General features: G+C 61.5%; 44 protein-coding genes, 1 tRNA gene and 2 pseudogenes. 30 read left to right on the forward strand and 17 right to left on the reverse strand.

Annotated features, from left to right (window positions below; translation table 11 throughout):
* Positions 1–9 precede the first annotated feature (9 nt).
* From CUJ84_RS02010 to CUJ84_RS02020, 3 genes are all read left to right on the forward strand, one after another.
* Positions 10–1,662, forward strand: coding sequence for an alpha-glucosidase (locus tag CUJ84_RS02010; protein ID WP_105004988.1), 1,653 nt, complete (start codon positions 10–12; stop codon positions 1,660–1,662).
* A 50-nt stretch (positions 1,663–1,712) separates the two neighbouring features.
* Positions 1,713–2,801 carry an ABC transporter ATP-binding protein gene (locus CUJ84_RS02015; protein WP_017959024.1) on the forward strand — a complete coding sequence of 363 codons (1,089 nt, stop codon included), beginning with the start codon at positions 1,713–1,715 and terminating at the stop codon, positions 2,799–2,801.
* A 176-nt stretch (positions 2,802–2,977) separates the two neighbouring features.
* Positions 2,978–3,331, forward strand: coding sequence for a hypothetical protein (locus tag CUJ84_RS02020; RefSeq protein ID WP_018445791.1), 354 nt, complete (start codon positions 2,978–2,980; stop codon positions 3,329–3,331).
* Positions 3,332–3,432: 101 nt separating this feature from the next.
* On the opposite strand, the gene edd is transcribed toward CUJ84_RS02020, so the two are convergent.
* From edd to CUJ84_RS02045, 5 genes are all read right to left on the reverse strand, one after another.
* Positions 3,433–5,256, reverse strand: a complete 1,824-nt coding sequence (edd, locus tag CUJ84_RS02025) for a phosphogluconate dehydratase (RefSeq protein WP_105004989.1) — start codon at positions 5,254–5,256, stop codon at positions 3,433–3,435.
* Between the two features lie 77 nt (positions 5,257–5,333).
* The gene (gene pgl / locus CUJ84_RS02030; protein WP_018244846.1) at positions 5,334–6,032 is read right to left on the reverse strand and encodes a 6-phosphogluconolactonase; all 699 of its coding nucleotides are present in this window, start codon (positions 6,030–6,032) and stop codon (positions 5,334–5,336) included.
* 10 nt (positions 6,033–6,042) lie between these two features.
* The gene (gene zwf, locus CUJ84_RS02035) at positions 6,043–7,518 is read right to left on the reverse strand and encodes a glucose-6-phosphate dehydrogenase (RefSeq protein WP_075224326.1); all 1,476 of its coding nucleotides are present in this window, start codon (positions 7,516–7,518) and stop codon (positions 6,043–6,045) included.
* 134 nt (positions 7,519–7,652) lie between these two features.
* The gene (locus CUJ84_RS02040) at positions 7,653–8,951 is read right to left on the reverse strand and encodes an NAD(P)/FAD-dependent oxidoreductase (protein WP_105004990.1); all 1,299 of its coding nucleotides are present in this window, start codon (positions 8,949–8,951) and stop codon (positions 7,653–7,655) included.
* Between the two features lie 9 nt (positions 8,952–8,960).
* Positions 8,961–10,397, reverse strand: a complete 1,437-nt coding sequence (locus CUJ84_RS02045; protein ID WP_018244849.1) for a glutamine synthetase family protein — start codon at positions 10,395–10,397, stop codon at positions 8,961–8,963.
* 88 nt (positions 10,398–10,485) lie between these two features.
* On the opposite strand from CUJ84_RS02045, the pseudogene CUJ84_RS02050 reads away from it, so the two are divergent.
* The 4 genes and pseudogenes from CUJ84_RS02050 to CUJ84_RS02060 all read left to right on the forward strand — a co-directional run bounded on the left by CUJ84_RS02050 (position 10,486) and on the right by CUJ84_RS02060 (position 17,080).
* Positions 10,486–11,716, forward strand: a pseudogene (locus tag CUJ84_RS02050) (NAD(P)/FAD-dependent oxidoreductase).
* Between the two features lie 271 nt (positions 11,717–11,987).
* Positions 11,988–12,131, forward strand: a complete 144-nt coding sequence (locus tag CUJ84_RS38185; RefSeq protein WP_199788760.1) for a hypothetical protein — start codon at positions 11,988–11,990, stop codon at positions 12,129–12,131.
* Between the two features lie 311 nt (positions 12,132–12,442).
* Positions 12,443–14,974, forward strand: a complete 2,532-nt coding sequence (locus tag CUJ84_RS02055) for a methyl-accepting chemotaxis protein (protein ID WP_105004991.1) — start codon at positions 12,443–12,445, stop codon at positions 14,972–14,974.
* A gap of 258 nt (positions 14,975–15,232) precedes the next feature.
* Entirely contained in the window at positions 15,233–17,080 is a 1,848-nt protein-coding gene (locus CUJ84_RS02060; RefSeq protein WP_105008063.1) for a methyl-accepting chemotaxis protein, read from the forward strand.
* Here the strand turns inward: CUJ84_RS02060 and CUJ84_RS02065 are convergent.
* Positions 17,053–17,289 (reverse strand): hypothetical protein, encoded by a 237-nt coding sequence (locus CUJ84_RS02065; protein ID WP_105004992.1) that lies wholly within the window; start codon positions 17,287–17,289, stop codon positions 17,053–17,055. The two genes, CUJ84_RS02060 and CUJ84_RS02065, sit on opposite strands and share 28 nt — an antisense overlap.
* Positions 17,290–17,379: 90 nt before the next feature.
* Between CUJ84_RS02065 and CUJ84_RS02070 the strand changes: the two genes are divergently transcribed.
* The gene (locus tag CUJ84_RS02070) at positions 17,380–18,249 is read left to right on the forward strand and encodes a LysR family transcriptional regulator (protein ID WP_105004993.1); all 870 of its coding nucleotides are present in this window, start codon (positions 17,380–17,382) and stop codon (positions 18,247–18,249) included.
* Between the two features lie 141 nt (positions 18,250–18,390).
* On the opposite strand, the gene CUJ84_RS02075 is transcribed toward CUJ84_RS02070, so the two are convergent.
* Both CUJ84_RS02075 and aceA read right to left on the reverse strand, forming a co-directional pair.
* The gene (locus CUJ84_RS02075; protein WP_003545603.1) at positions 18,391–18,627 is read right to left on the reverse strand and encodes an SMc00767 family acetate metabolism repressor; all 237 of its coding nucleotides are present in this window, start codon (positions 18,625–18,627) and stop codon (positions 18,391–18,393) included.
* Between the two features lie 21 nt (positions 18,628–18,648).
* The gene (aceA, locus tag CUJ84_RS02080; RefSeq protein WP_105004994.1) at positions 18,649–19,938 is read right to left on the reverse strand and encodes an isocitrate lyase; all 1,290 of its coding nucleotides are present in this window, start codon (positions 19,936–19,938) and stop codon (positions 18,649–18,651) included.
* A gap of 190 nt (positions 19,939–20,128) precedes the next feature.
* Between aceA and CUJ84_RS02085 the strand changes: the two genes are divergently transcribed.
* The 5 genes from CUJ84_RS02085 (at position 20,129) to CUJ84_RS02105 (ending at position 25,738) form a co-directional block, all read left to right on the forward strand.
* Entirely contained in the window at positions 20,129–21,538 is a 1,410-nt protein-coding gene (locus CUJ84_RS02085) for a helix-turn-helix domain-containing protein (protein WP_105004995.1), read from the forward strand.
* A 126-nt stretch (positions 21,539–21,664) separates the two neighbouring features.
* Positions 21,665–22,762 carry a polyamine ABC transporter substrate-binding protein gene (locus CUJ84_RS02090; RefSeq protein ID WP_027685946.1) on the forward strand — a complete coding sequence of 366 codons (1,098 nt, stop codon included), beginning with the start codon at positions 21,665–21,667 and terminating at the stop codon, positions 22,760–22,762.
* A 95-nt stretch (positions 22,763–22,857) separates the two neighbouring features.
* Positions 22,858–24,000, forward strand: a complete 1,143-nt coding sequence (locus CUJ84_RS02095; protein ID WP_027685945.1) for an ABC transporter ATP-binding protein — start codon at positions 22,858–22,860, stop codon at positions 23,998–24,000.
* 4 nt (positions 24,001–24,004) lie between these two features.
* Positions 24,005–24,916: an ABC transporter permease subunit gene (locus CUJ84_RS02100; protein WP_027685944.1), complete on the forward strand. Its 912-nt coding sequence runs from the start codon at positions 24,005–24,007 to the stop codon at positions 24,914–24,916.
* 3 nt (positions 24,917–24,919) lie between these two features.
* Positions 24,920–25,738: an ABC transporter permease gene (locus CUJ84_RS02105; protein ID WP_027685943.1), complete on the forward strand. Its 819-nt coding sequence runs from the start codon at positions 24,920–24,922 to the stop codon at positions 25,736–25,738.
* Positions 25,739–25,827: 89 nt separating this feature from the next.
* Here the strand turns inward: CUJ84_RS02105 and CUJ84_RS02110 are convergent, their stop codons facing one another.
* Entirely contained in the window at positions 25,828–27,720 is a 1,893-nt protein-coding gene (locus CUJ84_RS02110; protein WP_105004996.1) for an AsmA family protein, read from the reverse strand.
* 276 nt (positions 27,721–27,996) lie between these two features.
* On the opposite strand from CUJ84_RS02110, the gene CUJ84_RS02115 reads away from it, so the two are divergent.
* The gene (locus CUJ84_RS02115) at positions 27,997–29,949 is read left to right on the forward strand and encodes an acetoacetate--CoA ligase (RefSeq protein WP_105004997.1); all 1,953 of its coding nucleotides are present in this window, start codon (positions 27,997–27,999) and stop codon (positions 29,947–29,949) included.
* A 259-nt stretch (positions 29,950–30,208) separates the two neighbouring features.
* Here the strand turns inward: CUJ84_RS02115 and CUJ84_RS02120 are convergent, their stop codons facing one another.
* Complete coding sequence (locus tag CUJ84_RS02120; protein ID WP_105004998.1) at positions 30,209–34,000, reverse strand: ATP-binding protein; 3,792 nt, start codon at positions 33,998–34,000, stop codon at positions 30,209–30,211.
* Positions 34,001–34,213: 213 nt separating this feature from the next.
* Here CUJ84_RS02120 and CUJ84_RS02125 point away from each other — a divergent pair, with 213 nt between their 5' ends.
* A complete protein-coding gene (locus tag CUJ84_RS02125; protein ID WP_003545621.1) occupies positions 34,214–34,663 on the forward strand; it encodes a phasin in 450 nt (149 codons plus the stop codon).
* Positions 34,664–34,793: 130 nt separating this feature from the next.
* Positions 34,794–34,870: transfer RNA gene (locus CUJ84_RS02130), tRNA-His, on the forward strand.
* Between the two features lie 105 nt (positions 34,871–34,975).
* On the opposite strand, the pseudogene CUJ84_RS39355 reads toward CUJ84_RS02130, so the two are convergent.
* Both CUJ84_RS39355 and CUJ84_RS02140 read right to left on the reverse strand, forming a co-directional pair.
* Positions 34,976–35,198: pseudogene (locus CUJ84_RS39355) on the reverse strand (helix-turn-helix domain-containing protein); the annotation flags it as partial.
* A gap of 15 nt (positions 35,199–35,213) precedes the next feature.
* Positions 35,214–36,209: a nucleotidyltransferase and HEPN domain-containing protein gene (locus tag CUJ84_RS02140; protein WP_027685939.1), complete on the reverse strand. Its 996-nt coding sequence runs from the start codon at positions 36,207–36,209 to the stop codon at positions 35,214–35,216.
* A 321-nt stretch (positions 36,210–36,530) separates the two neighbouring features.
* Here CUJ84_RS02140 and traA point away from each other — a divergent pair, with 321 nt between their 5' ends.
* The 3 genes from traA (at position 36,531) to CUJ84_RS38190 (ending at position 42,119) form a co-directional block, all read left to right on the forward strand.
* Positions 36,531–41,150 carry a Ti-type conjugative transfer relaxase TraA gene (gene traA, locus CUJ84_RS02145; protein WP_105004999.1) on the forward strand — a complete coding sequence of 1,540 codons (4,620 nt, stop codon included), beginning with the start codon at positions 36,531–36,533 and terminating at the stop codon, positions 41,148–41,150.
* A 320-nt stretch (positions 41,151–41,470) separates the two neighbouring features.
* Positions 41,471–41,908, forward strand: a complete 438-nt coding sequence (locus CUJ84_RS02150) for a DUF4174 domain-containing protein (RefSeq protein ID WP_105005000.1) — start codon at positions 41,471–41,473, stop codon at positions 41,906–41,908.
* A gap of 43 nt (positions 41,909–41,951) precedes the next feature.
* A complete protein-coding gene (locus CUJ84_RS38190; RefSeq protein ID WP_165434966.1) occupies positions 41,952–42,119 on the forward strand; it encodes a hypothetical protein in 168 nt (55 codons plus the stop codon).
* Here CUJ84_RS38190 and CUJ84_RS02155 read toward each other — a convergent pair.
* Complete coding sequence (locus tag CUJ84_RS02155; RefSeq protein ID WP_027685936.1) at positions 42,116–42,997, reverse strand: LysR family transcriptional regulator; 882 nt, start codon at positions 42,995–42,997, stop codon at positions 42,116–42,118. The two genes, CUJ84_RS38190 and CUJ84_RS02155, sit on opposite strands and share 4 nt — an antisense overlap.
* Positions 42,994–43,308, reverse strand: a complete 315-nt coding sequence (locus tag CUJ84_RS02160) for a putative quinol monooxygenase (protein ID WP_027685935.1) — start codon at positions 43,306–43,308, stop codon at positions 42,994–42,996. The genes CUJ84_RS02155 and CUJ84_RS02160 overlap by 4 nt, the downstream gene beginning before the upstream one ends.
* A gap of 180 nt (positions 43,309–43,488) precedes the next feature.
* On the opposite strand from CUJ84_RS02160, the gene CUJ84_RS02165 reads away from it, so the two are divergent.
* The 8 genes from CUJ84_RS02165 (at position 43,489) to CUJ84_RS02205 (ending at position 52,266) form a co-directional block, all read left to right on the forward strand.
* Positions 43,489–44,985, forward strand: a complete 1,497-nt coding sequence (locus CUJ84_RS02165; RefSeq protein ID WP_027685934.1) for a CoA-acylating methylmalonate-semialdehyde dehydrogenase — start codon at positions 43,489–43,491, stop codon at positions 44,983–44,985.
* 342 nt (positions 44,986–45,327) lie between these two features.
* Positions 45,328–45,810 (forward strand): iron-responsive transcriptional regulator RirA, encoded by a 483-nt coding sequence (gene rirA / locus CUJ84_RS02175; RefSeq protein WP_003545647.1) that lies wholly within the window; start codon positions 45,328–45,330, stop codon positions 45,808–45,810.
* 340 nt (positions 45,811–46,150) lie between these two features.
* Entirely contained in the window at positions 46,151–47,746 is a 1,596-nt protein-coding gene (locus CUJ84_RS02180) for an ABC transporter substrate-binding protein (RefSeq protein WP_105005002.1), read from the forward strand.
* A gap of 86 nt (positions 47,747–47,832) precedes the next feature.
* Positions 47,833–48,837, forward strand: coding sequence for an ABC transporter permease subunit (locus tag CUJ84_RS02185; RefSeq protein ID WP_105005003.1), 1,005 nt, complete (start codon positions 47,833–47,835; stop codon positions 48,835–48,837).
* A gap of 9 nt (positions 48,838–48,846) precedes the next feature.
* Positions 48,847–49,737, forward strand: coding sequence for an ABC transporter permease subunit (locus tag CUJ84_RS02190; RefSeq protein ID WP_028734733.1), 891 nt, complete (start codon positions 48,847–48,849; stop codon positions 49,735–49,737).
* The gene (locus CUJ84_RS02195) at positions 49,737–50,753 is read left to right on the forward strand and encodes an ABC transporter ATP-binding protein (protein ID WP_105005004.1); all 1,017 of its coding nucleotides are present in this window, start codon (positions 49,737–49,739) and stop codon (positions 50,751–50,753) included. Before CUJ84_RS02190 ends, CUJ84_RS02195 begins: the two co-directional genes overlap by 1 nt.
* Entirely contained in the window at positions 50,750–51,703 is a 954-nt protein-coding gene (locus CUJ84_RS02200) for a peptide ABC transporter ATP-binding protein (protein WP_105005005.1), read from the forward strand. Before CUJ84_RS02195 ends, CUJ84_RS02200 begins: the two co-directional genes overlap by 4 nt.
* A gap of 26 nt (positions 51,704–51,729) precedes the next feature.
* Positions 51,730–52,266 carry a gluconokinase gene (locus CUJ84_RS02205; protein WP_432444901.1) on the forward strand — a complete coding sequence of 179 codons (537 nt, stop codon included), beginning with the start codon at positions 51,730–51,732 and terminating at the stop codon, positions 52,264–52,266.
* Here CUJ84_RS02205 and CUJ84_RS02210 read toward each other — a convergent pair.
* The 3 genes from CUJ84_RS02210 to CUJ84_RS02220 all read right to left on the reverse strand — a co-directional run bounded on the left by CUJ84_RS02210 (position 52,256) and on the right by CUJ84_RS02220 (position 55,132).
* Entirely contained in the window at positions 52,256–53,503 is a 1,248-nt protein-coding gene (locus CUJ84_RS02210; protein WP_105005007.1) for an NAD(P)/FAD-dependent oxidoreductase, read from the reverse strand. The genes CUJ84_RS02205 and CUJ84_RS02210 overlap by 11 nt on opposite strands.
* Before the next feature lie 76 nt (positions 53,504–53,579).
* Positions 53,580–54,083, reverse strand: a complete 504-nt coding sequence (locus tag CUJ84_RS02215; RefSeq protein WP_105005008.1) for an isoprenylcysteine carboxyl methyltransferase family protein — start codon at positions 54,081–54,083, stop codon at positions 53,580–53,582.
* Positions 54,080–55,132: a type III polyketide synthase gene (locus CUJ84_RS02220; protein WP_105005009.1), complete on the reverse strand. Its 1,053-nt coding sequence runs from the start codon at positions 55,130–55,132 to the stop codon at positions 54,080–54,082. The genes CUJ84_RS02215 and CUJ84_RS02220 overlap by 4 nt, the downstream gene beginning before the upstream one ends.
* A gap of 168 nt (positions 55,133–55,300) precedes the next feature.
* Between CUJ84_RS02220 and CUJ84_RS02225 the strand changes: the two genes are divergently transcribed.
* The 3 genes from CUJ84_RS02225 to CUJ84_RS02235 are packed head-to-tail and all read left to right on the forward strand — an operon-like array spanning position 55,301 to position 57,288.
* Positions 55,301–55,837, forward strand: a complete 537-nt coding sequence (locus CUJ84_RS02225) for a tetratricopeptide repeat protein (RefSeq protein WP_017992993.1) — start codon at positions 55,301–55,303, stop codon at positions 55,835–55,837.
* 48 nt (positions 55,838–55,885) lie between these two features.
* Positions 55,886–56,491 carry an RNA polymerase sigma factor gene (locus CUJ84_RS02230; protein ID WP_105005010.1) on the forward strand — a complete coding sequence of 202 codons (606 nt, stop codon included), beginning with the start codon at positions 55,886–55,888 and terminating at the stop codon, positions 56,489–56,491.
* The gene (locus CUJ84_RS02235; protein WP_105005011.1) at positions 56,488–57,288 is read left to right on the forward strand and encodes an anti-sigma factor family protein; all 801 of its coding nucleotides are present in this window, start codon (positions 56,488–56,490) and stop codon (positions 57,286–57,288) included. Before CUJ84_RS02230 ends, CUJ84_RS02235 begins: the two co-directional genes overlap by 4 nt.
* Positions 57,289–57,511: the final 223 nt, after the last annotated feature.

Genomic DNA, 57,511 nt, shown 5'->3' on the forward strand with positions numbered 1-57,511 from the left:
GGATATTCCATGAACGTGGCTTCTCAATCGATCTCGACTCCCGACAAGGACTGGTGGCGCGGCGCAGTGATCTATCAGATCTACCCGCGCTCCTACCAGGATTCGAACGGCGACGGCATCGGCGATCTGAAGGGCATCACCGCTCGCCTGCCGCATGTGGCAAGCCTTGGCGTCGATGCGATCTGGATCTCGCCCTTCTTCACCTCGCCGATGCGCGATTTCGGTTATGACGTTTCCGACTACGAGAATGTCGATTCGATCTTCGGCACGCTGGTGGATTTCGACACGATGATCGCCGAGGCCCATCGCCTCGGCATCCGGGTGATGATCGACCTCGTCATCTCCCACAGCTCGGATCAGCATCCCTGGTTCGCGCAAAGCCGCTCGAGCAAGACCAACGCCAAGGCCGACTGGTATGTCTGGGCCGATGCCAAGCCGGATGGCTCGCCGCCGAACAACTGGCTGTCGATCTTCGGCGGTTCTGCATGGGCGTGGGATCCGACGCGCATGCAATATTACCTGCACAATTTCCTGACCTCGCAGCCGGACATGAACCTGCATAACCCTGAGGTGCAGGACCGTCTGCTGGATGTCGTGCGCTTCTGGCTCAATCGCGGCGTCGACGGCTTCCGCCTCGACACCATCAACTTCTATTTCCATGACACGCAACTGCGCGACAATCCGGCGCTTGCTCCCGAGCGCCGCAACGCCTCGACGGCACCGGCGGTCAATCCCTATAATTTTCAGGAGCATATCTACGACAAGAACCGGCCCGAGAATCTTGCCTTCCTGAAGCGCTTCCGCGCCGTTCTCGAGGAATTCCCGGCGATCGCCGCCGTCGGCGAAGTCGGCGACAGCCAGCGCGGCCTTGAAATCGTCGGCGAATACACCTCCGGCAACGACAAGATGCATATGTGCTATGCCTTCGAATTCCTGGCGCCCGATCCGCTGACGCCGGAGCGCGTCGAGGAGGTGATGCAGGATTTCGAAGCCGCCGCGCCCGATGGCTGGGCCTGCTGGGCCTTCTCCAATCACGACGTCATGCGCCATGTCAGCCGCTGGGGCGGGCTGGTCGCCGATCACGACGCCTTTGCCAAGCTTTATGCCTCGTTGCTGATGACCATGCGCGGCTCCGTCTGCCTCTATCAGGGCGAGGAGCTGGCGCTGACCGAGGCCGATCTCGCCTATCAGGATCTGCAGGACCCCTATGGCATCCAGTTCTGGCCGGAATTCAAGGGCCGCGACGGCTGCCGCACGCCGATGGTCTGGGACAGCCAGGTCGCCCAGGGCGGCTTCTCGACGGTCAAACCCTGGCTGCCGGTGCCGGTCGAGCACATCCTGCGTGCCGTCAGCGTCCAGCTGGGCGACGAGGCTTCCGTTCTGGAGCACTATCGCCGCTTCATCGCTTTCCGCAAGCTGCACCCGGCTTTTGCCAAGGGCGAGATCGAATTCGAGGAACAACAGGGCGATAGCCTGATCTTCACCCGTGAATACGGCAACGAGAAGCTGCTTTGCATCTTCAACATGAGCCCGGCCGAGGCCGCCGTCATTCTGCCTGCGGGAGAATGGCAGGCATTGACGGGCCACGGCTTTACCAGCAACAACTATGGCGACAAGATCGATATTCCGGCCTGGGGGGCGTATTTCGCCCGTCTTGCCTAAGGAACGCAGGCCTAAGGAAACACAGGCCCAGGGAACACAGGGAGAGAGAAATGACTGGACTGACGCTGAAGGATATTCGCAAATCCTACGGTTCCGTGGACGTTCTCCACGGTATCGACCTCGATATCAAGCAGGGCGAATTCATCGTCTTCGTCGGTCCGTCCGGCTGCGGCAAGTCCACGCTTCTGCGCATGATCGCCGGTCTCGAGGCGATCACCGGCGGTGAGATGTATATCGATGGCCATCTCGTCAATGACGTGCCGCCCTCCAAGCGCGGCATCGCCATGGTCTTCCAGTCCTATGCGCTCTACCCGCATATGACCGTGTTCGATAACATGGCTTTCGGCATGAAGATTGCCGGCGAAAGCAAGCAGGAAATCGATCGCCGCGTCAAAGCGGCGGCCGAGAGCCTGCAGCTGACCCAATATCTCGGTCGCCTGCCGAAGGCGCTTTCCGGCGGCCAGCGCCAGCGCGTGGCGATCGGCCGCGCCATCTGCCGCGATCCGAAGGTCTTCCTGTTCGACGAGCCGCTGTCCAACCTCGATGCCGCGCTGCGCGTCGCGACCCGCATCGAGATCGCCCGCCTGAACGAACAGATGGCCGATACGACGATGATCTACGTCACCCATGACCAGGTCGAGGCGATGACGCTGGCTGATCGCATCGTCGTTCTCTCCGCCGGCAATATCGAGCAGGTCGGCGCGCCGCTGGACCTCTACGAGCGCCCGGCAAACCTCTTCGTCGCGAAATTCATCGGCTCGCCGGCGATGAACATCATTCCGGCGACGGTCGCTGGGACCGGAAGCCAGACGACGGTGACGCTGACCGGCGGCATGTCGGTGACGCTGGATGTGGCCACCGACGCGTCGGAAACCGGCAAGCAGGCAAGCTTCGGCGTTCGGCCGGAGGATCTCCGGGTTGCCGATGGCGCCGACTACCTTTTCGAAGGGGAAGTGTCGATCGTCGAAGCGCTCGGCGAAGTGACGCTGCTTTATATCGAGGGCCTCGTTCCGGGCGAGCCGATCGTCGTCAAGCTGCCCGGCATCTATGATGTGAAGAAGGGCCAGAGGATGCGGTTTGCCGCCGACAGGCAGAAGTTGCATCTGTTTGACGCAACCGGCCATACCTACCGGAAGTGAGGCGGCCATTTTTGGGGTGATGGTCCCAAGAATTGTGCGGGACGGGCCGAATTCTCACTTTCTGTTAAAGATCGGCTGCTACCTTTTCCTCGTCAATTTATGAGGGGGATAAGCAGGTGGCCGCTTCCAATCCGTCACAGCCAAAATCTCATTTCCTGAGCAAGGAAGAATCCTTCATGTATGACCGCGAGGCGCGGTTCAAGATGGAGGACACCATGAACGCCGCGCGCATCGAATATACGGAAAAGGGCGTCATGCACGCGGCTTCGCGCCGCTGCGACATTGTTCGGATTTCGATGAGCAGCGCGACGCTCGCGATCCTGACCCAGTTCAGCCTGCCGAAGCAGTTCTATCTGGATATTCCGGATGCTCGCATCACCAAGGTCGGTTGCCTGCTGATGAAGGTCAACGCCAACAATACGATCGACGTCCGCTTCCTGCGCCTGCTGACGCAGAAGGAGCTGAACAAGATCTTCGTCTACAGCACCCATCCGGCGCACCGCGACTACGTTCTCGATATTCGAGCCTGAAGTCGCGCGTCCGCCAGGGCGCGGCACAATCACCGGATTGAAATCAAAAACCCGCGGGGGCTTCAGGCTCCCCGCGGATTTTTGTTTGCGAAACCACCCGCTTAGTGGTGGAAGAGCACGCTCGCACCCTGGTCCGAAGGTCCGACGGCGCGGCGGAACGGCGCGAAGAGTTCGCGGCCCATGCCGAATTCATTGTCGGAGAGATCGACGGTCACCGGCTCCCGCTCGGCCAAATCAGCCGCATCGACGAGCAGCTCGAGCGTGCCCTTGATTGCGTCCAGCCGAATGATGTCGCCCTCGCGGATGCGGGCGATCGGACCGCCGTCGACGGCTTCCGGCGTCACGTGGATCGCCGCCGGCACCTTGCCGGATGCGCCGGACATGCGCCCGTCGGTGAGCAGCGCCACGCGGAAACCGCGGTCCTGCAGCACGCCGAGCGGCGGCGTCAGCTTGTGCAGTTCCGGCATGCCGTTCGCCTTCGGGCCCTGGAAGCGCACGACGGCGATGAAATCGCGGTTGAGCTTGCCTTCCTTGAAAGCGTCCTGCAGCTCCTGCTGGCTGTGGAAGATCATTGCCGGCGCCTCGATGATGTGGCGCTCCGGCTTGACGGCGGAGATCTTGATGACCGCCTTGCCGAGATTGCCGCGCAGCATCTTCAGCCCGCCATTCGCCTGGAACGGCGTCTCGATGCTGGAGAGCACCTTGGGATCGACGCTTTTTTCCGGCGACGGCTCGCGCAGGACGGCACCGTTTTCGCCGAGACGGGCATCGACCGTATAGGCTTTGAGACCCTGGCCGAAGACGGTGCGCACGTCGTCATGCACCAGTCCGTGCTTCAAGAGTTCCTTGATGAGGAAACCCATGCCGCCCGCCGCCTGGAAATGGTTCACGTCGGCAAGCCCGTTCGGGTAGACGCGGGCAAGCAGCGGGACGATTTCCGAAAGCTCGGCAATGTCCTGCCAAGTGAGCTGGATGCCGGCTGCCCGCGCCATGGCGACGAGGTGCAGCGTATGATTGGTCGAGCCGCCGGTCGCATGCAGGCCGACGACGCCGTTGACGACAGACCGCTCGTCGATCATCTCGCCCGCCGGCGTGAATTCGTTGCCGAGCGCGGTGATCGCCAGCGCCCGCTTGGCGGCTTCGCGTGTCAGCGCTTCGCGCAACGGCGTGCCGGGATTGATGAAGGACGAGCCGGGCATGTGGAAGCCCATGATCTCCATCAGCATCTGGTTGGAATTGGCGGTGCCGTAGAAGGTGCAGGTGCCGGGGCCGTGATAGGATTTCGATTCCGCCTCCAGCAGTTCGGCGCGTCCGACCTTGCCCTCGGCGAAGAGTTGGCGCACGCGCGACTTTTCATCGTTCGGCAGGCCTGTGGTCATCGGACCGGCCGGAACGAAGATCGACGGCAGGTGCCCGAAGGACAGGGCAGCGATCACGAGGCCGGGCACGATCTTGTCGCAGACGCCGAGGAAGAGGGCGGCATCGAACATGTTGTGCGACAGGCCGACACCCGCCGACATGGCGATCAGATCGCGCGAGAAGAGCGAGAGCTCCATGCCCGGCTGCCCCTGGGTGACGCCGTCGCACATCGCCGGCACGCCGCCTGCCACCTGCGCCACGCCGCCCGCTTGGGCTGCCGCCTCGCGGATGATCGCCGGATAGGTCTCGAATGGCTGGTGGGCCGAGAGCATGTCGTTATAGGCGGTGATGATGCCGAGATTGGGGATGCGGTCGCCGGCGAGCGCATCCTTGTCGGCGGGGGAACAGACCGCAAAGCCGTGGGCAAGATTGGCGCAACCGAGCACCGAGCGCGCGACACCCTTGGAAGCGGCGGCGCGCAGGCGTTCCAGATAGCGCTCGCGGCTTGGCTTCGAGCGTTCGACGATGCGATCGGTGATCGCAGAAATGCGTGCGTGAGCGGACATGGAAAATCCCTGCCTTGTTCGTTGTCTCTATCTGTTTCGGCGGCTCTGGCCTGAATCTCAATCCGGATGACGGCTGATCAGGGAGCCCAGTAGATCTCGACCGGGGAAGTGGCCCGGCGCAGAACGGCGCGGATCGGCATTTCTGCCTCGTCACCGCTGCCTTCCGCCTTGGCGAGAACGTCTTTTTTGCCTTCGCCCTCAATATGGAGAACCAGGAGTGCGGCATCCTCAAGACTGGAGAAGGTGAAGGTCAGGCGCGGCTCGCCGGCTCCTTCCGCTTCCATGGTGATGATGCCGCGCGGCGTCGATGCATCGAGCGCTTTGGCAAGATTGCTGCCGCCGGGAAAAAACGAGGCCGTGTGGCCGTCACCGCCCATGCCGAGGATGACGGTGTCGAAGGGGGAGCTGATCGCCTTGGTCTTCTCGGTCGCGAGCGAGGCTGCCTCCTCCACCGAAGCCACATCCTGATAGAGCGGCAGGAAGTGTGCCGCCTTTGCCTTGTTCTGCAGCAGATTGGCGTCGACCAGCAAATGGTTCGAGCGCGCATTGTCGGCCGGCACGAAGCGTTCGTCGACAAGGGTGATCGTCACCTTGTCCCAGGCGATGTCGCGCGTCGAAAGCACCTGGAAGAAGGCCTTCGGCGTGGAGCCGCCGGAAACGGCGATGGACGCCGTTCCACGAGCGGCGATCGCCGCCGAAAGCGTATCCGCGACCTTGTCGGCGAGGCTGCCGGCGAGGTCTGCGGCGCTGGCGAAGGAATGCAGGGTCGATGCCATCGGTTTCGTCCTAGATCTCGTCATGCCAGGTACGGCCGTCGCGCTCGATCAGCGCAATGGCCTGGCTCGGGCCCCAGGTACCGGCCGTATAGCCCTGCACCTGCTGGCCGGTCGTTTCCCAACCCTTGAGGATCGGATCGACCCATCTCCATGCGGCTTCGACTTCGTCGCGGCGCATGAACAATGTCTGGTTGGAGCGGATCACGTCCATCAGCAGGCGCTCGTAGGCGTCGGGATTGCGGACGTTGAACGCCTGGGCGAAGCTCATGTCGAGCGAGACATTGCGCAGGCGCATGCCGCCCGGACCCGGATCCTTGATCATCAGCGACTGCTTGACGCCCTCATCCGGCTGCAGGCGAATGATCAGCTGGTTGGCGTTGATGCGTCCGGCCGCCTGGTCGAAGATTGCGTGCGGGATCGGCTTGAAGGTGATGACGATCTCGGACATGCGCCCCGTCAGGCGCTTGCCGGTTCTGATATAGAAGGGAACGCCCGCCCAGCGCCAGTTGTTGATCTCGGCCTTGATGGCAACGAAAGTCTCGGTATTCGACACGCCGCCTTCGAGCTCTTCGAGGTAGCCCTTGACCGGGCCGCTGCCCGATGCGCCGGCGCGATACTGGCCGCGAACCGTCGCCTGCTCGACGTTCGAAGCATTGAGCGGCTTCAGCGCGCGCAGCACCTTCAGCTTTTCGTCGCGAACGGCTTCCGAATCCATCGACGAGGGTACTTCCATCGCCGTCAGGCAGAGCAGCTGCAGGATATGGTTCTGCACCATGTCGCGCAGCGCGCCAGCCGTATCGTAATAGCCGGCGCGGCCTTCGAGGCCGACCGATTCAGCCACGGTGATCTGCACGTGATCGATGTAATTGGCGTTCCACAGCGGCTCATAGAGCGCGTTGGCAAAACGCAGCGCCATCAGGTTCTGCACCGTCTCCTTGCCGAGATAATGGTCGATGCGGAAGATCTGTTCTTCCTTGAAGGCACGGCCGATCGTGTCGTTGAGCTGCAGCGCCGAGGCGAGGTCGCGGCCGATCGGCTTCTCGACGACGATGCGGGTCGATTTGGTGATCAGCTTGTGGTCGTGGATCTTCTGCGAAATGTCGCCGAAGATGCCCGGAGCGACAGCAAGGTAGAAGGCGCGTACGCGATCCTTGCCTTCGTCGAGCAGCTTCTTCAGCTGATCCCAGCCGGCATCCGTGCGGGCGTCGACCGAGACGTAGTAGAGGCGGGCACAGAATTTCTCCACCTCCGCCTCGTCGTATTCACCCTTCTTCAGGTGCTCGTTCAGCGCGTCCTTGGCGAATTTGCGGTATTCCTCGTGCGTCAACGGGCTGCGCGAGGCGCCGATCACGCGGGTCGGTTCCGAAAACTGGCCTTCGATCTGGCGATGATACAGCGCGGGCAGAAGCTTGCGTTCTGCAAGGTCGCCGCTGCCGCCGAAGACGACATAATCAAAGGGCTCAACGGGAATGATTTGGCTGCTCATGAGCTTGTCTCTCAATCAGGCTGGTTGGCGGCCCTTTTAATCTAATCGATTTAAAAAAGCCAGTGTGCAGTGCAATGAATCTCTCAGGAACCGGTTTTAGAGCGAATTTCCGGAAGAGGAAATCCGCAATCGGACTAAAACTTGTCGCGAAGTGCAAACCACGACAAGGCGAGGAAAAGCAACGGTGCGCGCATGCGGGCTCCGCCGGGAAAGGCGGGAATATCGAGCGATGTGAACAGGTCGAGATCGCCGGATTTTCCAAGCACCGTTTCCGCATAGAGCTTGCCACAGTAGTTTGACAGCATGACGCCATGGCCGGAATAACCGCCGATCGAGATGACACCGGGCATGACCTCGCGCACGAAGGGCTGGCGCGGCAGGGTGATGCCGACGCTGCCACCCCAGGCATGGGTGATGTCAATGTTCTTCAGATCAGGATAAATCTCGGCGATCTGCCGGCGGATATGCTGCGAAATGTCCCGCGGATTGTCCGACGTATAGGCCTCACGTCCGCCGAACAGCAGGCGTCCGTCGCCGAATTTGCGGAAGTAGCGCACGACGAAGCGCGAATCGGCCACGGCCTCGCCTCCCGGCAGCACATCGGCATGCCCATCGAGCGGCGCGGTGGCGCCGATGAAGGAGCGGATCGGCATGACATGGCTTGCCGTCACCGGTTCGAGGCCGTCGATATAGCCGTCGCAGGCGATTAGCGCGCGCTCAGCGGTGATCGTTCCCCTTTCGGTTTCGATCGTCACTTTGCCGCCGCCCTGGCGGATCGCCGTTGCCTTGGTCATCTCGAAGATTTCAGCACCGGCATTGGCAGCGACCCGCGCCAGCCCCACCAGCAGCTTCAGCGGATGGATATGGCCGGTGCCGACATCGCGCACGCCGCAATGGAAACGCTTCGAGCCGAGCCTCTCCTGCGTTTCCTTCTCGTCCATGAAGCGCAGGTGCGGATAGTCGTAGCGGAAGGCGGCGATCTCGGCATTTTCGTAATAGGCGCGTTTGTAGCTCGCCTTATGTGCGACGTTCAGCTGGCCGGGCACATAGTCGATCTCGATCTGATGTTCGCGGGCGAAATCGATGAGATGGCTCTTGGCCGCCTCGGCAAGATCGAACAGCGCCTTCGAGCGTTCGTAGCCGATCTTCTCCTCGAGTTCTTCCGGCCACCATCGCTGGCCGGTGCCGAGTTGGCCGCCATTGCGCCCGGACGCCCCGTCGCCGAAGCGGCAGGCCTCGATCAGCACCACCGAAACGCCTGATTTGGCAAGATTATAGGCGGCCTGCAGGCCGGTATAACCGCCGCCGACGATGGCGACGTCGCATGTTCTCGAGCCGTCGAGAGCGGCATAAGTCGGCCGCTCCCCGACGGTTGCCTGATACCAGGACAGCCCGGGCGCGATCGGGCTCTGCCATGTCTCCTGCGATGCCATGATAATCCCTTACACGTTGAGCAGAAGGAATTCCCGCTCCCAGGGGCTGATCACCTGCATGAAGGTCTCGAACTCACCGCGCTTGACGCCGGCATAAAGGCCGATGAACTGCTTGCCGAACATCTCCTCGAAAGCGGGTTCGTCCTCGAGCAGCGCCACGGCCTCCAGCAGGCCGCGCGGCAGGTCGATCGAGCCCTCATTGGCCGAATCCTCGGTCGGCGCCGTCGGCTCGATCTCCTTCATGATGCCGAGCAGGCCGGAGGCGAGTGAGGCGGCGAGTGCGAGATAGGGGTTGGCGTCCGAGCTCGGCAGCCGGTTTTCCACGCGCCGCGCCTGTGGATCGGAAACCGGAACGCGGAAGGCCGTCGTCCGGTTGTCGTAGCCCCAGGCATTGTTGACGGGGCAGGACATATCGGGCTGCAGGCGCCGGTAGGAATTCACATAGGGCGCAAGCATCGCCATCGCACTCGGCACGAATTTCTGCATGCCGCCGATGAAATGGAAGAATTCTTTTGAAGCCGATCCGTCGGGATTGGAGAAGATGTTCTTGCCCGTCTCGATATTGACCACCGACTGATGGATATGCATCGCCGAACCCGGCTGACCCTGCATCGGCTTGGCCATGAATGTCGCGTAGATGTCGTGCTTCAGCGCCGCCTCGCGGATCGTCCGCTTGAACAGGAAAACCTGGTCGGCAAGTTCGATCGGATTGCCGTGGCGCAGGTTGATCTCGAGCTGCGCCGGTCCCTCTTCGTGGATCAGCGTATCGATCTCCAGCCCCTGCTTCTCCGAGAAATGATAGACGTCGTCGATCAGCTCGTCGAACTCATTGATGCCGGCGATCGAATAGCCCTGGCCGCCGAGGATCGAGCGGCCGGACCGGCCCTTGGGCGGGTGCAGCGGATAGTCGGGATCGTCGTTCTTGGCGACGAGATAGAATTCGATCTCAGGCGCCACGATCGGTTTCCAGCCGCGTTCGTGATAGAGGCTCATGATGCGCTTCAGCACGTTGCGCGGCGTATAGGGCACTTCGCCGCCGTCCGAATCGACGATATCGCAGATCACCTGCGCTGTCGGGTCTGTCTCCCAGGGCACGACCGAAAGCGTCGAAAGGTCGGGCATCAGCTTCAGGTCGCTGTCGCGCGGCTCGTAGCGGAAGCTCTCCGTCTCGTCGGGATATTCGCCCGATATCGTATGCCGGTAGATTGCCGAAGGCAGTGCCAGCGACGTGTTCGAGGTGAATTTCGAGCTCGGCATCATCTTGCCGCGCGCAACGCCGGCAAGGTCCGGCGTGATGCATTCGATGTCTTCGATGCCTCTGTCCCTCAGCCACCGCGCTGCTTCCTTCCAGTTCGCAACGCCACGCAGGGATCCGGGTTCCGGGGGAGTTTTCTTCGAGGCGGGTACGTTTCTGGCAGGTTTCAGCGTCGTCTTTTTTGGGGACATGACACACCGGTTTGTGTTGATCGTGGCACCATCATAACCAGACTTTGCCAATTGGCGAGGGGTTGAGAACGTTGACTTTCGCCCTTTGATGGAAAAAGAAGACGTGATTTTGATCGGGGAAACGGATTTGCAGCGCAAAAGCGACGTCATCGTCATCGGCGCCGGGGCGGCAGGCATGATGGCGGCCATTGGCGCGGGAAAACGCGGTCGCTCGGTCGTGGTCCTCGACCATGCCAGGGCGCCTGGCGAGAAGATCCGCATATCGGGCGGCGGCCGCTGCAACTTCACCAATATCCATGCCGGACCGAAGAATTTCCTCTCCGCCAACCCGCATTTCTGCAAATCGGCGCTCGCCCGTTTCACACCTGCCGACTTCATCGCCATGGTCGACCGCCATGGCATTGCCTGGCACGAAAAGACGCTCGGCCAGCTTTTCTGCGACGATAGCGCCAAAGATATCATCCGTATGCTGCTGGCCGAGATGCGGATAGTCGGTGCAGTGCTGCATCTCGCCACCGAGATATCAGGCGTCGAAAAGACCGAATCCGGCTTCCGGGTATCGACGAGCGAAGGTCACTGTGAAGCATCGTCGCTGATCGTCGCTGATCGTCGCCACCGGCGGCAAATCGATCCCGAAGATGGACGCCACCGGCTTTGCCTATCGCCTCGCCGAGCAGTTCGGCTTGGCCGTGCTCGAAACCCGACCCGGCCTCGTGCCGCTGACGCTCGATCCCGGCCTGCTCGAGAGCATCGCCCCGCTCGCCGGCATCGCCGCCCCGGCCGAAATTCGCCATGGCAGGACCGCCTTCCGCGAAGCGCTGCTCTTCACCCATCGCGGGCTGAGCGGCCCGGCCATCCTGCAGATTTCTTCCTATTGGCGCGAGGGTGACGAGATCGTGGTCGCCATCGAACCGGATATCGATATTGCGGCGCATTTGAAGACGGCAAAGCAGCTCAATGGCCGCCAGTCGCCGCAGACAGCCCTTGGCGACATCCTGCCGAAGCGGCTGGCACAGTTTCTCGTGGAGCGCGAGAAAATCTCCGGCAACTTGGCCGACCTGCCTGACAAGGCGCTGCTGCGTCTTGCCGCCGGCGTCCAGAACTGGGCGGTCAAACCGTCCGGCTCGGAAGGCTACCGCACCGCCGAAGTGACGCTCGGCGGCATCGACACGGCAGGGCTTGATTCCCGCAGCATGGAAACAAAAGCCGTGCCCGGCCTTTATTTCATCGGTGAATGCGTCGACGTCACCGGCTGGCTTGGCGGCTATAATTTCCAGTGGGCCTGGGCCTCCGGTTTTGCCGCCGGTGAATGGGCCTAATGCATGTCGCCCAAAAGTGCGCAGCGGTTTTGGGATAACGACTTCCATGAGGCCGAGGAGCACAGCGCTGATCAGAAAGCAAATACCTAAAGCGCGTCGCATGATTCCGATTCAACGCGACGTGCTTTAGAAAAGCCGATTCAAGACTTTTTAATAGAGGTGCGCCATCCTGTCTCAATTGGCGGTTTGTAAGGTCGTTCCTAAATTAAGCTTTACCGGCAAGCCGATTTGTTGGATTGTTGTTGTGTCAGAGAGAAGTGAGGTTTCGACCATGACCAGAAACACACGACGCGCCCGCGCCATCGCAATTGCTGAGGCAAAGCCGAACGCTCGAATGGTCGCCCTGCGTTATCTGATGCTTGCCGCCGGCGCCACCGCCGCCAGCATCGCGCTGCTGCTCTCGCACGTCATCTGACCCTGTCCGCAGACCTGGAACGAACGTTGCGACATGGCTATTGTCGCACCGCGGCGTCGCGGCCCATAATTTGCAACTATTTCACTGCCTTGGCTTAACCCGCCATAACCGCTTATCCGAAAATTAATATCTAATCTGACACAATTGCTCGCGAATATTTGGGCATCTCCAAGTTGTTTGGACATGAACTGGCAATGACTGCCGCCTGGCCTCCGGGTTCCCCAATGTAACTAAGAATAGCTCGATGTGCACCCGGCTGGCGCCATGTGGCTGCCTGCGGGAGGAGTGGTGTATGAAAGGCCCGGAACGCCATGTTGATTGACAAGATTCTTTCCCGTTTCAGGATCAAGACCAAGGTCCTGATCTTCGTTCTGCCTTTCGTCGTCACCATTTCGGCGGTGGGCCTGACGGGCCTCTACGCTTCGGGACTTCTGCAGGGCCGCATGGAAATATCCAACAGCGTGCTGCAGTCGCTCAGCGGCTTCAAGGATCTCTATGGTTCGATGGATGATTTCCTGCGCGTCACCAGCCCTGAGGCGCGCGACAAGCTGCTTGCGGATCTGAAGACCCAGCAAGGCGTGCTCGACCAGACGCTGAACCAGGTCGGTGATGAGGCCGCCGGTCGCGACAGCCTTGCGGAGGCATCGCGCCGCACCAAGGACATTTCGGGCGTCGTCGACAAGCTCTGGGCGCTGCACGAGCAGGAGCGGGCATTGCATGAGCAGATCGACGCTGCGCAGAAGAGCGTGATCAGCACCCGCTTTACCGTGTCCTACCAGGCCGAGGAATTGCAGAGCACCGTTCAGAGCGACGAGAGCGCCGCCACTAGCACCCTTCGCACGGCCGACCGCTTGCTGAAGGGCGGCGATTTTCTCGGCACCGTCGCCAGCGGCTTCAGCAAGCCGCAGACACCGCAGGACAAGATCGCCTTCATCAACGAACAGATGCCGGAGATCATCAAATCGCAGCGTCTGATCGCCATCTCGGTTCCGAGCAATCAGAAGAATGTCATCGACGCGCTGGCTGCGACCATCGACGGCATCAAGGCGATCGTCCAGACACCCAATCCGACCGACGAGACCGCCACCGAACTCGGCCGTCTCGTTTCGCGCTTCCGCCAGACCTCGACCTATACGCAGCTGACCGCCACGCAGAAAATGCGTGACGCGACCCAGGAATTCGCCGCGCTCGACGGCCGGATTGCCCAGGCCAACTCGGTCCTGCAGGATACGAGGCGTCTCGAAAATTCCGTCTATTCGCTGCAGATCGTTCTTTCCGACTTTCTCGCCGACTCCAGCAAGGAAAATCTCGTGCGTCTGCAGCAGCAGGCCGGCACGCTAGGCAAGGACATGCAGGTGCTGATCACCAGCGCCAAGGGCATGGGTTTTGCCGAAGGCATTTCAGGCGCGATCCAGCCGGCGCTCGACATCATCTCCGGCGGCGGCTCGAAGATCGTCGACACGATCGGCGAGCGCGTCACCGCCTATGCCGCGGCCCGCCAGGAGCTCGACCAGATCTGGAAAAAGCTGACCGATTTCGCCGAGCTGCAGAAGCAGACGGCCGGCGCCGAGCGCACCCAGGCAAACAGCATCTCCGTCATGACCACCGGTCTCGGCATCCTGCTGTCGATCCTCGGCGGCATTGCCCTGGTGCTGACGCTGCAGCGCCCGATCAGCCATATCACCGCCGCCATGCGCCGCATCGCCGAAGGGGCGCTGGATACCAGCATCTCCGGCGAGCAGCGCCACGATGAAATCGGCGACATGGCCCGCGCGCTCGGCATCTTCAAGGAAAACGCCATCTCGAAGATCCGCATCGAGGAGCAGAGCGACGAGGAACGCGCCGCCGCCGAACATGAGCGCCAGCGCAACGACGCCGAAAAGCGCGAGATGGATCGTCAGATCGAATTTGCGGTCAATGCGCTCGCCGCCGGCCTCGAACGCATGTCGCAGGGCGATATCTCGACGACGATCGAAACGCCCTTCATCGGCCGTCTTGAACAGCTGCGCCAGGATTTCAACGGTTCGATGATGCGCCTGCAGGCGACGATGAGCCAGATCCGCGACAATGTCGAGCTGATCCAGGGCAACGGCAACCAGATGGCCCAGTCGGCCGAGGACCTCTCCAAGCGCACCGAACAGCAGGCAGCCTCGCTCGAAGAAACCGCGGCTGCCGTCGATGAAATCACCGTCACGGTCCGTTCGTCGGCCGAACGCGCCAAGGATGCTGACCAGATCGTCCGCCAGGCCAAGCGCAGCGCCGACGATTCCGCCGTCGTCGTCAGCAATGCGATCGACGCGATGGGCCGCATCGAGGATGCCTCGCGCCAGATCGAGCAGATTATCGGCGTCATCGACGAGATCGCCTTCCAGACCAACCTCCTGGCGCTCAACGCCGGCATCGAGGCGGCGCGCGCTGGTGAAGCCGGCAAGGGCTTCGCGGTGGTCGCGATGGAGGTCCGCGAACTGGCCCAGCGCTCCGCCGCCGCGGCGCAGGAGATCAAGGGGCTGATCAACAAGTCGACCAACGAGGTCAGTTCCGGCTCGCAATTCGTGCAGGAGACCGGCACGGTGCTCGCCAAGATCAGCGCCCAGATCGTCACGATCAGCCAGCATGTCGAGATGATCGCCCGCGCCAGCCACGACCAGTCCAACGCGCTGCAGAGCGTCAACGCGACGGTCAACCAGATGGACCAGATGACCCAGCAGAACGCCGCCATGGTCGAGGAGACGACTGCCGCCAGCCGCGAACTGGCCGACGAGGCCGATTCGCTGCGCAGGCTCATCCAGCAGTTCAAGATCGACGGTGAAGCCACCGGTGCGCCGGTCTACCGCGCCGCCTGATCATCGATCGATCCGTCTTCATGCGAACGGCCCCGGACTTACCGGGGCCTTTTTTCTTTATTCCGCAAAACGGCGCCTCGATTGAGACGATTTGAACGATGGAAGAATAGCTCGAATGCCGGGCAGCCTATCACGCCGGGATAATCGGAAAACGCTTGGAAACGAGGCGATGAATATCTCCGACAGCCATGATTTGCGGAGAATCTTCCTTAACGCTTTTAGTCTAATTTAACCTTGGTTTATCTCCCGGGGGTCTCGATGCTGCGCCTTTTCTCTACGTCGATCGTACGCCAGATCGTTGCGATCACGCTGTTTCTGCTGGCGATCAGCACGGCCGCCATCGTCGGCGTGACCTATTACAATCTGAGCCATCAGGTCATGGACGGCGCCGTCTCCGACGCGAAGGACGCCGCCCGTGCGATGGCTGTCCTCTACGGCGCGGCTGATCAGGCTGCAAAGATCGAATTGAAAGACAATCAGCTCTCCGCCGTCACCGAAGACGCCATTCCGGCCCTTGCCGATCATTCGCTGGTTGACCGCACCGCGCAGTCGATCGCCGGTGTTGCGACCATCTTCCAAAAGCAGGGCGGCGACTACGTCCGCATATCCACAAACGTCAAGAAGGAGAACGGCGACCGCGCCGTCGGCACCAAGCTGGTCGCCGAGCACCCGGCCCAGCCGGTTCTCGCCAGGGGTGAAGCCTATTACGGACCGGCGGAGCTTTTCGGCCGCAAGTTCATGACCGGTTATTTCCCCATCAAGAACGCCTCGAGCGCCAATGTCGGCATTCTCTTCATCGGTATTCCGATGGAGCTCTATTACCAGCGCATGTATGAGCTGCAGATGCTGGTTCTCGGCGTCGGCGCCATCGTCATGCTGATCGTCGGCGTTCTCGCCTTCTATGCGATCCGCCTCTCGGTGAAGCCTTTGCAGGCGCTGACGACCAGCGTCCACTCGATTTCCGCGGGCGATCTCGAAGGAGCGATCCCCTGCATCGAAAAGAAGAACGAGTTCGGTGATATCGGCCGGGCTCTGGCGCTTTTCCGCGACAGCGCCCGCGCAAGGCGCGATCTGGAAACCCAGGCTGCCGAACAGCGCGCCTTGAGCGATGCCGAACGCGCCAGGAACGATGCCGACAAGCGCTCGCTCGACGGCCAGATCGATTTTGCCGTCAATCAGCTTGCCGCCGGCCTCGGGCGCCTGTCGCAAGGCGACGTCTCGCAGACGATCGGCACGCCTTTCGTCGGCCGGTTGGAGCAGTTGCGCGTCGATTTCAACGCTTCGCTTCTGCGGCTTCAGGATACGCTGTCCGGCATCCGCGACAGCGCCTCGAGCATCCAGCGCAACAGCGGCGCCGTCTCCGCCTCTGCCGGCGAACTTTCGAAGCGCACCGAGGCGCAGGCGGCGAGCCTTGAGGAGACCGCGGCCGCGGTGGAGGAGATCACTGTGACGGTTCGTTCTTCCGCCGAGCGTGCCCGGGAAGCCAACAATGTCGTGGCCGCGACCAAGAAGACCGCCGACAATTCCGGCGCCGTCGTCGGCGATGCCGTCTCCGCCATGGAGCGCATCGAGCAGGCCTCGCAGCGCATCGAGCAGATCATCGAGGTGATCGACGATATCGCCTTCCAGACCAATCTTCTGGCCCTGAATGCCGGCATCGAGGCGGCGCGGGCCGGCGAGGCGGGCAAGGGTTTTGCCGTCGTCGCCCAGGAAGTCCGCGAGCTCGCCCAGCGTTCGGCCGATGCGGCGCGCGAGATCAAGTCGCTGATCGAGACATCGAGCCGGGAAGTGACGGCAGGTTCCGAACTGGTCCAGAAGACCGGCAGCGTCCTTGCCTCGATCAGCCAGGAGATCATCGCAATCAGCGGCCATGTCGAGACCATCGCCACCGCCAGCCGCGATCAATCGGCCGCGCTGCAGGAAGTCAACGGCTCGGTCAACGCCATGGACCAGATGACCCAGAAGAACGCGTCGATGGTTGCCGAGACGACGCAGGCAAGCCGCCTGCTCGCCGGCGAGGCCGACACGCTGATGGCGCTGATCGAGCGGTTCCGCATCGTTGCAGACTCCGCACCGGCTCATCTCGGGGCAAGAAAAGTCGCCTGAACCGCGCAGCCGCAGCTGCCACGGGATTGCGCCGCGGCCTTGCGGCGCTTTCCCAGGTTAAGATCGAGCGACGTCAGCCAGGCGGCGAAGCCAATGAGGCTGCTGTTTCCGAACTCGGCGTAGAATCTATCCTCCTCCGCCCTGCAACCGCATCGCTTGGGAGAGTGCCGATAGCCGATGGTGCCCGCGATGGTGATCATGTCGATCATGACGATGTCCTTTCCTATGTAAGACATCACCTGATCTAGGCATCGAATTTCTCTTTATAAACGGGGAAAATCCCGCTATGTTTTTCATTAATGAAAAACGCGAATTGGGATTCCTATCAGCTCTTCCTGCAGGTCGCCCGGCTCGGCGGGTTGACGGGAGCAAGCACCGCAAGCGGGCTTAGTCCGGCGACCGTCGGCCGGCGCATGCTCGATCTCGAACAGGAGATCGGCCGTGCATTGTTTGTCCGCAGCCAGACTGGATACCGTCTGACCCCGGATGGTCAGGCGCTGCTCGATCACCTTCAGGAAATGGAAGCCGCCGCCCGCAAGGTCGAGGCGTGGCGGCAATCAGGCGAGGGCGGCACGACCGTCAGGATTGCCGCCGGCACCTGGGTCGCCTGGCTGCTGACGGAGAATTTCGCCGCAATCCGCATGCCGGGCGATGCCTTTGCCATTTCGCTCACCATCGGCGAGGCGCGGGCAAGCCTTGCCTATCGCGAGAGCGATATCGGTATTCGCGCCTTCGAGCCTGAGGAGGCCAATCTCGCCGCACGTCAGCTCGGAGAGGTGGCCTATGCCGTCTATATCAGACGCAACGCCGCCGAGACCGACGAGCGCTGGATTGCAGTCGCCGAGGAAGAGGCGATATCGGCCTATCTGCGCTGGCCGCACGCCCATGCCGCAACAGGGATCGTCGCCACGGTTAATCGGCCGCGTTCGCTGCCGGATCTGGTGCGCGCCGGCGCCGGCAAGACCGTGCTTCCCTGTTTCGTCGGCGATCTCCAACCCGAATTGCAGCGGCAGGGCGGCGAGTTACCGGAATTGCGCCACCGGCAATGGATCGTCATGAATGCCGAGGACCGCCATCGCCCGGAGATCCGCACGGTCGCCGACCGCATGACCAAGCTTATCAAAAGTTATGCCGATCTCTTCGCCGGAAAACGACCGAGTCGAGGCTGATGCATGTCGCCCAAAACTGTGCAGCGGCTTTGGGACCAGGAGATGCATCACTGGAGACGTAAAGCGCCGCGCGCCCGATAGGTCGCGCGGCGATTGAAGAAGCGGGCCGACTTCACCGGCCCGCCAACGGTCGGCTTTTCGTCAATGCCGGTTGGTGACGACGACCGGAATCAGCAGGTCGCCCCAGTGGCCGTCGCCGCCGTGATGACGGGCCGAGCGCACCAGTTCGACCGAGACACCGGCTTCGACGGCCTTCATGACCGACTGGTTCAACCGATGCAGGTCGTTGGCGAGCATGCGGATCGTCGTCTGCTGATCCTCGCTCATGCTGCTCGCCTGCTCCTCGGCCCGTTCCCTGACGCGTGTAATGGATGCCATGATCTTCTCCTCCTCTTCGAGTTATTCCGCAGCCGGTTTGAACTGCGCATGTTCGGTCGAGCCGTGCATCGCCGTGGTCGAAGACCGGCCGCCGGTGATGGCGAGCGACACGGCGTCGAAATAGCCGGTGCCGACCTCGCGCTGGTGTTTGGTGGCGGTATAGCCATTGGCCTCGGCGGCGAATTCCGCCTGCTGCAGCTCGGAATAGGCCGACATCTGCCGCTGCCGGTAGCCGCGCGCCAGTTCGTACATGCCGTAGTTCAGCTGGTGGAAGCCGGCGAGCGTGATGAACTGGAACTTGTAGCCCATCGCGCCGAGTTCGCGCTGGAACCGTGCAATCGTCGCCTCGTCGAGGTTCTTCTTCCAGTTGAAGGAAGGTGAGCAATTATAGGCGAGCAGCTTGCCGGGATGGACCTTGTGCACGCCTTCGGCAAAGCGCCGTGCCTGATCGAGGTCCGGCTTCGAGGTCTCGCACCAGATGAGATCGCAATGCGGCGCATAGGCGACGGCGCGCGCGATGCACGGCTCGATGCCGTTTCGCACCTGATAGAAACCTTCGACTGTGCGGCCGGCATCATAGTCGACGAAGGGCTGGTCGCGCTCGTCGATGTCCGACGTCAAGAGCTTTGCCGCTTCCGCGTCGGTGCGGGCGATGACCAGCGTCGCAACGCCCATGACGTCGGCGGCAAGTCGCGCGGCATCGAGATTGCGGATATGGGCGGCCGTCGGGATCAGCACTTTGCCGCCGAGATGGCCGCACTTCTTCTCCGAAGCGAGCTGGTCCTCGAAGTGAACGCCCGCAGCACCCGCCTCGATATAGGCCTTCATGATTTCGAAGGCGTTGAGCGGTCCGCCGAAGCCTGCTTCCGCATCGGCAACGATCGGCGCGAACCAGGTCTCGACGGAAAGTCCCTGGGCTTCCGCGGTCTCGATCTGATCGGCGCGCTGCAGTGTGCGGTTGATGCGTTTGGCCAGTTCCGGACCGGCATTGGCTGGATATAGAGACTGATCGGGATACATCGCCGATGCCGTATTGGCGTCGGCCGCCACCTGCCAGCCGGAGAGATAGATCGCCTTCAGCCCGGCGCGCACCATCTGCATGGCCTGGTTGCCGGAAAGTGCGCCGAGCGCATTGACGAAATCCTCCTGGTGAATGAGCCGCCACAACCGGTCCGCCCCCATTTCGGCCAGCGTATGGCGCAGTGCCACCGAGCCTCTGAGCCGCCGCACGTCATCGGCCGAGTACGGTCTCTCGATGCCGTCGAAGCGGCCTGCTGAAGCGTTTGGAACAAGCTTGTAAAAATCCGTCATGCTGCTCTCCTCACTAAAAAGCCCGACAAAGGTGCTGCATGACAAGATTGACAATATCAGCCGTTATGACCAGAAAAACCTTTGATTTCCTGCTCAGAAAGAGGTTAAGATGACGAGGATTGACAGAGCGGCGCTGTGAATTTGTAAAATTTTGTAAATACAGCGCTCCTTCCTTGTCAAAGGGTGTGACATGGCGGAACGAAAAATATTCGCAGGCCCGAAAGTCAGGCGCATCCGCAATGCGCTGGCGCTGACGCAGACCGCCATGGCCGAGGCGCTTGAAATATCGCCTTCCTACCTGAACCTGATCGAGCGCAACCAGCGGCCGCTGACGGTGCAGCTCCTTCTCAAGCTTGCAAGCGTCTATAGGGTCGATCTGGAGGAGTTGCGGGGGCAGACCGGCGGCAGTCTCGACCAGCTCAAGGAGATCTTTGCCGATCCGCTGCTGTCGGGCGAGTTGCCGGGTGATCAGGAACTGGTGGAGGTGGCCGAGGCAGCACCCAACGCCGCGAGCGGCATGATCAAGCTCTACCGCGCCTATCGTGAGCAGGCGGCAAGGCTGTCCGATCTGACGGTGCTGATGGCCGCCGAAGGGCATGCGCCGGTCGCCGCCGGCCGGTTGCCGCTGGATGAGGTGCGCGAGGCGCTGGAGCGCAGGTCCGGCTATTTCGGACGGATCGAGACGGCGGCGGAAGCCTTTGCCGCAACGCTCCCCTGGGGCGTCGATCTTGCCGCCGGGCTGAAGGATTGGCTGCGCTCCGAGCGGGGCATCGCGGTGCGAGTCCTGCCCGTCCATGTGATGCCGGACCTGCGCCGCCGTTTCGATCGCCATTCGATGCGGCTTTTCATCTCGGAGCGCCTGTCACAGGCCGACCGTGCGCATGAGATATCAATCGAGGCCGCGACTCTCGCTTTGCTGCCGGCAATCGATGCCGAGCTTGCCGATCTCTCGCTCTCCTCCGCCGAGGCGCGCCGCATCGCCCGTTTCGAGCTTGCCCGCATCGCCGCGCTGGCGCTCACAATGCCCTATGAAGCCTTTCTGTCGGCGGCCAGGGCAACGCGCTACGATATCGATATTCTGCGTGCGCGCTTCGGCGTCTCCTTCGGCCACGCCGCCGCGCGCCTTGCCATGCTGCAGCGCCCGGGCGCGGCCGCCATTCCCTTCTTCCTGATCGAGATCGATGCTGCGGGCCACCGGCTGCGCAGGGCAGGCGCCCAGGGTTTTCCGCAGGCCCGTTTCGGCGGCGGCTGTCCGAAGCTCAATATCCACGCCGCCTTCCTGCAACCGGGCCAGATCCTCGCCGAAACGGTCGTCATGCCGGACGGGGCATCCTTCCTGACGGTCGCCCGCACCTTGGAGGGACCGAGCGTCGAATTCGGCGAAAGGGTAAGGCGCACCGCGATCCTGATCGGCTGCGACGCCGCCCTTGGCGAGGGTGTGGTCTATGGGCAGGCGATGGCGCTCGATCCGGTCACGGTCGGTCCGGCCTGTCGCCTTTGCGAGCGGCGCGGCTGCCTTTCCCGGGCCGAGCCGCCGGTGACGAGACCGCTCGGGCTCGACGAGATGGTGGCGGGGCTCAGCGCCTTCGATTTCCAGTGATTGTGAAATCGTTGAGGGCGCAGGATTTTGCGCTTGTGGGCTGTGAAATTCCTTCTTAGTCTGCGTGGAAAACCAGAGGGAAAAGATGTCCGGGGGTGCGGAATCTTTGAACAAACAGGAGAAGTCATGAGGTCAACCATCCTATGCGTGACGGCCGCCGCCGTTACCGCACTCCTTGCTGCCGTGCCGGCCTTTGCGCAGGAGCGTGTGGTCAACGTCTACAACTGGTCGGATTATATCGACAGTTCCATTCTCGAGGATTTCACCAAGGAAACCGGCATCAAGGTCGTCTACGACACCTTCGATTCCAACGAGACGCTGGAAACCAAGCTCTTGGCCGGTGGTTCGGGGTATGACGTCGTCGTCCCCACGGTATCCTTCATGCAGCGCCAGATCGCCGCCGGCGTCTACCAGAAGCTCGACAAGTCGAAGCTGCCGAACCTGGTCAACATGTGGGATGTCATCATGAAGGGCGTGGCGTCCTTCGACCCCGGCAATGAATACAGCGTCGACTACATGTGGGGCACGACGGGCATCGGCTATAATGTCGACAAGGTCAAGGCTGCCCTCGGCACCGACGAGAAGCCCAATTGGGACGCGTTGTTCGATCCGGCGAAAGCGGCGAAACTCAAGGATTGCGGCATCTATATGCTGGATTCCCCAACCGACGTCGTGCCCTCGGTACTCGCCTATCTCGGGCTCAATCCGAACAGCACCGATCCCGCCGATCTCAAGAAGGCGCAGGAGGTTCTCACGGCCGTCCGTCCCTTCGTCCGCAAGTTCCATTCGTCCGAATATATCAGCGCGTTGGCGAACGGCGATATCTGCATCGCGCTCGGTTATTCCGGCGACATGTTCCAGGCCCGCGACCGTGCCGCGGAAGCCAATGCTGGCGTAAAGGTCGACTACTCGGTCCCGTCGCAGGGAGCCCAGATCTTCTTCGACGTCTTCGGCATTCCGAAGGATGCGCCGCATGTCGCCGAAGCCCATGAATTCATCAACTACATGATGAAGCCGGAAGTCATCGCCAAGGCCTCGAACTTCGTTTTCTACGCCAACGGCAACAAGGCGTCGCAGCAGTTCCTCGACAAGGAGGTCCTCGACGATACGGCGATCTACCCGACGCCGGAGGTAATGGCGAAACTCTTCACTGTTCCGCCGCTCGATCCGAAGACGCAGCGGATCGTGACGCGGCTATGGACCACCGTGGTCACCGGCCAATGATAGAATAACGGCCCGGACGGAAACGTCCGGGCCTTTTTTTGACGATCCCGGCCGGGTGAAACCGGGAGCAAAAGAATGTATTTTCGGGGAACAATATGAAGTCTCTAGGCAATATTCGCCGCTCTTTCGCACCTTGGACCGATCCGTCCGCCAAGCCCTTCATTTCAATCAAGAACGTCACCAAGCGTTTCGGTGATTTCACCGCCGTCGATAACCTGTCGCTCGACATCTATCACCGCGAGTTCTTCGCGCTGCTCGGCGCTTCCGGCTGCGGCAAGTCGACGCTTCTGCGCATGCTCGCCGGCTTCGAGCAGCCGACCTCGGGAGAAATCGTGCTCGACGGTACCGACATGGCCGGCACGCCGCCCTATCGGCGTCCCGTCAACATGATGTTCCAGTCCTATGCGCTTTTCCCGCACATGACGGTCGAGAAGAACATCGCTTTCGGCCTGAAACAGGACGGCATGGCGAAGGACGAGATGACTGACCGCGTCTTGCAGATGTTGAAGCTCGTCAAGCTGGAGCAATTTGCCTCCCGCAAGCCGAACCAGCTTTCCGGCGGCCAGCGCCAGCGCGTGGCGCTGGCCCGCTCGCTCGCCAAGCGCCCGAAGGTGCTGCTGCTCGACGAACCGCTCGGCGCGCTCGACAAGAAGCTGCGCGAGGAAACCCAGTTCGAGCTGATGGACCTGCAGCAGAATCTCGGCCTCACCTTCGTCGTGGTCACCCACGACCAGGAAGAGGCGATGACCATGGCCGACCGTATCGCCGTCATGAGCCACGGCAAGGTCGTGCAGGTGGCGACGCCGGCCGAAATCTACGAGGCGCCGAATTGCCGTTTCGTTGCGGATTTCATCGGCGACGTGAACATCTTCGATGGCAAGGTCGCCTCATCGGGCAACGGCACCGTCGAGATATCAGTCGATAGCGGCTTCAGCGTGCGTGTCGCCGCCGCCGAGACACCCTCGGCAGGCAGCGCCGTCGGCTTCGCCATCCGGCCGGAAAAGATGCGGGTCGGGCGCACGGCTCCCGCCAATGCGTCCGTCAACGCCGCCAAAGGCGAACTCTGGGATATCGCCTATCTCGGCGACATGACCGTCTTCCATGTGAAATTGCAAAGCGGCAACGTCGTCAAGGCCTCGTCCCTCAATGCGCAGCGCTCCGTCGACGACCCCTTCACCTACGATCAGGAAGTCTGGGTCTCCTTCGACGAGAATGCCGGCGTCCTGCTGAAGGATTGACATCATGGGCAAGTTCACGTCCGGCCTCTACAATCGCCTCGTCATCGTCATCCCTTACGCCTGGCTGCTGCTCTTCTTCCTGGCGCCTTTCTTCATCGTCTTCCGCATTTCGATGTCGACGACGGCGATCGCCATGCCGCCCTATGAGCCTGTCTTCTCCTTCGCCGACGGCTGGGCCGGCCTCTTAAGCAAGATCGGCGAATTCTCCTTCGACAATTACACCTACCTCACCGACGACCCGCTCTATTTCAACGCCTATGTGTCGAGCGTGGTGATCGCCGCGATCTCCACCTTCCTGACGCTGCTGATCGCCTATCCGATCGCCTACGGCATGGCGCAGGCGCCACGTGGCCTGCGGCCGACGCTGGTGATGCTCGTCATCCTGCCCTTCTGGACGAGCTTCCTGATCCGCGTCTACGCCTGGATCGCCATCCTCAAGCCGGAGGGGCTGTTCAACCAGCTGCTGCTGTCGCTGCACCTGATCGATACACCGCTGATCATCCTCAACACCAATACCGCCGTCTATATCGGCATCGTCTATTCCTATCTGCCCTTCATGGTGCTGCCGCTTTATTCGGCGCTGGAGAAGATGGACGGCACGCTGATCGAAGCCGCACAGGATCTCGGCTGCCCGCCGATCACCGCCTTCTGGCGCGTCACCTTCCCGCTGTCGATTCCCGGCGTGGTGGCCGGTTGCATGCTGGTCTTCATCCCGGCCGTCGGCGAATTCGTCATTCCCGATCTGCTCGGCGGGTCGCAGACGCTGATGATCGGCAAGACGCTGTGGAACGAGTTCAATTCCAATCGCGACTGGCCGGTCTCCTCGGCGGTGGCGACCATCCTGTTGCTGATCCTGGTCATCCCGATCGTCTTCTTCCAGAATGTCCAGGCCAAAGCCGAAGAGCGGGGGAAATAAACCATGCTGAAATGGACCCGCTTCAACATCGTCTCCGTCACGCTCGGCTTCGCCTTCCTCTATCTGCCGATCGTGCTTCTGGTGATTTTTTCCTTCAACGAATCCAAACTCGTGACCGTCTGGGGCGGCTTCTCGACGAAATGGTATGTCTCGTTGATGAGCAATCAGGCCTTGCTCGACGCTGCCTGGGTGACGCTGCGCGTCGGGCTGCTGTCGGCGACGTTGGCAACCATCCTCGGCACGATGGCGGCGCTGACATTGGTGCGCTACACGCGCTTTCGCGGCCGCATGCTGTTTTCTGGCATGGTCTATGCCCCGCTCGTCATGCCGGAGGTCATCACCGGCCTGTCATTGCTGCTGCTCTTCGTGGCGATCGGTCTCGACCGCGGCTTCTGGACGATCACGCTTGCGCATACGACGCTGACCATGTGCTTCGTCGCCGTCGTCGTGCAGTCGCGCCTGCTGAGTTTCGATCATTCGATCGAGGAAGCGGCCCAGGATCTCGGCGCGCCGCCGGTGCGTACTTTCTTCGAGATCACCCTGCCGATCATCGCGCCCGCCGTGCTCTCCGGCTGGATCCTGGCCTTCACCCTGTCGCTTGACGATCTGGTGATTGCGAGCTTCACCTCGGGGCCTGGCGCCACCACGCTGCCGATGAGGATCTACAGCCAGGTTCGCCTTGGCGTGACGCCCGAGATCAATGCGGTGTGCACGATCCTGATCGGCGTCGTCGCCTTCGGCGTCATCTGCGCCTCAATCATCACCAAGCGCCGCGAAACGCAGCGGCAGAGGGACGAGCGCGCCGCTGCGGCCGGTGCGTGAGGTCTAAAGCGCGTGCTCCTCGCGCTTTATGTCTCTATTTTACGCATGTCGTTATCGCAAAACCGCTGCACACTTTTGCGCGACATGCTTCATTGCGCGTGGGGTGTATTGCCGAATAGCGGAACCGGCGAGATCACCGGGTTCGGCCATGAACCGCCGACGAAGAACGGCAGAAGCGGCAGCTCTGCCGCCTTGGCCGGATCGGTTGCCTCCAGTGATCCCGATAGCGCCAGCCCGTTCGACTGATAGGTGATGACGCCCGAAAGTGTCAGCGTCTGTGTGGCGCCGGCGATATGGGCGTCGTGCATCTCGGCGGTGCCGTTGGCGAAATCCGCCTGAAGGTTCAACTGGTTGAAGGCGAAGGCGCCGCCTGCTGCCGCGCTCAGCGGAAAGAACGGCTTTTCGGCCGCCTGCGTCCGGAGTGCTGCGGCATCGACGCCCGGAATCGTACCTTCCCCCGTCCAGAAACGCAGCTTGCCGGTGACGTCGGCAAGGCCGGTCGTCCAGATCGCCTTCGGCGACTGCAGGTCGAGATCGAGTGATCCTGTCGCAAGCGGCAGCGGACCCTTCAGCTGCAGGCGCTCGGCAAGGGCTGCGAAGTCGGCATTGCGGATCGACAGCTGTAGCTTGCCGCCGCCATCGAAGTCGCGCTGCGTCGCTTCCAGATGCGCGGTCATCTCGCCGCCTTCGAACTGGCTGTCGCCAATATCGAATTTCGCTTCGCCGCCGGCAACGATCACGCTGGCGCCGACGTCGGAAAGTTCGAAGAGACCCATCTGCGCGCGCCGCGCCGAAAGCCTGACGTCGAGGTCGAGCGCCTGCAGCGGCCCGCCTATGCCGGCGGAGATTTCCTCCGCCTCGCCGGCGGCGAGCCTGAGCGCGAAGGCGTCGAGGAAGGGCTTGAGGTTCATCTGGTCGAAGGCGAGCGTGCCGCCGATCTTCGGGCGTTTGCCAGGTTGGGTGAAAAGGTCCATCACCCCCGTGGCACTCGCTTCGTTCAGCGACAGACTGAGATTGTTGAAGCGCAGCCCGTTGCCCGACGACATGATGTCGGATTCCAGCGAAGCGCTCTTCAACGTTGCGATGCCCGGGATCGATTTGCCCGACCACGTCAGCAGCGCCGGCACATCAGGAATGCTGGCGGTGATATTGCCGGAAAGGGCCGAAAGGCTGGCGATGCTGGCAATCCCCTGGAAGCGCGCCGTCAGCAGGTTTGATGTGAGCGACGTTCGTGCCTCGGCATTCCCGCCGGCAAAGGCGAGCAGCGGCTGGCGCGACGCGAAATCGACTTTCAGGTCCTCGCCGTTGATGCGGGCGATGACGACCGCCGAGATCGCGCCGGATAGCCTCGGCCAGGCGATATCTGCGGTGACGCTGTCGAAATGATAGGTCTTGGCGGACTTGATGTCGGTGACCACAAACGTGCCGTCCTCGACCGTCACTGCGCCGATCTCGGCATCGAGATCCGGAGCGAGCACCTCAGCTCCGTTTTCGGAGCGTACGCCGTTGATCGCGCGTGCGAGCAGGCCGGCATAACTCCAGTCGATCAGGCCTTTCTCGTCGCGCGTCAGCGCCAGGTTGGGGCGCACCAGATGGAATTCGTGGAAGCTTGTCCGGCCTCGCAACGCATCGATGAGGCTGAAATCGGCCGACAGGCTTTCAATGCTGCCGAGCATCTTGTCGCCGTTTTCGCGCGGCTGGCGGATGGTGATCTGGTTCAGTGTTATGCGCGGCGTCGGCCAGAATTCGAGAACCGGACTACCCTTGATCTCGGCATGGTAGCCCGTCCATTTCGACAGCGCGTCCTCGATGCCGGAGCGCACGAAGCCGGTCGAGATGAGATAGGGTGCGGCGACCCTGAGCGCCACGAAAAGCGCGAGCGCGATCAGCAGGAATACCGTCGACAGGCGGGCGAAGGCCGGAAGCCAGCGCGAAACGGGTCCGATCTTCCTGCGCCACCTGCGATGTCTTGACGTGCTCATGATCTCCGCCGGCAAATTCAGCCGGTCATCCCGTTATGCGCTGATTTCGCCGGATATAGGAAATATCAGGCATATGCAAATCCCCTACAGCGCCGCGCGTCTTTTCAGACGCGCAAAGGACGCTGTAGCACTTTCAATTAAATAGTTGGAGCATGATGTCGTCCGAAAACCGCTCACACTTTTCGGCATCATGCTCCAGGCGACGGATCGCGTCGGTTCCGCGCTTTATAATGCAATGCAGCATGATATAAGGACGGCATTGGGGAGGAGGATTGAATGCAGGATAACAGACCACTTTGGGTGCCCTCGCAGGATGCCATTGCAAAGAGCCCGATCCATGCCTTCATAAAACGCTGCAATGCCGATTTCGGGCTTTCTCTTTCTGGCTTTGAGGATCTGCATGCATGGTCGGTGGCCGAGCGGGAGAATTTCTGGTCGACCGTCTGGGATTTCTGCGGCGTGAAGGGAGAGCGCGGCGCAGAGGTGCTTGCCAATGGCGACCGCATGCTGGACGCCCGCTTCTTTCCCGATGCGACGCTGAACTTCGCCGAAAACCTTCTGTCTGGCCGTGGTGACGGTGATGCGATCATCTTCCGCGGCGAGGACAAGGCCGAGGACCGCTGGTCGTGGGACCGGCTGCGCGCGCTGGTCTCGAAGCTGCAGCAGGCCTTCTCAGCACTCGGCATCGGCAAGGGCGACCGCATCGCCGCCATGATGCCGAACATGCCGGAGACCGTCGCCGCCATGCTCGCCGCCGCCTCGATCGGCGCCATATGGTCGTCCTGTTCGCCTGATTTCGGTGAGCAGGGTGTGCTCGACCGTTTCGGCCAGATCGGCCCGAGGCTGTTCATCGCCTGCGATGCCTATTGGTATTCCGGCAAGCTGCAGGATGTCGGCGCCAAGGTCGCCACCGTCACAAAAAGTCTGGGTGTTCCCTCCGTCATTGTCCACTACGCCGGCGATGCGGAGGCAGTGGCGCGCAAGACGCCAGGGGCTTCAACGCTCGAGGCCTTTGTCGCGCCCTATGCGGCACGGGAAGTCGAGTTCACGCGGCTTGGCTTCGCGCATCCGCTCTACATCCTCTTTTCATCGGGCACCACGGGCGTGCCGAAATGCATCGTGCATTCGGCCGGCGGCACTCTGCTGCAGCATCTCAAGGAGCAGCGGCTGCATTGTGGCCTGGAGGCGGGCGAGAAGCTGTTCTACTTCACCACCTGCGGCTGGATGATGTGGAACTGGCTGGTCAGTGGCCTTGCCAGCGGCGCAACGCTCTGCCTGTTCGACGGCTCGCCCTTCGCACCCGACGGCAACGTGCTGTTCGACTATGCCGAGGCCGAAAAATTCGCCATCTTCGGCACTTCGGCGAAATATATCGATGCGGTGCGCAAGGGCGGGCTGACGCCGCGCGCAAGTCACGATCTGTCCAGCCTGCGGCTGATGACCTCCACCGGTTCGCCGCTGTCGCCGGAAGGGTTCACCTTCGTCTATGAGGGCATCAAGGAAGACGTGCAGCTCGCCTCGATCTCGGGCGGCACCGATATCGTCTCCTGCTTCGTGCTCGGCAATCCGCTGCAGCCGGTCTGGCGCGGCGAGATCCAGGGGGCTGGCCTCGGCCTTGCCGTCGATGTCTGGAACGATGATGGCAAACCGGTGCGCGGGGAGAAGGGTGAGCTCGTCTGCACCAAGGCCTTCCCCTCGATGCCGGTGATGTTCTGGAACGACCCCGATGGCGCCAAATATCGCGCCGCCTATTTCGACCGCTTCGACAATATCTGGTGCCATGGCGATTTCGCTGAATGGACGGAGCATGGCGGCCTGATCATCCACGGCCGTTCGGATGCGACGCTCAATCCCGGCGGCGTGCGCATCGGCACAGCGGAGATCTACAATCAGGTCGAGCAGATGGAGGAGGTGGCCGAGGCGCTCTGCATCGGCCAGGAGTGGGACGACGACGTGCGCGTCATCCTCTTTGTTCGCCTTGCCCCCGGTGTGGCGCTGACGGAGGATCTCGTCAAGGCGATCAAGACGCGTGTTCGCACCGGCGCCTCGCCGCGGCACGTGCCGGCGAAGATCATCGCGGTTGCCGATATTCCCCGCACCAAATCCGGCAAGATCGTCGAGCTTGCCGTGCGCGAGGTCGTTCACGGCCGGCCGGTGAAGAACCAGGAAGCGCTCGCCAATCCCGAGGCGCTGCGGCTCTTCGCCGGGCTAAACGAACTGAAGGACTGACAGCGATCGGAAACTACAAGCTTTCACCCTCTATCAATCTCCTGTCATGGAAACCTTTCGTTAAGAAAGGTTTGTCAAAGGTGAAGCCATCTTGGGGGTCGCACATGAACGAGGCGGCCTGGGGCTTTCTGGCCTCCGAAACATGACGTTGATCGACTGAGCTCTTGTTGAACAGCACTAAATTCTAGGCAGCCTCTGGCTGCCTTTTCTTTATGCGCTTACACCGCCGCGCGTCTTTTCAGACGCGCAAAGCGGTGCGTTAGCCGGCCAGCACGCGCTGCGACGGGAAGGTGATCTCGACGAGCGTGCCCTCGTTCGGCGTCGAATTGATCGAGAACGTTGCCCGGTTGGCATCCACCATCGCCTTGGTCAGCGGCAGGCCGAGCCCGGTGCCGTCGCCGCGATGGCGCGATTGGGTCGAGGAGACCTGCCGGAACGGCTTCATCGCCTGGTCGAGTTCGCTGCGCGTCATGCCGATGCCGGTATCGCGGACCCTGAGGACGACGCTGCCATTGGTCTCATAGGACGTGGAAACGACGATCTGCCCGCCTGATGGGGTGAAGCGGATGGCGTTCGACAGGATGTTCAGGGCGATCTGCTTGATCGAGCGTAGATCGGCCACGACATCGGGCACCGATTGCGACAGCGCCGTGCGGATGATGACGCGCTGTCCATTCGCCTGCGGCTGTATCAGCGCCACGGCCTCGGAAACCGCCTCGTTGAGACCGACGGCATCAAAATCGAGATCCATCTCGCCCGCTTCGATCTTCGAAATGTCGAGCAGGTCGTTGACGATGTCGAGCACGTGCCGGCCAGAGCGGCCGATGTCATTGGCATATTCGATATAACGCGGATGGCCGATCGGGCCGAAGCGCTCGCCCGCCATCATGTCGGAAAAGCCGATAATGGCGTTGAGCGGCGTGCGGATCTCGTGGCTGACACGGGCGAGGAAATCGGTCTTGTGGGCGTTGGCGGTTTCGGCCGCGCCCTTGGCATTGCGCAGCTCGTCCTCGGTGCGCTTCCACTGGGTGATATCGCGAATGACGGCGCAATAGCCGTTGGAGGAGGTGAGCTGGCCCATCGTCATGAACAGCGGCACGAAGCCTCCGGCGGCCTCGCGGCCGATCACTTCACGCCCATCGTTCAGCACACTCGCCACGCCATGGCCGGAGAGGCCGTTCAGATAGTCGATGACCGCTTTCTGGCTCTCATGGGCAAACAGCATGACGAAGGGTTTGCCGCGCGTCTCCTGCTCGTCGTAATTGAAAAGCGCGCTGGCCGACCGGTTCATCGAGCGGATGTCGCCGTCGGTGCCGATGACGACGACGCCGTCGGTCGCCGTTTCCAGGATCGAGCGCAATTCCTCCACTTCGACCTGAAGCTTGGCGACCTTCTCGACCATCCGCTCGGGACGGCCCTCGGACCGGTTTGCTTCGCCACGGCCATCTTCCTTGCCTTCCACCGGCATCAACGCCAGCATCAATGCGTTGGCGTCGTCCCAGCGCACCGATTGTAGACGCGCGGTCACCGGCGCCAGCGTATCATCGGCCTTGACAAGCATCATGGTGCCGGAGCCGACCGACTTTTCCTCGAGTTCGCGGCGCTGCAGCAGGGCTTCGATGCCGCCCACCTCGCGCAATGCCTCGAGCGTGCCGTAGCCCGTCAGCCGCATGAATTCCGGATTGGCATGGATCAGCGCATCGCCGATATGAATGAGCACGGCAACAGGCAGCTGGTCGACCGTGCCCACCGAAAGCCCGTCCGTCATCTTGACGCGCGGCGGGATGAAGCTTGTGAGAACCTCGATCTGGCTGACCGTCTCCTCAAGCCCTTCCGTCGCCTCGTCCTCGGCGATGATTGAAGGCTCTTCGGCGACGACGTCGTCTTCGCGCTCAGCCTCGACGGCATTCTCGAAGATCGCCTCCAGCGGCGCCGTTTCCTCGAGCGACGGTGTTTCCGCCTTCTCGACGGCGGGTATGTCGGCCTCGAACTCTTCGGGTCCGGAGGCTTTTTCGAAGCCGGCGGTTTCAGTGACGGCGGGTTCCATCGGCGCCGGGACGGCAGGCCCGTCCTTGTTGGCTCCGAAGGCTTCGAGGCGTTTGGCGATCTCGCGGAAATTGGCCTGTTCGGCGGCCGTCAGTCCGGCGCTGGCGTTGTGAAGCTGAACGATCCTGTCGGAGAAACGGCGATTGGGCGTTTCCGAAATGCGAAGCGCCGGCGGCTCTTGCGGAAGATCCGTTGCGGGCTCGGCGGCGGAAACGTCGCCGGCATCGGCGCTGCCTTCCGCTCTTTCTGCAGCACTTTCCTGGGCAGGTGTCTCGATCGCCGCCTGCTCGGTGGCAATCTCTTCCGGCGCTGGCTCCGTCTGCGGCGCCTGATCCTCAACCTCTTCCGTCAGGACGGGTTCGATCAGCGGCTCTTCAAGCGCTGTCTCCGCTTCGTGTACCACCTCGGCAATGGTTTCGGCAGGTGGGCCGAGGCTTGCTGCATCATGGCCAACGCCGTCCGGGCCAAGTGTCAGGCCGAGCGCCAGCGGATCTTCCTGGGCATCGGAAAGCCGGACGACGCCGAAGCCGCGGAACCCATCGAAGTCGCGGTTGCGGGTATAGGTCGGCAGCGCCGCCAGATCGACCGGAACGACGAGGCTGGTGCCTTCGACCGGCCAGAGGATCGTCTTGCCCGACCACGTGTCGCGGCGGGCGAGCGCCTCGGAAAGCTTGCCGTCAGGATCGAGATTGAAGAGGGCGGCGACATCGCCAAAGGCAGATCCGATGATGTCGGATGCATGCGGACCGACGGCCTCGGCAAATTCGTGGCTGACCTCGTTGAACCGGCCTTCGGCGTCGATCTTCCAGACGAAGCGCGTGGCGCGGCTGTTCGGCCTGAAGACGAAGCCGGGCTCAGCCGCAAGCTCAGGGGCAGGGGGCACGTCGGTGGCCACAGGCGTTGCGATGACGGGCTCTTCATGGACCGCTTCCGGCGTGTCTTCGATAGGCGTTTCGCCGGCTTCAACAGGCGGTTCGACCGCCTCGGCAACGGAGGTCAAATCGTCATCGATGACCGCGGCGGGCTCGTAGGCCTCAGCCGCGCTGCTATCGATCATGCCGTCGTCGCTCTCCGGCTCCGCATCCGCAGCAGGATACAGCCCATCATCAACCGTCTCGTCTGTGGATGCAGCTGTCTCGGCCGGCTGTTCGCTTTCGCCGGCTATTTCTTCGAGCGTCTCCTCGACCTCTTCGATCCCCGAGACCGCGTCGATGATCTCGGTGAAGCCTGTCGCGGCGACTGGCTCGTCATGAAGCGCTTCGGCCGGCGGTACGCTTTCTTCCTGTGCGGGCGCATCGACTGGGTCGAGCGCGGGCGCATCGATCGGGTCGAGATGGCCGACCGCAGTCTCCACGGCAAAGAGCAGATTGAGCGCCGGATCGTCGCTGAGCTTGCCGACGGCGGCCGGAAGATTGCCTCTGGCGGTGGCGACGGGACGCTTCACCAACCGGTCGGGATGTGCGCCCGCAAGGTTGATCAAGGTCTTTGCCGTCTGCTCGGAGATCCCGAGCGAGGCAAAACCCGGCGAAGCCGCGATGACCTCGCCATTGGCGCCGATCACCGCCATGTGCGTATCGGGATCATCAAGTCCCTGCAGCATCTGGGCCGCCGATGCGCCGGCCGCGAGTGGCTTTGCCGAGATCGGCACTGAAAACAGGATGGCCTTTTCGCCCTGGGAAAGCCGGATCAGTTCGGCGGCCGCTTGTACCTGCGCACGCTGAAAGCCCTTGGCAACGCGGATCATCAGGCTGCGGCTGTCGCCGATATCGGTGAGCTGGCGCGCCGCCGTTTCCAGTTGGCGGAAGGTTATGTCGGCGCGATCGACGCCCTGATCGAGCAGATCATAGACCGCTGAATGACCGAAAAGCTCCGCACCCGCACCGTTCGCCCAGAGCAGACGGGCGAGATCGGCCGAAAACAGCACCATGGCCTCGCCGCGTGAAAAGCGTTCCCGTACCCGTGCATGCACGGCGATATCGATGAACGGATATTGGACTGCGGGCATGTTCGAACCTTGTCGCTGTCGGCCTTCTTAAATTAACGGCTTATTAATAACTGCGGGGCGCATGCCGGTCCAGAAGAGGAGGGGGTTTTCGGCCGGAAAGGTTAACGTCTTGTGCACTGCACAATAATTGTTGCAATGCACAATGAAATGTCTTATATAAGCATCATCCAACAAACGCAGGCAGCGGCTGCCTCAACCCAAAGGATGCGACCCATGGCTACCATAAAGACCGACGACGTTTTTTCAATCGCTTCTTTCGACCCGTCCAAGTTCACGGAATCTTTCCGTGAATTCGCCGAAAAGGGCGCTCAGCAGTCGAAGGATGCCTATGCCAAGCTGAAGACCGCTGGCGAGGAAGCCGGCAAGACGCTCGAAGCCACCGTCCAGACGGCACAGGCCGGCTCGGTCGAGATCGGCCTGAAGGCGATCGACATCCTGCGCATCAATTCCGAGAACTCGCTGTCGCACTTCGAAGCGTTGCTCGGCGTCAAGTCGCCGGCCGAATTCTTCGAGCTGCAGACCTCGTTCATCCGCAAGCAGGCCGAACTCACCGTCGAGCAGGCGAAGTCGATCCAGGAAACCACCAAGCAGGTGGCTGAGAAGCTCGCAAAGCCCTCCAAGGACGCCGCCGAAAAGGCTATGGCTTCCTTCAAGGTTGCCTGATCGGTCCTTACCGATCGGAGATAAAAGGCTGGACCTCGCGTCCAGCCTTTTTGTATATTGATGAGGAATGGGACTTGAATTCCTCGCCAAGTCCTCGTATGTGACCCCCGTCGCGCCAAGCGCGATTTATGCGGTTGTAGCTCAGTTGGTTAGAGCGCAGGTTTGTGGCACCTGAGGTCGGAGGTTCGAGACCCCCCAACCGTACCATCTCCCCCTTGTCCATATCGAAGACATAGGTAACAGATCGTACCTAAGACACGGGTGACAACCTCGTGTCGAACGGGCCGTCGATCGCTCCCAAAGTTCTCCGTTCGACGGCACGCGCGCATCGCCGTCCAGGCGCTTGACTAGCAGCTCTCTGATTTTCCTGGCACCCAAATGCGGCTTCTTTTACGAGATGATCAACGCCTCGACCGGCTCAAGTAGTGGTTGGCGCAACGCACCGGCTGTCGCGACCGATCCGTCAGGGCCTCCAGGCCGTCATCTTTGTAGCAATTGAAGATTTGTAGCCGGTCGTGCCCGAGATGACGAATTCCATTCACGCAGCTGGTCAACCGCATGACAGCGAATCTCGCTTGATTATGTCGCTGCCAACTATTCTTTTAAGGATCTCCAAGTGCCCTTCGCAAACCGTCCGGACCAGTTCGAGCAGTAACGCGGTTTGTTCCGCGAGCCAGCCAAGCGCTTCCTCGCTGATTTCGAAATGTTTCGAATAGCGCGCCTTCACATACGCCTCGTTCAGTGTGTTGAACCAGGCGCGTTCCTTGTGTTGATCACGCGGAAAGGCTTCGGCTAGGCGGCGGTCTTGCTCCTCGGCGAGCGAGCGCAGAAACTTGATATTGTGGGAAGGTGGACCGTAGTTGGTAAGGGTCAGCAGGACACAGGAATAGGTCTGCTCCAATGCTTGATGGATGAGAAAGGCAGCTCGTTTTCTGTAGCGTCTGGTACGAGCATGTTCGGCCAGTTCGAAGAACTCTTTTGCGGCCTCTAGTCGGTCTTCAAAATGCTCCTTGGCCACCCGCAGCTGATCCACCGGCGAGTGCGGCATAGGTTCCGCAAGCGGCTCATCGTCCAGTTCGTAGAGAACGATGCCTTCCTTGCGAATGTCAGAGAAGAAATACTGCCCTTCCTTGAGGTAGGTATTCACTTCGCGTCTGGAATGCACGATAAAGCTCACCGGTGTTTCGATCGAAGCGTCGTGGATCAGCCGGTCGGCTGCCTTGTGCCAGTATTCGGCGAATTCGCAGAGCTTGCGGTTGTTGACGATGATCAAGAGATCAAAATCGGAGCGATACCCCTTCATCGTGAAAGGTTCATCGACCCATCCGCCCTTGGCGTAGGAGCCGAAGAGGAGAATCTTCAGGATCCTGCCGCGCTTCTTGAAATCGGCCGTGCCTTCCTTCAACGCGTCCTCGAATTCCTCGTGAAGGATTTCCAGGACGCGGCCGAGTTCTCGCTGCTTGCGAAGCGGCATATGTTCAAGCGACGATTTCATAAGCAATCGATAGGCGAAAGATCCAATATCGTCTACTGGCAATTTTAGCATCGCTCAACTCCTGTTTTGCCCTTATGTCCCATCCGGTTGCCACCCAGCGCTGGGGATTGATGAAACGCGTCAAGCGCTTAGGGACAAGGATCGTCTGATTCCGGCGTAGTCCGAACGCCGTGCCCTAGGGCGAACAAAGCGTGAAATAGGGCCTGGATTATACTATCTTGAATAAATCAGTTAAATCGCCTATTTGTCGCAGTTGATGGACCCGCGCGAAAACCGGAGACAAGCGCGGAGCGCGTCAGTCGTTCGGTTTGACTATTGTGAAAGAGCGGCGTCGCTCGGTGGTGCAACTGCTCCGAATATGCGAGGACAATCATGGCGATTATGTTCGTCAGAGCGCAGGTGATCAGCAGGGGCGCCGGGCGCAACATCGTCTCGGCCGCCGCCTATCGTCATCGCACTAGGATGATAGACGAACAGGCCGGCACGTCGTTCAGCTATCGGGGCGGGGCCTCCGAGCTGGTGCACGAGGAACTGGCCCTGCCGGATCAGATGCCGGATTGGCTGCGGTCGGCGGTCGAGGGGTGTTCCGTCGCCGGTGCCAGTGAAGCGCTGTGGAATGCTGTTGAAGCTTTCGAGAAACAGGCAAACGCGCGGCTGGCGCGCGAGCTGATCATCGCGCTGCCGGAAGAGCTGACGCGGGCCGAGAATATTGGCCTGGTGCGCGAGTTCGTCCGTGATAATTTCACGTCCGAGGCAATGGTCGCCGATTGGGTCTATCACGACAAGGACGGCAACCCACATATCCATCTGCTGACGACCGTGAGACCGCTGACGGAGGAGGGCTTCGGTCCGAAAAACGCTCCTGTTTTGGGAGAGAATGGCGAGCCATTGCGTTTTGTCACGCCCGGGCGGCCCACAGGTCGGATTGTCTATAAGTCCTGGGGCGGCGACAAGGAAACCTTGCAGGCCTGGAAGATCTCCTGGGCGGAGACGGCCAACCGGCATCTGGCGCTTGCCGGCCATGAGATCCGGCTCGACGGCCGTTCCTATGCCGAACAGGGCCTTGATGGCATCGCCCAAAGACATCTCGGTCCGGAGAAGGCAGCACTCTCCCGCAGGGGTGCCGAGATGTATTTTGCTCCGGCCGATCTTGCCCGTCGCCAGGAGATGGCCGACCGGCTGCTTGCAGATCCGGAGCTTCTGCTGAAGCAGTTGAGCAATGAACGCTCCACCTTCGATGAGCGCGATATCGCCAAGGCGCTGCATCGATACGTCGACGATCCCGCCGTCTTCGCCAATATCCGCGCGCGGCTGATGGCGTCGGACGATCTGGTCATGCTGAAGCCGCAGCAGCTCGATGCCGAAACGGGCAAGGCAGCGGAACCCGCCGTCTTCACCACGCGCGCGATCCTTCGCATCGAATATGACATGGCGCGGTCGGCGCAGGTGTTGTCGGAGCACAAGGGTTTTGCAGTTTCGTCACGGCATATCGCGGCCGCGATCAAGAACGTCGAAACCGGCGATCCCAAAAAGTCCTTTCGGCTCGATTCGGAGCAGGTGGATGCGGTCCGTCATGTCACCGGCGACAATGGCATTGCAGCCGTGGTCGGCCTTGCCGGCGCCGGCAAGTCGACACTGCTTGCCGCGGCACGCGTCGCCTGGGAGAGCGGTGGCCGCCGGGTGATAGGTGCTGCCCTTGCGGGGAAGGCGGCTGAGGGACTGGAAGACAGCTCCGGCATCAGGTCGCGAACACTCGCCTCCTGGGAACTCATCTGGGCCAATGGACACGAGACGCTTCACCGCGGCGACGTGGTGGTTGTCGACGAGGCCGGCATGGTGTCGTCGCAGCAGATGGCCCGCGTGCTGAAGCTCGTGGAACAGGCGGGGGCGAAAGTCGTGCTGGTTGGCGATGCGATGCAACTGCAGCCGATCCAGGCGGGGGCGGCCTTTAGGGCGATCACCGAGCGGATCGGTTTTGCCGAACTTGCCGGCGTACGACGCCAGCGCCAGCAATGGGCGCGCGAGGCGTCGCGGCTTTTTGCGCGCGGCGAGATCGAGAAAGGTCTCGACGCCTATGCGCAGCAGGGCCATCTTGTCGAGGCGGAGACGCGAGACGAGATCATCCGGCGCATTGTTAGCGACTGGACGGATGCCCGTCGCACGCTCGTTCGGGAATCTGCCGAAGCCGCAAACACATCTCGCCTTCGCGGCGACGAGCTGCTTGTGCTCGCCCACACCAATGCGGACGTCAAACGCCTGAACGAGGCGCTGAGATCTGTGATGACAGGCGAGGGCGCGCTGGGTGAGAACCGTTCATTCCGCACCGAACGTGGTGGGCGGGAATTTGCCGCCGGCGACCGCATCATCTTCCTGGAGAATGCCCGTTTCCTCGAGCCACATGCTCCGCGCCTCGGTCCGCAATATGTGAAGAACGGCATGCTCGGGACGGTCGTTTCCACCGGCGACAAACGCGGTGATACCTTGCTTACGGTGCGTCTCGACAATGGCCGTGACGTCGTCATCAGTGAGGACAGCTACCGCAACGTCGATCACGGCTACGCCGCGACCATCCACAAATCACAAGGCGCCACTGTCGAGCGAACCTTCGTGTTTGCCACCGGCATGATGGACCAGCATCTGACCTATGTGTCGATGACCCGACATCGCGACCGCGCTGACCTCTATGCCGCGAAGGAAGACTTTGAAGCGAGGCCGGAATGGGGGAGGAAGCCGCGTGTCGATCATGCCGCCGGTGTCACCGGCGAGCTCGTGGAAACAGGACAAGCCAAGTTCCGGCCGAATGACGAGGATGCCGACGATAGCCCCTATGCCGATGTCAGAACAGATGACGGCACCCTCCATCGTCTATGGGGCGTCAGCCTGCCGAAGGCGCTCGAGGAAGGTGGCGTCTCAGAGGGCGATACCGTCACGCTGCGCAAGGACGGCGTCGAGCGGGTGACGATCAAGTTTGCGATCGTCGACGAGCAAACCGGCCAGAAGCGGTTCGAGGAAAGAGAGGTCGACCGCAACGTCTGGACCGCCAAGCGGATCGAAACCGCCGCAGAACGTCAGCAACGGATCGAGCGGGAAAGCCATCGACCGGATGTGTTCAAGCAACTCGTCGAACGCCTGTCGCGCTCCGGCGCTAAGACGACGACGCTCGATTTTGAGAGCGAGGTCGGTTATCGCCAGTATGCCGACGACTTCGCCCGGCGTCGTGGGCTCGATCATCTTTCTCAAACTGCGGCCGGGATGGAGGAGGGCGTCTCCCGGCGGTGGGCCGCGATTGCCGAGAAGCGCGAGCAGGTGGCTGACCTCTGGGAAAGGGCGAGCATTGCGCTCGGATTTGCGATCGAGCGGGAACGGCGGGTCGCCTACAGCGAGGAACGAACCGAAACGCAAACCGTCACAGGCGCGGACATTGCTGGCGGCCGATATCTGCTCCCACCCACCACAGTCTTCACCAGGAGCGTGGAGGAAGACGCGCGACTAGCTCAGCTTGCGTCTCCTGCCTGGAAGGAGCGGGAAGCGATCCTGCGGCCGCTATTGGAGAAGATCTATCGTGACCCGGATGCAGCACTTGTCGCCCTGAACGCCCTGGCGTCGGATGTGCGCATCGAACCGCGCAGGCTTGCCGACGATCTTGTTGTTGCGCCGGGTCGGCTCGGCCGCCTGCGTGGTTCCGATCTGATCGTCGACGGTCGAGCGGCACGCGACGAGCGCAGCGTCGCGACCGCGGCATTGCTGGAATTGGTGCCGCTCGCCCGCGCCCAGGCGACGGAGTTCCGCCGGAATGCCGAACGCTTCGATCTCCGTGAGCAACAGCGCCGCGCTCATATGTCATTGCCGATCCCGGCGGTCTCCAGAAACGCGATGGCACGTCTCGTCGAGATCGAGGCGGTGCGCAGGCAAGGGGGTGACGACGCCTACAAGACCGCCTTTGCGCTTGCCACAGAAGACCGCTCGCTAGTGCAGGAGATCAAGGCCGTCAGCGAGGCGCTCGCAGCCCGCTTCGGTTGGAGCGCCTTTACCTCGAAGGCCGATGCGGTTGCCGAACGCAACGTGATCGAGCGTATGCCGGAAGACCTCACGGATGAAAGACGCGGAGAGCTTGGGCGGCTGTTGGAAGCCGTGAGGCGCTTTACGGAGGAACAACAACTTGCCGAGAAGAGGGATCGTTCGAAGATCGTTGCCGGCGCAAGTGCCGATCTGGACAAGGAGAATGTCCCCATGCTTGCCGCAGTCACCGAGTTCAAGACGCCGATCGACGAGGAGGCGAGGTCTCGCGCCCTCACCACACCGCTGTATCGCCACCAGCGCGCAGCGCTGGCGGCGGTGGCTAGCACGATCTGGCGTGATCCGGCTGGCGCTATCGGCAAGATCGAAGAGCTGCTTCAGAAAGGTTTTGCTGGCGAGCGCATCGCCGCCGCGGTGACCAATGACCCCTCTGCCTACAGTGCATTGCGCGGTTCCGATCGCCTGATGGACCGGATGCTGGCTTCAGGGCGGGAGAGGAAAGAGGCTGTGCAGGCCGTGCCTGAAGCCGCCGCCCGCCTGCGCGCGCTCGGTTCGGCCTACGTCAATATGCTCGATGCCGAGCGCCAGGCTGTTGCCGAGGAGCGACGGCGCATGGCAATTGCCATTCCCGGCCTGTCGAAGGCGGCGGAAGAGGTGCTCATGCGGCTGACCGCTGAGGCGAAGAACAACGGTCGCAAGCTGAGCGCCCCCGTCCCTTCGCTCGATCCGGGCATTCGCCGGGAGTTCGCCGCAGTCAGCACCGCGCTCGATGAGCGCTTCGGCCGTAGTGCCATCATTCGCGGCGAAAAGGATCTCATCCACCGCGTGCCACGCGTGCAGCACAACGCCTTCGAAGCAATGCAGGAAAAGCTGAAGGTTCTGCAGCAGGCGGTCCGCAGGGAAAGCAGCGAGCAGATCATCTCGGAACGGCGTCAGCGGGCAGTCAGCCGTGGCATCGATATGAATGGCCTTTAAACAAAACAAGAGAGGCCATTTCTGTTGATCTGGATCCACAAAATGGATCAGTCTTGGATGGAGTGTTCCGGTTGCATTATCCTGGCTGGGAAACGAACGGAAGGCGAAGAAGGTATCGCAGCTCAGACGAGCAGAATGCGTGTATCCAGACGCGTAGGCGATGGGGCGTGCCGGCGAAAATGCCAAACGACTAATTCCAATTGGAGCCGGATGCCGCTGCTGGAAATGAAGTAGATCGTCGCCGACAAAATTACGGTTCCTATCGTTTCGATGGAACCCGCGCCGTTTCGGGCCGTTGTCGAGTTGACGGGAGAATATGCATGTCGAAAACCCTTCTCTACGGTGCGACGAAGATCGACGAGACCAACAGCGCTTATGCGCCGGTCGAAAGTCTCGCCCAGTTTCAGTGGAAGAACCGCGTCTTCGTTGTTTTCGCCGACAGGGATAATTCCCGCGCCGCCCGGCAGGAAAATCACCTGCTGGCCGATCGCTCAGCTCTCGATCAGCGTGACCTGGTGGTGCTGAAGATTTCCGGCGGCGGCGTTCGACCACTCTTCGGTGCGGCTGACGGCCTCGACGGCGTAGCGATCCGCCGCGATCTCGAGGCGCCGGAGGTCGGCGAATTCGCCGCTTTCCTTCTCGGCAAGGACGGCACCGTGAAGCTCAAGGCCAGCGAGCCGATTACCGATGGCGAGCTCTTCGCCATTATCGACAGCATGCCGATGCGCGCTGCCGAATCGCTGAAGCCGGACAAATAGCCCCGAACGTCGCGTAAACTGAAATCATGAAAGGGAGGCGGTCATGTCCGTGCCCAACGAACCCATTCCCGATCAGCCGCCGATGCCCGGGCCCGGCTGGAAGCCGGTGCCTCCGATCAAGGAACCGGAGCCGGACCGGCTGCCCGACGAAACGCCAGTTCCAAATCCCGACGAGAACGACGAACCGGCAAAACACACTTTCGAGACCTAAAGAAAGATGTGCCGTTCGGCGCTGACGAGTTCCTGCAGAAAATCGGCGACGCTCCTGACGCGCATGAGGTCGCGCGCCGTTTCGTGATAGGTCGTCCAGTAAGCGCGGCGGATCGAAACCTCCGGCAGGATGCGCTGGAGTTCCGGATATTGCCGGGCGATATAATCGTGCAGGATGCCGATTCCGGCGCCTGATCGTACCGCTTCCGTCTGCCCGATCGCCGTCGAAATTTCGAAGCTTGCATCCCAGCTCCGCATCACCTCGCCGGAGAAATTCAGCGAGGCGGTGAAGATCAGGTCTTCGACGTAACCGATGCGCGGATGCGCCTTCAGCGCGTCGATATCGGCTGGCGTGCCCTGGGAGGCGAGGTAGTCGCGTGAGGCATAGAGACCGAGCGTGTAGTCGGTGAGCTTGGAGGAGACGAGCCGGCCTTGTTCGGGCCGCTCCAGCGTGATGGCGATATCCGCCTCGCGCTGCGACAGCGAGAAAGAGCGCGGCACCGGTACGAGCTGGATCTTCAGCTCCGGATGGCGCTCGATCAGTCTGCCCATGCGCGGCGCAAGAAAGGAAACCCCGAACCCATCAGGCGCCCCGACGCGCACAGTCCCGGCAATTGCCGTATCAGTGTGGCCGAGGCTGGCCTGTGCTGCGAGCATTTCCGTTTCCATCCGCTCTGCGGATGCCAGGAACACTTCGCCTTCGGCCGTCAACTCGCAGCCATTCGTGCGACGGATGAAAAGCCGCGTCTTCAGCGCCTCTTCCAGCGAAGTCAGTCGACGTGAAAGTGTGGCGTGATTGAGCCCCAGCCGCTTCGAGGCGGCAAGGATCTGCCCGGTGCGGGCGACGGCGAGGAAAATACGAATATCGTCCCAGTTCATGGCTTGGCACGCATTGCGATCGGATCGACCTCGATAAGCGTCAACGATGTCACCATCTGCGCCGTCTGGTTCTTGTACTTAAGGAAGTGCGGTGTTCGCAGATGAGCCTCGTATGCTTCCTGGTCGGCATAGACTTCAAGGATACGGATCCGGTTTGGGTTGTCCCTGATGGAAACAGCACTCAGGGAAAGGACGCCATCTTCCAGCGCGATGGATGCTTCGATTTCTTCCGTGAGCAATGCGCGATAGGTTTCAAGCGTGTCCGGATCGATCTCCAGCTCCGCCATTCTGACCACGGGTTTCCGGCTCATCGGTTTGACCTCCCTTTGGGGTTTGACTTGTTGGCGTGCCGTACCAGGTTTGGAAGCAGCCGCAGCGCCTGATGCAACGATAGAGCTATAATTTACGCACAACGGTTGCTTATATCAGCGCATTGATTTGTGCAAATTGAAGTGCGATTGTCGGTCATCGAAAAACAGGAGGAACACCCCATGCGTGAGATCGGTCATTTCATCGGCGGCAAACATGTTGCCGGCACCAGCGGCCGCGTGAGCAACGTCTACAATCCGGCAACAGGCGAAGTACAGGCGACGGTCGCGCTCGCAAGCGTCGAGGAACTGCGCGCCGCCGTCGAAAACGCCAAGGCTGCGCAGCCGAAATGGGCTGCCACCAATCCGCAGCGCCGCGCCCGCGTGTTCTTCAAGTTCGTCGAACTCCTGAACAAGCACATGGACGAGCTTGCCGAAATCCTCTCCAAGGAGCACGGCAAGACGATCGAGGATGCCAAGGGCGACGTCATTCGCGGCCTCGAAGTCTGCGAATTCGTCTGCGGCATTCCCCATCTCGCCAAGGGCGAGTTCACCGAGGGCGCCGGGCCTGCGATCGACATGTATTCGATCCGCCAGCCGGTCGGCATCGGCGCCGGCATTACCCCCTTCAATTTCCCGGGCATGATCCCGATGTGGATGTTTGCGCCGGCGATCGCCTGCGGCAACGCCTTTATCCTCAAGCCCTCCGAGCGTGATCCCTCTCTGCCGATCCGCCTTGCCGAACTGATGATCGAGGCCGGTCTGCCCGCCGGCATCCTCAACGTCGTCAATGGCGACAAGGGTGCCGTCGACGCGATCCTCACCGATCCCGATATCGGCGCCGTCTCCTTCGTCGGCTCGACGCCGATCGCCCGCTACGTCTATGGCACCGCGGCGATGAACGGCAAGCGCGCCCAGTGCTTCGGCGGCGCCAAGAACCACATGATCATCATGCCGGATGCAGACCTGGATCAGGCCGTCAACGCCTTGATGGGCGCAGGCTACGGTTCGGCCGGCGAGCGCTGCATGGCGATCTCGGTTGCCGTTCCCGTCGGCGAGGAGACTGCCAACCGCCTCGTCGAGAAGCTGACGCCGAAGATCGAATCCCTGCGCATCGGCCCCTACACCGACGACAAGGCCGACATGGGCCCGCTCGTCACCAAGGAAGCCTATACCCGTGTTCGCGGCCTGATCGACCGCGGCATCGAGGAAGGTGCCAAGCTCGTCGTCGACGGGCGCGATTTCAAGCTCCAGGGTTATGAAGACGGCTATTTCGTTGGCGGTTGCCTGTTCGATCACGTCACGCCGGAGATGGATATCTACAAGACCGAGATCTTCGGACCTGTCCTCTCCGTCGTTCGCGCCAACGACTATGAGGAAGCGCTGTCGTTGCCGATGAAGCACGAATACGGCAACGGTGTCGCCATCTACACCCGCGACGGTGATGCCGCCCGCGATTTCGCCTCGCGCATCAATATCGGCATGATCGGCATCAACGTTCCGATCCCGGTTCCGCTCGCCTACCACTCCTTCGGCGGCTGGAAGGCTTCGAGCTTCGGCGACCTCAACCAGCACGGCACGGATTCGATCAAGTTCTGGACGAAGACCAAGACCGTCACCGCTCGTTGGCCCTCGGGCATCAAGAGCGGCGCCGAATTCGTCATGCCGACGATGAAGTGATCGTCACGACATTCCAATCTGAATTGTGTAATTCGGGGGCCTTTTGGCTCCCGAATTTTTCCTCGTCATGCTGATTGCCGGCGATATCGGTCCGGCGTCGAGGATGTCTTGAGACAAGGGCGCGGTCTGCCGCCATCTCCTATTCCGCAGTGCCGAGGTCAAACTGATGCGTAAGGCACGCCCGAACGCAAGCAGGCGATCCTCGATTACGTCGGGATACTGGAGCGGGATTGACGTCGCGGCAAATGGCCTCATAAGCTGAATGCGAATTTCATATTTTGGAATTGTTCAAAACTAGCAAACCGCCTATATAGGTCTGAACAGACGAGTCAGGAGAATGGCATGCGGTTGACGAAGCAGACGAACTATGCGGTTCGCATGTTGATGTATTGTGCTGCCAACGACGGGCATTTGAGCCGGATTCCGGAGATCGCCAGGGCCTATGGCGTTTCAGAGCTCTTTCTTTTCAAGATCCTTCAGCCGCTCAACAAGGCGGGTCTGGTCGAAACCGTGCGCGGTCGCAATGGCGGCGTGCGCTTGGGCAAGCCGGCCGCCGACATTAGTCTTTTCGACGTCGTTCGGGTGACGGAAGACAGCTTCGCCATGGCCGAATGCTTCGAGGATGACGGTGAGGTCGAATGCCCGCTGGTCGACAGTTGCGGTTTGAATTCGGCGCTGCGCAAGGCGCTCAACGCCTTCTTCGCGGTGCTGTCGGAATATTCCATCGACGACCTCGTCAAGGCGCGTCCGCAGATCAATTTCCTTCTCGGAATCACCGGCGAGCCGGCATATCGCAAACCCGCGATCGTTGCCCCCGCCGCCTGATTTGAAGATCAGAACATACTTCTGAACCGCGGTTGCCCCGGCAACCGCGGTTTTTGTTTTTGCAGCGTCTGGTTGGTCTCCGGCATACGGGGGAAATGCCGTCCGGCATGTCGCGATGGGCGCGTTTTTATACCAAATGCGACAAAATTTCGGTCATTTTTGTGCGAATATTTCCGAATGAGGCTGATTTTTGACGGAAAATTTCTAAAATTGTCCAAGTGGAAAAATTTTCTGCGTAGCCCGTTGCTTTCAGTAAATAAATATCGTTCCATCGAGCGTCGACCGAGATGCCAATCTACGGTCTCCAAACATCAAAAAAGAACAACCGGGAAACAATATTATGAAAAAGATCTCTGTCCTGCTGGCAGCGACGGCCCTGATTTCCGTCATGGCGACGTCGGCCTGGTCCAAGACCCTTGTTTATTGCTCCGAGGGCTCGCCGGAAGGCTTCGACCCGAGCCTCTATACGGCAGGCACGACCTTCGACGCGTCGTCGCGCACGGTCTATAGCCGCCTCGTCGAATTCAAGCACGGCGGCACCGAGATCGAGCCGGGCCTGGCTGACAGCTGGAGCGTTTCGGCCGACGGCACGGAATACACCTTCAAGCTTCATCCTGGCGTCAAGTACCAGACCACCGACTTCTTCACGCCGACGCGCGATTTCAACGCCGACGACGTCGTGTTCTCCTTCGAGCGCCAGCTGAAATCCGACAATCCGTGGAACAAGTATGTCGAGGGCGGCTCTTACGAATACGCCGCCGGCATGGGCTTTCCCGAGCTGATCAAGTCTGTCGAGAAGGTCGATGACCTCACCGTCAAGTTCACGCTCAACCACCCCGAAGCGCCGTTCCTCGCCGACCTCGCCATGGACTTCGCCTCGATCGTCTCCAAGGAATATGCCGACAAGCTTGCCGCCGACGGCAAGATGGCGCAGCTCAACCAGCAGCCGCTCGGCACTGGCCCGTTCACCTTCGTCGCCTACCAGCCGGATGCCGTCATCCGCTACAAGGCGAACGAAACCTATTTCAAGGGCAAGGAAAAGATCGACGATCTGGTTTTCGCCATTACCTCTGACGCTGCCGTGCGCGCCCAGAAGCTGAAGGCCGGCGAATGCCACCTGATCCCCTATCCGAATGCCGCCGATGTGCCGGAACTGAAGAAGGATGAAAATCTGACCGTTCTGGAACAGGCCGGCCTCAATGTCGGCTTCCTCGCCTACAACACCCAGATGGCCCCGTTCGACAAGCCGGAAGTTCGCCGCGCTCTGAACATGGCGATCAACAAGCAGGCGATCATCGACGCCGTCTTCCAGGGTGCCGCCGCCGTTGCCAAGAACCCGATCCCGCCGACGATGTGGTCCTATAACGACGCCGTTCAGGACGACAAGTATGATCCGGACGCTGCCAAGAAGGCTCTTGCCGATGCTGGCGTCAAGGATCTCAGCATGAAGATCTGGGCGATGCCGGTTTCGCGTCCCTACATGCTGAACGCGCGCCGCGCCGCCGAACTGATGCAGGCGGATTTCGCCAAGATCGGTGTCAAGGTCGAGATCGTCACCCATGAATGGGCCGAATATCTGAAGCTCTCCTCCGACGTGAAGCGCGACGGCGCCGTCATCCTCGGCTGGACCGGCGACAACGGCGACCCTGACAACTTCATGGATACGCTGCTCGGCTGCGATGCCGTCGGCGGCAACAACCGTGCTCAGTGGTGCAACAAGGAATATGACGACCTGATGACCAAGGCCAAGCTGACCGCCGATGTCGGCGAGCGCACCAAGGCGTATGAGCAGGCGCAGCTGATCTTCAAGAAGGAAGCCCCCTGGGCAACCATCGACCATTCGCTCGTCTTCGTTCCGATGAGCAAGAAGGTCTCGGGCTTCCAGATGGACCCGCTCGGCATTCACCGTTTCGACGGCGTCGACGTATCCGAATAACAAGAATAATGTAAGAATGCCCGGCGGAGCTGGGCGCAGCCGGCGGTCAGGGTCTCCTGACCGCCGGAAACTATTGGACACCTGCCATGTTGCGTTTTTTCATCGGCCGCTTTGCGGTGCTGATCCCGACATTCCTCGGCGTTTCCCTCATTGCCTTCTCGTTCATCCGCCTGCTCCCCGGCGATCCCGTCATGCTCCTGTCGGGGGAACGTGTCATGGCGCCGGAGCGGCACGCCCAGATCATGCATGATCTCGGTTTCGACCGGCCCATGTATGTGCAGTATTTCGATTATCTCGGAAAAGTGCTGCAAGGTGATCTCGGCACCTCGATCGTCACCAAGCGGCCCGTTCTCGGCGAATTCCTGACGCTGTTTCCGGCAACGCTAGAGCTTTCGCTCTGTGCCATCATCCTCGCCGTCTGTCTTGGCGTGCCCGCCGGCGTCTTTGCGGCCGTCAAGCGAGGCACGTGGTTCGATCAGAGCGTGATGGGTGTTGCCCTTATAGGTTATTCCATGCCGATCTTCTGGTGGGGCCTGCTGCTCATCATCTTCTTCTCCGGTTATCTCGGCTGGACGCCGGTTTCCGGCCGTATCTCGCTGATGTATTTCTTCAAGCCGGTCACCGGATTCATGCTCGTCGACAGCCTGCTGTCGGGCCAGAAGGGAGCGTTTTCCTCGGCCGTCAGCTACCTCATTCTGCCGACCATCGTGCTGGCAACCATTCCGCTCGCCGTCATTGCGCGCCAGACGCGTTCGGCGATGCTCGAGGTTCTGGGTGAGGATTATGTCCGCACGGCACGCTCAAAGGGCCTGAAGCCGCTGCGCGTGGTCGGCGTGCATGCGCTGCGCAATGCGATGATCCCTGTCATCACCACGATCGGTCTGCAGATCGGCGTTCTTCTTGCCGGCGCCATCCTCACCGAGACGATCTTCTCCTGGCCGGGTATCGGCAAATGGATGGTCGATTCGGTTTTCAAGCGCGATTACGCCGTGGTCCAGGGCGGTCTTCTGCTGATCGCCGGCGTCATCATGCTGGTCAATCTGATCGTTGATGTTCTCTACGGCTTCATCAATCCGCGCATTCGTCATTAGGAGCGGTCCATGAGCACGGTCACCGTCAAAACAGGCCAGCCATCCGCTCTTGCGGAGTTCTGGCATTATTTCTCCCGCAACAAGGGCGCCGTCATCGGCCTCGTGGTTTTCATCATCATTCTGGTCGTCGCAGTCCTCGCGCCGCTCTTTGCGCCGCATCAGCCGAACGAGCAGAACCGCGCGGTACTGCTGGCCGTGCCGTTCTGGATGGAGGGCGGCAGCGCCTCCTTCCCGCTCGGAACGGATGCCGTCGGCCGCGATATCCTTTCGCGCCTGATCTACGGCGCGCGGTTCTCGCTGTTCATCGGCGTCGTCGTCGTCACGCTTTCTGTCATTTCAGGCGTCCTGATCGGCCTCGTCGCCGGATTTTTCCGCGGCAAGATCGATACGGCGATCATGCGCCTGATGGATATCATCCTGGCCTTCCCGTCGCTGCTGCTCGCTCTGGTGCTGGTGGCCGTGCTCGGGCCAGGGCTTACCAATGCGATGATCGCGATTTCGCTGGTCAACCAGCCGCATTTCGTGCGGCTGACGCGCGCCTCGGTCATTTCAGAGCGTGAGAAGGAATATGTGATTGCCTCGCGTGTCGCCGGTGCCGGCACCTTCCGTTTGATGTTCAAGACAATCCTGCCGAACTGTCTGGGGCCACTGATCGTTCAGGCGACACTCGCCTTCTCGGCGGCGATTCTCGATGCCGCCGCCCTCGGCTTTCTCGGCATGGGCGCCCAGCCGCCGACACCCGAATGGGGGACGATGCTGGCCGAATCCCGTGAGTTCATTTCGCGCGCCTGGTGGGTGGTGACATTTCCGGGTCTTGCCATCCTCATCACCGTTCTCGCGATCAACCTGATGGGCGACGGCCTGCGCGATGCGCTCGATCCCAAACTGAAGAGGTCGTGATGCCACTCCTCGAGATTGAAAATCTGACTGTCGAATTCCAGACCTCTTCCGGTCTCTTCCGCGCCGTCGACGGCGTATCGCTTGTCTGCGACAAGGGCGAGATCCTGTCGGTCGTCGGCGAATCCGGCTCGGGTAAATCCGTTGCCATGCTTGCCCTCATGGGGCTTTTGCCCTGGACGGCGAAGATCACCGCCGACCGCATGCAGTTCGACGGCAAGGATCTGCGCGGCATCTCCGCCCGCCAGCGCCGCAGGATCGTCGGCAAGGATATGGCGATGATCTTCCAGGAGCCGATGTCGAGCCTCAATCCGTGCTTCACGGTCGGTTTCCAGCTCGGCGAGACCTTGCGCTTCCACATGGGCCTCAACCGCAGGGAACGCCGTGAACGCTCGATCGAGCTCCTCAACCTCGTCGGTATTCCGGCGCCGGAAGACCGCCTGTCGAATTTTCCGCATCAGATGTCGGGCGGCATGAGCCAGCGCGTCATGATCGCCATGGCGCTCGCCTGCAATCCGAAGCTGCTCATTGCCGACGAGCCGACGACTGCGCTCGATGTGACAATCCAGGCACAGATCCTCGATCTGCTCGTTCGCCTGCAGAAGGAGCATGGCATGGCGCTGGTGCTGATCACCCACGACATGGGTGTCGTCGCCGAAACCGCCGAGCGCGTGCAGGTGCAATATGCCGGCCAGAAGGTCGAGGAACAGCCGGTGAGGGCGCTGTTCCGCGATCCGCATCATCCCTATACCGCAGCCCTGCTCGCCGCCCTGCCGGAGCGCGCCAAAGTCGGCCAGCGCCTTCCCTCGATCGCCGGTGTCGTTCCCGGCCAGCATGGTCGCCCGACAGGCTGTCTCTTCGCGCCGCGCTGCGGCTTCGCCACGGTCGAATGCGATCGCGGCGTCGTCCGTCAGGGGCCGGAGCTGGGCTCCGCGCTCTGCAACTATCCTTTGAAGGACGGCAAGCCGCTCGGGCATCCCGGCGTCATTCCCGTTCAAACTGCAGGAGACTTCGTATGACGGGCGCTGTTCTCGAGGGCAGGGATCTCGCCCGCTTCTACACCGTCAACCGCGGCCTCTTCAAAGACGACGCCACCGTCAAGGCGCTGAACGGTGTCAGCTTCAGCCTCCATTCCGGCAAGACGCTCGCCGTCGTCGGCGAATCCGGCTGTGGCAAGTCGACGCTCGCCCGCTTGGTCACCATGATCGAGAATCCGACATCGGGGCAATTGCTGATCGACGGCAAGCCCGCCCATGTCGGCGATCGCAGCCTGCGCAGCCAGGTGCAGATCGTCTTCCAAAACCCCTACGGCTCGCTCAACCCGCGCCAGAAAGTCGGCTCGATCCTCGAAGAGCCGCTGAAGATCAACACCAATCTCGACGCCGCCGCCCGCCGCCGCAAGGTGGAGGAGATGATGGCCCGCGTCGGTCTGCGTCCAGAGCATTACGGCCGCTATCCCCATATGTTCTCGGGCGGCCAGCGCCAGCGCATCGCCATTGCCCGCGCCCTGATGCTGCGGCCGAAGGTACTGGTGCTCGACGAACCGGTTTCGGCGCTCGACCTTTCGATCCAGGCGCAGGTGCTGAACCTCCTGATGGACCTGCAGAAGGAGATGGGGCTTGCCTATCTCTTTATCTCCCACGGCCTGTCCGTCGTCCACCATATCGCCGACGAGGTGATGGTGATGTATCTCGGCCGTCCCGTGGAAACCGGTCCCGCCGCCGAGGTCTTCGCCAGGCCGCGCCATCCCTATACGGCAGCCTTGCTGTCGGCGACGCCGATCGCCGATCCCGATCGCGAAAAGACCCGCATTCGCCTGCAGGGCGAGCTGCCGTCGCCGTTGAAGCCGCCGTCGGGTTGCCACTTCAATCCGCGCTGCTGGAAGGCGCAGGACCATTGCCGCCAGGTTGCTCCCGAATTAACTGGGGAAGGCACACATCAATATGCCTGTCATTTCCCGCTCGATTAAGCGGGAAGGCAAGCTAAGGAGGGATCATGTCGGAGCAGATGAACAGACCCCATGCGATCATCGTCATGGGAGTCAGCGGTTGCGGCAAGTCCTCCGTCGGCGAAAAGCTCGCCGAAGCCCTGCACTTGGCCTTCGTCGAAGGTGATGCGCTGCATCCGGCCGCCAATGTCGAGAAGATGTCGAAGGGCATTCCGCTGACCGATGAGGATCGGATGCCCTGGCTCGACCGCATCGGCGAAGAGATGAAAGCCTCGCTGGAAAAGAGCGAGGGCATCATCGTCTCTTGCTCGGCGCTGAAGCGCATCTATCGCGACAGGCTGCGGGCTGCTGCCGGCGGTAATCTGTTCTTCGTCTATCTCGAAGGTTCCAGGGCACTGCTGATGAAGCGTATGGGCGAGCGCAAGGGACATTTCATGCCGGCCTCGCTGCTCGACAGTCAGCTGGCGACGCTTGAGGTGCCCACAGGCGAGCCGGGCGTCGTCACTGTCGATATCGACGACACGATCGAGGGCATCGCGGCAACGGCGCTGAAGAGCCTTGCAGCGCTCGGCGTCACGGGTTGAAACGCTGCGGCGAATAGGCCACGATATCGATGAACGGCGTCTCGCCGGTGATGAGTTCGGCAAGCACGCGGCCGGTCACCGGCCCGAGCGTCAGTCCGTGATGGGCATGGCCGAAGGCAAACCACAGGCCCTGATGGCGCGGCGCCTTGCCGATGATCGGCATCATGTCTGGCGTGCAGGGGCGCGCGCCCATCCAGGGTTCGGGATCGAGCCTGCCTCCGAGCGGGAAGATCGTGCGCGCCACGGCTTCGGCACGGTCGAGCTGGACCGGCGTCTTCGGGGCGTCGAGCGTTGCAAACTCCGCCCCTGTCGTCAGGCGGATGCCGCGGCGCATCGGCGCAAGGAGGTAGCCGCGTTCGGCATCCAATGTCCAGTTGTTGAGCACGGCACTGCCCTCGGCGGCATAGTGCATGTGATAGCCGCGCTTGACGCCGAGCGGGAAGGAGTAGCCGAGCCGGCGCGTCGCAACGGCCGCCCAGGGGCCGAGCGCCATCACAGCATCGTCGGCTTCGATCGGACCTTCCGCAGTCATGATTTTCCAGCCGGAGCCGAACGGACCGAGCGAGGCGGCGTCACCCGTGACGAACTTGCCACCGAGGCTTTCAAAATAGCGGCGATAGGCCGATGTCAGCGCATGCGGGTCGAGCACCGACCAGGGATCGCGCCAGTGGATACCGCCGGCGAAATCGCCGGTCATATGAGGTTCCATACGGGCGATATCGGCCGGAGTCAGGCTTTCATACTCCACGCCGAATTCATTCTGCCAAAGTGTTGCCTCCGCAAAAGCCCCGTCGCGCTTGGCTTCAGTGCGGAAAATCTTTATCCAGCCGTCCTTGCGGATCAGCGCTTCTGCCTGCGACGCCTCGATCAGATCCTTGTGTTCGACAACCGAATTTTCGATCAGCGGCGCATAGGCCCGGGTGATGATCGCGTGGCGGCGCGCATTGGAATTCCACCAGTAGCGAGCGAGAAAGGCGATCTGGCTCGGCAGTGTGCGCAGATGATAATGCGCGTCGATGCGGTTGTTCACAGCATAACGCAGCAAAAGCCCGAGCTGCTGGGGAAAGCCGTAAGGCGCGACACCTTCGCGCTGGATCAGGCCGGCATTGCCGAAGGAGGTTTCGTTGCCCGGATCCTTGCGGTCGATCAGCGTCACCTGCCGGCCGCGTCGCTGAAGATGGATGGCCGTAGAAACCCCGACGATGCCGGCGCCGAGCACGATTGCGTTCTTCGTCATTTCCGCTTGCATTCCGCTTTGTTTGTCGGGGTGAAAATGCCCGTGCCGATACCGCGACGCAAACGGAAAATCGCATTCATTTCAAAATCATTGCGCTTTTCAGTGCGGCATTTTCAGCCTTCACGCGGACATGGAGGATAAGCGCGTTGAGAAAGGAAAAGACGATCGCGTAAAGCGGCAGGCCGAAGGCGAGGGGAAGGGCGGCAATCTCGCCGACGACGATCGCATAGTTCGGATGGTGGAGGAAGCGATAGGGCCCGGATCTGACGAGCGGCGCGCCGGGCAGGATGATGATACGCGTCGTCCAGCGGCCTTTCAGCGTCGCCAACACCCAGAGCCGCAACGCCTGCAGCCCCATGAACACGAGAAACCAGAAGAGTGCGACCGGCCTGCCTGGTGCAGTGAGCCAGAGGCCGATGATCCAGCCGGCATGCAGCGCCACCATGACGGGATAATGCTCGGGCGCCACCTCTTTGGCGCCTCTGGCAAGAAGCGCCGCCGTGTTGCGCCGGGCAACTACAAGTTCTCCCAACCGCTGCAGCGTCACGAAGGCAAGGAGCGCGATCGACGGCCACATCATGCGACCCTCCTGAGCGTCACGCAGCTGGCTGAAAAGCCCGGCCCCATGGCGATCATCGCGGAGCGCTCCGGCAATCCGGCGCGGATCGCCCGCTCCAGCACGAAGAGGATGGTCGGCGAGGACATGTTGCCGTATTCGGCGAGCACTGCTCGTTCGTGATCAAGCGTGCCCGGGACCATCGAAAGCGCGCTCTCCATCGCGGCCAGCACCTTCGTGCCGCCGGGATGGCAGATGAAGCGGTCGATATCCTCCACCCTCAGCCCGTTTCGGGCCAGAATGGCCTTTACCGCCGGGCCGAGCTCCTTTTCGGCAAAGGGCGGCAGCGATTGCGCCAGCACGATGCCGAAGCCGCCGTCATCGATCTTCCAGCCCATGATATCGAGCGTGTCGGGAAAAAGATGCTCGCCGGTCGATTCCACTTCCGCCAGCCCGTCTTCACCTGATCGCAGCACGCAGGCGGCCGCGCCGTCGCCGAAAAGCGCTGTCGCGATGATGTTCGGCCGCGTCAGCTCGTCCAGCCGGAAAGCCAGCGTGCAAAGCTCGATCGAGACGAAAAGCACAACAGTGCCCGGCCGGCTTCGCGCCAGCCTTGAAGCGATCGCAAAGCCCGACACGCCGGCGGCACAGCCGAGCCCGAAGACCGGCACGCGTTCGATATCGGGTCTGAAACCCATCCGGCCGGCAAGCTGTGCATCGAGGCTCGGTGTCGTAAAACCGGTGGAGGAGACCGTCACGACGCAGTCGACATCGCCGGCCTCAAGCCCCGCCTGGCGAAGGGCCGAGCTGGCAGCCTCGACGAAAAGCCCGCCTGCCACCTCCGCAAAGGCCTGCATCCGGTCGTGCCAGCCATGCGGCTCGTCGAACCAGGCAAGCGGCCGCGCCGCATGGCGCTTGTCGATGCCGGCGCTATCGAAGACGCGGGCAAGATGGCGGAAATCCTCGAAGCGGTCGGCAAACAGCCGGGCCGAGGCTTCGACCGCCTGCTTTTGGAAAATGACATGTTCGGGTGTGGCAACGGCGAGGCTGACGAGTTTGACGGTATCGGTCACAGAATTCTCCTTGTCCCTCCGGCGGAACGAAAGAAAACACGCGGGCGCCCAATTTATTCAGCTCTGACGCTTCACGAAAGGGTGAAGAAAGAAATGCAAGCGGCAGCCGAATAAAGCTGGATGCAGCGGTGTTCTCTCGTCGCAACGTCACTTTCGAGGAGTTTCCCCATGACGATTATGACAGCCCGCATCGCTTCCATCATTCTCGGCGGCTGCCTTGCCGCTTCTGTTGTCTCCGGCCCGGTTTTTGCGATCGGCGATGACAGCAGCACGACGCCAGTCTGCAAGAAAGGCGAGATCTACGACCAGAAGACCAAGAAATGCGTCAAGCAGCAGAGCGCCAACGTCTCCGACGAGAACCGCGCCGATTATGCCTATTCTCTGGCCAAGGCCGGTCGTTATGAGGAGGCGCTTGCGGTGCTCGACACGGTCAAGGATCAGAACACCGCCGAAGTGCTGAACTATCGCGGCTATGCCACCCGCAAGCTCGGCCGCACCGACGAGGGCATCTCCTATTATCTGCAGTCGGTGAAGATGGATCCGCAATACGCCAAGGTCCGCGAATATCTCGGCGAAGCCTATGTCATCAAGGGTCAGCTCGATCTCGCCAAGGACCAGCTGAAGTCAATCAAGGCGATCTGCGGCACGGCTTGCGAGGAATATCAGGATCTGAACGCTGCAATCCTCGATCCCTCGAAGATCTGATCAGCAGGCCACGGGGCGGGAAAATGCAAGCACGAAAGGGACGTCAGAATGTCGGTCGCGCGCACCCATTTTCCTGCCTATAGTCGCGCGAGAATGGAATCGCCGGTTCATCCGGCGGTTTCGAGGAATGCAGGATTGGCGGAGGCGGCCATCGCGAGCGAAGCGGATATCAGGAGCGACCTGACGGAAAATCTGGCAAGGCTCTGGCGTTATGGTCTCGTTCTCTCGCATCAGCGCGATGTCGCCGACGACCTGGTGCAGGCGACCTGCCTTCGCGCGCTGGAGCGCGCCGATCAGTTCATCCCCGGCACCCGGCTCGACCGCTGGCTGTTTTCGATCCTGCATTCGATCTGGCTGAACGAGATCCGCTCTCGCCGGGTGCGCCAGGGCCAGGGTTTCGTCGATGCCGGGGAGACGTTGACCTTCGACGGTGCGCACGACACCGAAACGCATGTGATGGCGGGTCAGGTGCTGAGACAGGTGAATGCGCTGCCGGAGGCGCAGAGGACGGTGGTTTTTCTCGCCTATGTGGAAGGACTTTCCTATCGCGAGGTTGCAGGCATATTGGATATCCCGATCGGAACCGTGATGAGCCGGCTGGCGGCTGCCCGCGCCAAGCTCTCCGATGCCGGACCGGAAGGGGGACGGCAATGAACACGAAACACACCATTCCCTCCGACGAGGAACTGACCGCCTTCATCGACGGCGAGCTGACGGCCGAAGAGGCCGCGCGCATTGACGCCATTGTGAACGAAGACGAGAGCGTCGCCGAACGGCTGGAATTCCTGGCGCGCGCCAGCCTGCCCTTCGAGCAGGCCTTCGCCCCACTGCTGTCGGAAGCCCCGCGCGAGAAGCTGGAGACGATGCTTGCCGCCATCCCGGCGCAGCCGAGCGCAAGACCCACCTCCACGCCCGCATTCGCCAGCCGTCGCCGCTTCCTCGGCGCGCTCGCCGCCTCGCTCGTCGCTGGCATCGCGATCGACCGCGCCGTCATCGGCATCGGCAGAGGCTTCTCGGCAAAGGACGAAAACAGCGAATGGCGCGCCGTGGTCGCCGATTATATCTCGCTCTATACCCCGGAGACCCTGGCCGGCCCCGTCCCTGGCAGGGAGGACCAGGCCGCCCAGCTCGCCAGTCTTGACGAAAAGCTCGGCCTGTCACTCTCCCCCGAAGCCGTCTCGCTCTCGGGGATCGATTTCAAACGCGCCCTGCTGCTGCAATATGACGGTAAGGCGCTTGCTCAGGTCGCCTATCTCGACCCCGAGACCGGCCCGATGGCGCTCTGCATCGTCCGCTCCGATGCCGGTCCTAAAGCGCCGGATCTCGAAAGCCGCAAGGGCATGAACGTCGTCTACTGGTCGAACGGCACGCACGCCTTCATGCTGATCGGCCATGCCGCGGCGGACAGGATGACGGCAATTGCGGAAGGGGTGCGGGGGAAAGTGACATGACGATAAGTGCGACGAGATAGTCCACGTCCTGGAGTACGTGAGATGGCCTGCATACTGCGGCAGGCTTTTGGATGCCGATCCTATGAGCGCAGTTTAAAACCGCTGCAGCAGTTCTTCATCGTATCTTTCCAGGAAATCACTCTGGAACATTTCGTGCCTTTTAGCTAGACAGGTTTAGGCGCTGTTGCGCCCTGACCGGAAAGTGGTGTTTCAACTCGTCAGC

The organism is Rhizobium leguminosarum (assembly GCF_002953715.1).
Taxonomy (GTDB): domain Bacteria; phylum Pseudomonadota; class Alphaproteobacteria; order Rhizobiales; family Rhizobiaceae; genus Rhizobium; species Rhizobium leguminosarum_V.

Excerpts from the sequence above, each read along its gene's own strand:
- CUJ84_RS02010 (WP_105004988.1), top strand. The coding sequence starts at position 10 with ATGAACGTGGCTTCTCAATCGATCTCGACTCCCGACAAGGACTGGTGG.
- CUJ84_RS02015 (WP_017959024.1), top strand. The coding sequence starts at position 1,713 with ATGACTGGACTGACGCTGAAGGATATTCGCAAATCCTACGGTTCCGTG.
- CUJ84_RS02020 (WP_018445791.1), top strand. The coding sequence starts at position 2,978 with ATGTATGACCGCGAGGCGCGGTTCAAGATGGAGGACACCATGAACGCC.
- edd (WP_105004989.1), bottom strand. The coding sequence starts at position 5,256 with ATGTCCGCTCACGCACGCATTTCTGCGATCACCGATCGCATCGTCGAA.
- pgl (WP_018244846.1), bottom strand. The coding sequence starts at position 6,032 with ATGGCATCGACCCTGCATTCCTTCGCCAGCGCCGCAGACCTCGCCGGC.
- zwf (WP_075224326.1), bottom strand. The coding sequence starts at position 7,518 with ATGAGCAGCCAAATCATTCCCGTTGAGCCCTTTGATTATGTCGTCTTC.
- CUJ84_RS02040 (WP_105004990.1), bottom strand. The coding sequence starts at position 8,951 with ATGGCATCGCAGGAGACATGGCAGAGCCCGATCGCGCCCGGGCTGTCC.
- CUJ84_RS02045 (WP_018244849.1), bottom strand. The coding sequence starts at position 10,397 with ATGTCCCCAAAAAAGACGACGCTGAAACCTGCCAGAAACGTACCCGCC.
- CUJ84_RS38185 (WP_199788760.1), top strand. The coding sequence starts at position 11,988 with ATGACCAGAAACACACGACGCGCCCGCGCCATCGCAATTGCTGAGGCA.
- CUJ84_RS02055 (WP_105004991.1), top strand. The coding sequence starts at position 12,443 with ATGTTGATTGACAAGATTCTTTCCCGTTTCAGGATCAAGACCAAGGTC.
- CUJ84_RS02060 (WP_105008063.1), top strand. The coding sequence starts at position 15,233 with ATGCTGCGCCTTTTCTCTACGTCGATCGTACGCCAGATCGTTGCGATC.
- CUJ84_RS02065 (WP_105004992.1), bottom strand. The coding sequence starts at position 17,289 with ATGATCGACATGATCACCATCGCGGGCACCATCGGCTATCGGCACTCT.
- CUJ84_RS02070 (WP_105004993.1), top strand. The coding sequence starts at position 17,380 with ATGAAAAACGCGAATTGGGATTCCTATCAGCTCTTCCTGCAGGTCGCC.
- CUJ84_RS02075 (WP_003545603.1), bottom strand. The coding sequence starts at position 18,627 with ATGGCATCCATTACACGCGTCAGGGAACGGGCCGAGGAGCAGGCGAGC.
- aceA (WP_105004994.1), bottom strand. The coding sequence starts at position 19,938 with ATGACGGATTTTTACAAGCTTGTTCCAAACGCTTCAGCAGGCCGCTTC.
- CUJ84_RS02085 (WP_105004995.1), top strand. The coding sequence starts at position 20,129 with ATGGCGGAACGAAAAATATTCGCAGGCCCGAAAGTCAGGCGCATCCGC.
- CUJ84_RS02090 (WP_027685946.1), top strand. The coding sequence starts at position 21,665 with ATGAGGTCAACCATCCTATGCGTGACGGCCGCCGCCGTTACCGCACTC.
- CUJ84_RS02095 (WP_027685945.1), top strand. The coding sequence starts at position 22,858 with ATGAAGTCTCTAGGCAATATTCGCCGCTCTTTCGCACCTTGGACCGAT.
- CUJ84_RS02100 (WP_027685944.1), top strand. The coding sequence starts at position 24,005 with ATGGGCAAGTTCACGTCCGGCCTCTACAATCGCCTCGTCATCGTCATC.
- CUJ84_RS02105 (WP_027685943.1), top strand. The coding sequence starts at position 24,920 with ATGCTGAAATGGACCCGCTTCAACATCGTCTCCGTCACGCTCGGCTTC.
- CUJ84_RS02110 (WP_105004996.1), bottom strand. The coding sequence starts at position 27,720 with ATGAGCACGTCAAGACATCGCAGGTGGCGCAGGAAGATCGGACCCGTT.
- CUJ84_RS02115 (WP_105004997.1), top strand. The coding sequence starts at position 27,997 with ATGCAGGATAACAGACCACTTTGGGTGCCCTCGCAGGATGCCATTGCA.
- CUJ84_RS02120 (WP_105004998.1), bottom strand. The coding sequence starts at position 34,000 with ATGCCCGCAGTCCAATATCCGTTCATCGATATCGCCGTGCATGCACGG.
- CUJ84_RS02125 (WP_003545621.1), top strand. The coding sequence starts at position 34,214 with ATGGCTACCATAAAGACCGACGACGTTTTTTCAATCGCTTCTTTCGAC.
- CUJ84_RS02140 (WP_027685939.1), bottom strand. The coding sequence starts at position 36,209 with ATGCTAAAATTGCCAGTAGACGATATTGGATCTTTCGCCTATCGATTG.
- traA (WP_105004999.1), top strand. The coding sequence starts at position 36,531 with ATGGCGATTATGTTCGTCAGAGCGCAGGTGATCAGCAGGGGCGCCGGG.
- CUJ84_RS02150 (WP_105005000.1), top strand. The coding sequence starts at position 41,471 with ATGTCGAAAACCCTTCTCTACGGTGCGACGAAGATCGACGAGACCAAC.
- CUJ84_RS38190 (WP_165434966.1), top strand. The coding sequence starts at position 41,952 with ATGTCCGTGCCCAACGAACCCATTCCCGATCAGCCGCCGATGCCCGGG.
- CUJ84_RS02155 (WP_027685936.1), bottom strand. The coding sequence starts at position 42,997 with ATGAACTGGGACGATATTCGTATTTTCCTCGCCGTCGCCCGCACCGGG.
- CUJ84_RS02160 (WP_027685935.1), bottom strand. The coding sequence starts at position 43,308 with ATGAGCCGGAAACCCGTGGTCAGAATGGCGGAGCTGGAGATCGATCCG.
- CUJ84_RS02165 (WP_027685934.1), top strand. The coding sequence starts at position 43,489 with ATGCGTGAGATCGGTCATTTCATCGGCGGCAAACATGTTGCCGGCACC.
- rirA (WP_003545647.1), top strand. The coding sequence starts at position 45,328 with ATGCGGTTGACGAAGCAGACGAACTATGCGGTTCGCATGTTGATGTAT.
- CUJ84_RS02180 (WP_105005002.1), top strand. The coding sequence starts at position 46,151 with ATGAAAAAGATCTCTGTCCTGCTGGCAGCGACGGCCCTGATTTCCGTC.
- CUJ84_RS02185 (WP_105005003.1), top strand. The coding sequence starts at position 47,833 with ATGTTGCGTTTTTTCATCGGCCGCTTTGCGGTGCTGATCCCGACATTC.
- CUJ84_RS02190 (WP_028734733.1), top strand. The coding sequence starts at position 48,847 with ATGAGCACGGTCACCGTCAAAACAGGCCAGCCATCCGCTCTTGCGGAG.
- CUJ84_RS02195 (WP_105005004.1), top strand. The coding sequence starts at position 49,737 with ATGCCACTCCTCGAGATTGAAAATCTGACTGTCGAATTCCAGACCTCT.
- CUJ84_RS02200 (WP_105005005.1), top strand. The coding sequence starts at position 50,750 with ATGACGGGCGCTGTTCTCGAGGGCAGGGATCTCGCCCGCTTCTACACC.
- CUJ84_RS02205 (WP_432444901.1), top strand. The coding sequence starts at position 51,730 with ATGTCGGAGCAGATGAACAGACCCCATGCGATCATCGTCATGGGAGTC.
- CUJ84_RS02210 (WP_105005007.1), bottom strand. The coding sequence starts at position 53,503 with ATGACGAAGAACGCAATCGTGCTCGGCGCCGGCATCGTCGGGGTTTCT.
- CUJ84_RS02215 (WP_105005008.1), bottom strand. The coding sequence starts at position 54,083 with ATGATGTGGCCGTCGATCGCGCTCCTTGCCTTCGTGACGCTGCAGCGG.
- CUJ84_RS02225 (WP_017992993.1), top strand. The coding sequence starts at position 55,301 with ATGACGATTATGACAGCCCGCATCGCTTCCATCATTCTCGGCGGCTGC.
- CUJ84_RS02230 (WP_105005010.1), top strand. The coding sequence starts at position 55,886 with ATGTCGGTCGCGCGCACCCATTTTCCTGCCTATAGTCGCGCGAGAATG.
- CUJ84_RS02235 (WP_105005011.1), top strand. The coding sequence starts at position 56,488 with ATGAACACGAAACACACCATTCCCTCCGACGAGGAACTGACCGCCTTC.